The 54961-nt window shown below is 70.7% G+C and carries 53 protein-coding genes and 1 pseudogene (1 of these 54 only partly in view); 32 read left to right on the forward strand and 22 right to left on the reverse strand.

The genetic code is table 11. The features are described 5' to 3' along the window. The 6 genes from IEY82_RS29335 to IEY82_RS29360 form a co-directional block, all read left to right on the forward strand. Nucleotides 1–437, forward strand: the end of a protein-coding gene (locus IEY82_RS29335; protein WP_189127488.1) for an acyl-CoA carboxylase subunit beta. The gene continues 937 nt to the left of window position 1, outside the view; the window shows 437 of its 1374 coding nt (coding positions 938–1374); the start codon falls outside the window, past its left edge; it ends in the stop codon at nucleotides 435–437. Nucleotides 438–517: 80 nt separating this feature from the next. After that, complete coding sequence (locus IEY82_RS29340) at nucleotides 518–1417, forward strand: DUF6039 family protein (RefSeq protein WP_189127489.1); 900 nt, start codon at nucleotides 518–520, stop codon at nucleotides 1415–1417. Next, nucleotides 1414–3171 (forward strand): amino acid adenylation domain-containing protein, encoded by a 1758-nt coding sequence (locus IEY82_RS29345; protein ID WP_189127490.1) that lies wholly within the window; start codon nucleotides 1414–1416, stop codon nucleotides 3169–3171. The genes IEY82_RS29340 and IEY82_RS29345 overlap by 4 nt, the downstream gene beginning before the upstream one ends. A gap of 3 nt (nucleotides 3172–3174) precedes the next feature. Next, entirely contained in the window at nucleotides 3175–4122 is a 948-nt protein-coding gene (locus IEY82_RS29350) for a chlorinating enzyme (protein WP_225262638.1), read from the forward strand. A gap of 165 nt (nucleotides 4123–4287) precedes the next feature. Then, on the forward strand, nucleotides 4288–5292 hold the full coding sequence (locus IEY82_RS29355) for an alpha/beta fold hydrolase (protein WP_189127491.1): 1005 nt from the start codon (nucleotides 4288–4290) through the stop codon (nucleotides 5290–5292). 108 nt (nucleotides 5293–5400) lie between these two features. Further along, entirely contained in the window at nucleotides 5401–6090 is a 690-nt protein-coding gene (locus IEY82_RS29360; protein ID WP_225262640.1) for a Crp/Fnr family transcriptional regulator, read from the forward strand. Between the two features lie 142 nt (nucleotides 6091–6232). Here IEY82_RS29360 and IEY82_RS29365 read toward each other — a convergent pair whose 3' ends face one another. Further along, nucleotides 6233–6949, reverse strand: coding sequence for a PIG-L deacetylase family protein (locus tag IEY82_RS29365; protein WP_189127493.1), 717 nt, complete (start codon nucleotides 6947–6949; stop codon nucleotides 6233–6235). Nucleotides 6950–7145: 196 nt separating this feature from the next. Here IEY82_RS29365 and IEY82_RS29370 point away from each other — a divergent pair, with 196 nt between their 5' ends. After that, complete coding sequence (locus IEY82_RS29370; RefSeq protein WP_189127494.1) at nucleotides 7146–8567, forward strand: PI-PLC domain-containing protein; 1422 nt, start codon at nucleotides 7146–7148, stop codon at nucleotides 8565–8567. 41 nt (nucleotides 8568–8608) lie between these two features. Here IEY82_RS29370 and IEY82_RS29375 read toward each other — a convergent pair whose 3' ends face one another. After that, nucleotides 8609–9232: a TetR/AcrR family transcriptional regulator gene (locus IEY82_RS29375; RefSeq protein ID WP_225262642.1), complete on the reverse strand. Its 624-nt coding sequence runs from the start codon at nucleotides 9230–9232 to the stop codon at nucleotides 8609–8611. Between the two features lie 61 nt (nucleotides 9233–9293). Between IEY82_RS29375 and IEY82_RS29380 the strand changes: the two genes are divergently transcribed. The 6 genes from IEY82_RS29380 to IEY82_RS29405 all read left to right on the forward strand — a co-directional run bounded on the left by IEY82_RS29380 (nucleotide 9294) and on the right by IEY82_RS29405 (nucleotide 14654). Then, nucleotides 9294–9743: a cupin domain-containing protein gene (locus IEY82_RS29380; RefSeq protein ID WP_189127495.1), complete on the forward strand. Its 450-nt coding sequence runs from the start codon at nucleotides 9294–9296 to the stop codon at nucleotides 9741–9743. Continuing rightward, nucleotides 9740–10633 carry a hypothetical protein gene (locus tag IEY82_RS29385; protein WP_189127496.1) on the forward strand — a complete coding sequence of 298 codons (894 nt, stop codon included), beginning with the start codon at nucleotides 9740–9742 and terminating at the stop codon, nucleotides 10631–10633. Before IEY82_RS29380 ends, IEY82_RS29385 begins: the two co-directional genes overlap by 4 nt. A gap of 155 nt (nucleotides 10634–10788) precedes the next feature. Further along, nucleotides 10789–11388, forward strand: a complete 600-nt coding sequence (locus tag IEY82_RS29390) for an alpha/beta hydrolase (RefSeq protein WP_189127497.1) — start codon at nucleotides 10789–10791, stop codon at nucleotides 11386–11388. 5 nt (nucleotides 11389–11393) lie between these two features. After that, nucleotides 11394–12620, forward strand: coding sequence for an acyltransferase family protein (locus IEY82_RS29395; RefSeq protein ID WP_189127498.1), 1227 nt, complete (start codon nucleotides 11394–11396; stop codon nucleotides 12618–12620). A gap of 49 nt (nucleotides 12621–12669) precedes the next feature. Further along, complete coding sequence (locus IEY82_RS29400) at nucleotides 12670–13986, forward strand: sensor histidine kinase (protein WP_225262644.1); 1317 nt, start codon at nucleotides 12670–12672, stop codon at nucleotides 13984–13986. Then, nucleotides 13983–14654, forward strand: a complete 672-nt coding sequence (locus IEY82_RS29405) for a response regulator (protein WP_189127500.1) — start codon at nucleotides 13983–13985, stop codon at nucleotides 14652–14654. Before IEY82_RS29400 ends, IEY82_RS29405 begins: the two co-directional genes overlap by 4 nt. A 78-nt stretch (nucleotides 14655–14732) precedes the next feature. Here IEY82_RS29405 and IEY82_RS29410 read toward each other — a convergent pair whose 3' ends face one another. Together IEY82_RS29410 and IEY82_RS29415 are read right to left on the reverse strand one after the other, a co-directional pair. Then, a complete protein-coding gene (locus IEY82_RS29410) occupies nucleotides 14733–15596 on the reverse strand; it encodes a hypothetical protein (RefSeq protein ID WP_189127501.1) in 864 nt (287 codons plus the stop codon). A gap of 129 nt (nucleotides 15597–15725) precedes the next feature. Continuing rightward, nucleotides 15726–16751 (reverse strand): hypothetical protein, encoded by a 1026-nt coding sequence (locus IEY82_RS29415; RefSeq protein ID WP_189127502.1) that lies wholly within the window; start codon nucleotides 16749–16751, stop codon nucleotides 15726–15728. A 153-nt stretch (nucleotides 16752–16904) separates the two neighbouring features. Here IEY82_RS29415 and IEY82_RS29420 point away from each other — a divergent pair, with 153 nt between their 5' ends. Further along, a complete protein-coding gene (locus IEY82_RS29420; RefSeq protein WP_189127503.1) occupies nucleotides 16905–18602 on the forward strand; it encodes an FAD-dependent monooxygenase in 1698 nt (565 codons plus the stop codon). A gap of 31 nt (nucleotides 18603–18633) precedes the next feature. Here the strand turns inward: IEY82_RS29420 and IEY82_RS29425 are convergent, their stop codons facing one another. After that, the gene (locus IEY82_RS29425) at nucleotides 18634–19392 is read right to left on the reverse strand and encodes a TetR/AcrR family transcriptional regulator (protein WP_229697723.1); all 759 of its coding nucleotides are present in this window, start codon (nucleotides 19390–19392) and stop codon (nucleotides 18634–18636) included. A gap of 66 nt (nucleotides 19393–19458) precedes the next feature. Further along, nucleotides 19459–21651 (reverse strand): helicase-associated domain-containing protein, encoded by a 2193-nt coding sequence (locus IEY82_RS29430; protein ID WP_189127504.1) that lies wholly within the window; start codon nucleotides 21649–21651, stop codon nucleotides 19459–19461. Nucleotides 21652–21740: 89 nt separating this feature from the next. Here IEY82_RS29430 and IEY82_RS29435 point away from each other — a divergent pair, with 89 nt between their 5' ends. The 6 genes and pseudogenes from IEY82_RS29435 (at nucleotide 21741) to IEY82_RS29460 (ending at nucleotide 26183) form a co-directional block, all read left to right on the forward strand. Beyond that, nucleotides 21741–22142, forward strand: coding sequence for a hypothetical protein (locus IEY82_RS29435; protein WP_189127505.1), 402 nt, complete (start codon nucleotides 21741–21743; stop codon nucleotides 22140–22142). 320 nt (nucleotides 22143–22462) lie between these two features. After that, nucleotides 22463–22666, forward strand: coding sequence for a hypothetical protein (locus IEY82_RS29440; RefSeq protein WP_189127506.1), 204 nt, complete (start codon nucleotides 22463–22465; stop codon nucleotides 22664–22666). A gap of 74 nt (nucleotides 22667–22740) precedes the next feature. Then, nucleotides 22741–23025: pseudogene (locus IEY82_RS40420) on the forward strand (MauE/DoxX family redox-associated membrane protein); the annotation flags it as partial. Nucleotides 23026–23245: 220 nt separating this feature from the next. Next, on the forward strand, nucleotides 23246–23803 hold the full coding sequence (locus IEY82_RS29450) for a TlpA disulfide reductase family protein (RefSeq protein ID WP_189127508.1): 558 nt from the start codon (nucleotides 23246–23248) through the stop codon (nucleotides 23801–23803). Continuing rightward, nucleotides 23800–25659, forward strand: coding sequence for an ABC transporter ATP-binding protein (locus tag IEY82_RS29455; RefSeq protein ID WP_189127509.1), 1860 nt, complete (start codon nucleotides 23800–23802; stop codon nucleotides 25657–25659). Before IEY82_RS29450 ends, IEY82_RS29455 begins: the two co-directional genes overlap by 4 nt. Continuing rightward, nucleotides 25656–26183, forward strand: a complete 528-nt coding sequence (locus tag IEY82_RS29460) for a S26 family signal peptidase (RefSeq protein ID WP_189127510.1) — start codon at nucleotides 25656–25658, stop codon at nucleotides 26181–26183. The genes IEY82_RS29455 and IEY82_RS29460 overlap by 4 nt, the downstream gene beginning before the upstream one ends. Before the next feature lie 3 nt (nucleotides 26184–26186). On the opposite strand, the gene IEY82_RS29465 is transcribed toward IEY82_RS29460, so the two are convergent. Next, on the reverse strand, nucleotides 26187–26642 hold the full coding sequence (locus IEY82_RS29465) for an ATP-binding protein (RefSeq protein WP_189127511.1): 456 nt from the start codon (nucleotides 26640–26642) through the stop codon (nucleotides 26187–26189). 361 nt (nucleotides 26643–27003) lie between these two features. Further along, nucleotides 27004–28383, reverse strand: a complete 1380-nt coding sequence (locus IEY82_RS29470) for an MFS transporter (protein WP_189127512.1) — start codon at nucleotides 28381–28383, stop codon at nucleotides 27004–27006. Nucleotides 28384–28600: 217 nt separating this feature from the next. On the opposite strand from IEY82_RS29470, the gene IEY82_RS29475 reads away from it, so the two are divergent. Genes IEY82_RS29475 through IEY82_RS29485 form a run of 3 tightly spaced genes read left to right on the forward strand, consistent with a single transcriptional unit; the run spans nucleotide 28601 to nucleotide 31300 of the window. Further along, the gene (locus tag IEY82_RS29475) at nucleotides 28601–29512 is read left to right on the forward strand and encodes an ABC transporter ATP-binding protein (RefSeq protein ID WP_189127513.1); all 912 of its coding nucleotides are present in this window, start codon (nucleotides 28601–28603) and stop codon (nucleotides 29510–29512) included. Then, nucleotides 29490–30281 carry an ABC transporter permease gene (locus tag IEY82_RS29480; RefSeq protein WP_189127514.1) on the forward strand — a complete coding sequence of 264 codons (792 nt, stop codon included), beginning with the start codon at nucleotides 29490–29492 and terminating at the stop codon, nucleotides 30279–30281. Before IEY82_RS29475 ends, IEY82_RS29480 begins: the two co-directional genes overlap by 23 nt. 2 nt (nucleotides 30282–30283) lie before the next feature. Further along, complete coding sequence (locus tag IEY82_RS29485; RefSeq protein ID WP_189127515.1) at nucleotides 30284–31300, forward strand: PucR family transcriptional regulator; 1017 nt, start codon at nucleotides 30284–30286, stop codon at nucleotides 31298–31300. A 7-nt stretch (nucleotides 31301–31307) separates the two neighbouring features. On the opposite strand, the gene IEY82_RS29490 is transcribed toward IEY82_RS29485, so the two are convergent. Next, nucleotides 31308–32309: a LysR family transcriptional regulator gene (locus IEY82_RS29490; RefSeq protein WP_189127516.1), complete on the reverse strand. Its 1002-nt coding sequence runs from the start codon at nucleotides 32307–32309 to the stop codon at nucleotides 31308–31310. Nucleotides 32310–32434: 125 nt separating this feature from the next. Between IEY82_RS29490 and IEY82_RS29495 the strand changes: the two genes are divergently transcribed. Beyond that, nucleotides 32435–33688 carry an alpha/beta fold hydrolase gene (locus tag IEY82_RS29495; RefSeq protein ID WP_189127517.1) on the forward strand — a complete coding sequence of 418 codons (1254 nt, stop codon included), beginning with the start codon at nucleotides 32435–32437 and terminating at the stop codon, nucleotides 33686–33688. Nucleotides 33689–33937: 249 nt separating this feature from the next. Next, nucleotides 33938–35254: a M64 family metallopeptidase gene (locus IEY82_RS29500; protein WP_189127518.1), complete on the forward strand. Its 1317-nt coding sequence runs from the start codon at nucleotides 33938–33940 to the stop codon at nucleotides 35252–35254. Nucleotides 35255–35358: 104 nt separating this feature from the next. Here the strand turns inward: IEY82_RS29500 and IEY82_RS29505 are convergent, their stop codons facing one another. Then, nucleotides 35359–36306, reverse strand: coding sequence for a quinone oxidoreductase family protein (locus tag IEY82_RS29505; RefSeq protein WP_189127519.1), 948 nt, complete (start codon nucleotides 36304–36306; stop codon nucleotides 35359–35361). A gap of 117 nt (nucleotides 36307–36423) precedes the next feature. Between IEY82_RS29505 and IEY82_RS29510 the strand changes: the two genes are divergently transcribed. Both IEY82_RS29510 and IEY82_RS29515 read left to right on the forward strand, forming a co-directional pair. Further along, the gene (locus IEY82_RS29510) at nucleotides 36424–36939 is read left to right on the forward strand and encodes a SigE family RNA polymerase sigma factor (protein ID WP_189127520.1); all 516 of its coding nucleotides are present in this window, start codon (nucleotides 36424–36426) and stop codon (nucleotides 36937–36939) included. Continuing rightward, entirely contained in the window at nucleotides 36936–38039 is a 1104-nt protein-coding gene (locus IEY82_RS29515; RefSeq protein ID WP_189127521.1) for a hypothetical protein, read from the forward strand. The genes IEY82_RS29510 and IEY82_RS29515 overlap by 4 nt, the downstream gene beginning before the upstream one ends. A 107-nt stretch (nucleotides 38040–38146) precedes the next feature. Here the strand turns inward: IEY82_RS29515 and IEY82_RS29520 are convergent, their stop codons facing one another. The 8 genes from IEY82_RS29520 to IEY82_RS29555 are packed head-to-tail and all read right to left on the reverse strand — an operon-like array spanning nucleotide 38147 to nucleotide 46005. Further along, nucleotides 38147–39763 carry a serine/threonine-protein kinase gene (locus IEY82_RS29520; RefSeq protein WP_225262646.1) on the reverse strand — a complete coding sequence of 539 codons (1617 nt, stop codon included), beginning with the start codon at nucleotides 39761–39763 and terminating at the stop codon, nucleotides 38147–38149. A gap of 11 nt (nucleotides 39764–39774) precedes the next feature. Then, nucleotides 39775–40161: an RloB family protein gene (locus IEY82_RS29525; RefSeq protein WP_189127522.1), complete on the reverse strand. Its 387-nt coding sequence runs from the start codon at nucleotides 40159–40161 to the stop codon at nucleotides 39775–39777. Beyond that, nucleotides 40158–41435 (reverse strand): AAA family ATPase, encoded by a 1278-nt coding sequence (locus tag IEY82_RS29530; protein WP_189127523.1) that lies wholly within the window; start codon nucleotides 41433–41435, stop codon nucleotides 40158–40160. The genes IEY82_RS29525 and IEY82_RS29530 overlap by 4 nt, the downstream gene beginning before the upstream one ends. 42 nt (nucleotides 41436–41477) lie before the next feature. Continuing rightward, complete coding sequence (locus tag IEY82_RS29535; protein WP_225262648.1) at nucleotides 41478–42095, reverse strand: HAD family hydrolase; 618 nt, start codon at nucleotides 42093–42095, stop codon at nucleotides 41478–41480. Between the two features lie 34 nt (nucleotides 42096–42129). Further along, nucleotides 42130–43200, reverse strand: a complete 1071-nt coding sequence (locus tag IEY82_RS29540; RefSeq protein ID WP_189127525.1) for an ABC transporter ATP-binding protein — start codon at nucleotides 43198–43200, stop codon at nucleotides 42130–42132. Further along, entirely contained in the window at nucleotides 43197–44048 is an 852-nt protein-coding gene (locus tag IEY82_RS29545) for an ABC transporter permease (protein ID WP_189127526.1), read from the reverse strand. The genes IEY82_RS29540 and IEY82_RS29545 overlap by 4 nt, the downstream gene beginning before the upstream one ends. Beyond that, entirely contained in the window at nucleotides 44036–44860 is an 825-nt protein-coding gene (locus IEY82_RS29550) for an ABC transporter permease (RefSeq protein WP_189127527.1), read from the reverse strand. Before IEY82_RS29550 ends, IEY82_RS29545 begins: the two co-directional genes overlap by 13 nt. Continuing rightward, nucleotides 44857–46005 carry an ABC transporter substrate-binding protein gene (locus IEY82_RS29555; protein WP_189127528.1) on the reverse strand — a complete coding sequence of 383 codons (1149 nt, stop codon included), beginning with the start codon at nucleotides 46003–46005 and terminating at the stop codon, nucleotides 44857–44859. Before IEY82_RS29555 ends, IEY82_RS29550 begins: the two co-directional genes overlap by 4 nt. 112 nt (nucleotides 46006–46117) lie before the next feature. Between IEY82_RS29555 and IEY82_RS29560 the strand changes: the two genes are divergently transcribed. From IEY82_RS29560 to IEY82_RS29570, 3 genes are all read left to right on the forward strand, one after another. After that, nucleotides 46118–46864 (forward strand): GntR family transcriptional regulator, encoded by a 747-nt coding sequence (locus tag IEY82_RS29560; RefSeq protein ID WP_189127529.1) that lies wholly within the window; start codon nucleotides 46118–46120, stop codon nucleotides 46862–46864. A gap of 79 nt (nucleotides 46865–46943) precedes the next feature. Then, nucleotides 46944–47210: a DUF6504 family protein gene (locus tag IEY82_RS29565; protein ID WP_189127530.1), complete on the forward strand. Its 267-nt coding sequence runs from the start codon at nucleotides 46944–46946 to the stop codon at nucleotides 47208–47210. Continuing rightward, nucleotides 47210–50956, forward strand: a complete 3747-nt coding sequence (locus IEY82_RS29570) for a DNA polymerase III subunit alpha (RefSeq protein WP_189127543.1) — start codon at nucleotides 47210–47212, stop codon at nucleotides 50954–50956. The genes IEY82_RS29565 and IEY82_RS29570 overlap by 1 nt, the downstream gene beginning before the upstream one ends. 6 nt (nucleotides 50957–50962) lie before the next feature. Here IEY82_RS29570 and IEY82_RS29575 read toward each other — a convergent pair whose 3' ends face one another. Together IEY82_RS29575 and IEY82_RS29580 are read right to left on the reverse strand one after the other, a co-directional pair. Further along, nucleotides 50963–51667 (reverse strand): DUF4328 domain-containing protein, encoded by a 705-nt coding sequence (locus IEY82_RS29575; RefSeq protein WP_189127531.1) that lies wholly within the window; start codon nucleotides 51665–51667, stop codon nucleotides 50963–50965. 46 nt (nucleotides 51668–51713) lie between these two features. After that, entirely contained in the window at nucleotides 51714–52361 is a 648-nt protein-coding gene (locus tag IEY82_RS29580) for a response regulator (protein WP_189127532.1), read from the reverse strand. 104 nt (nucleotides 52362–52465) lie between these two features. Between IEY82_RS29580 and IEY82_RS29585 the strand changes: the two genes are divergently transcribed. Further along, nucleotides 52466–52630 carry a hypothetical protein gene (locus IEY82_RS29585; protein ID WP_189127533.1) on the forward strand — a complete coding sequence of 55 codons (165 nt, stop codon included), beginning with the start codon at nucleotides 52466–52468 and terminating at the stop codon, nucleotides 52628–52630. Between the two features lie 108 nt (nucleotides 52631–52738). Here the strand turns inward: IEY82_RS29585 and IEY82_RS29590 are convergent, their stop codons facing one another. Together IEY82_RS29590 and IEY82_RS29595 are read right to left on the reverse strand one after the other, a co-directional pair. After that, nucleotides 52739–52969, reverse strand: a complete 231-nt coding sequence (locus IEY82_RS29590) for a DUF397 domain-containing protein (protein ID WP_189127534.1) — start codon at nucleotides 52967–52969, stop codon at nucleotides 52739–52741. Further along, entirely contained in the window at nucleotides 52966–53631 is a 666-nt protein-coding gene (locus tag IEY82_RS29595; RefSeq protein WP_308015954.1) for a DUF5753 domain-containing protein, read from the reverse strand. Before IEY82_RS29595 ends, IEY82_RS29590 begins: the two co-directional genes overlap by 4 nt. 894 nt (nucleotides 53632–54525) lie before the next feature. Between IEY82_RS29595 and tgmA the strand changes: the two genes are divergently transcribed. Then, the gene (tgmA, locus tag IEY82_RS40425) at nucleotides 54526–54774 is read left to right on the forward strand and encodes a putative ATP-grasp-modified RiPP (protein WP_189127536.1); all 249 of its coding nucleotides are present in this window, start codon (nucleotides 54526–54528) and stop codon (nucleotides 54772–54774) included. The last annotated feature ends 187 nt before the right edge of the window (nucleotides 54775–54961 follow it).

Consider the following 54961-nt stretch of genomic DNA (forward strand, 5'->3'; position numbering starts at 1 on the left):
GCGTCCGGCAGGAGTGGGACGGCGTGGTCCGGCGCGGCGCCAAGCTGCTGCACGCCTTCGCCGAGGCCGTGGTGCCCCGGGTGACGCTGGTGATCCGCAAGTCGTACGGCGGCGCGTACGTCGCCATGAACTCCCGAGCTCTGGGCGCCTCCGCGGTGTTCGCCTGGCCCACCGCCGAGGTGGCCGTCATGGGCGCCGAGGCGGCCGTGGACATCCTGCACCGCAGGAAACTGCGCGACGGCCCGGAGGACGGGCGCGAGGAGCTGCGCCGCCGGCTCATCGCCGAGCACGAGCAGCAGGTCGGCGGCGTCGGCAAGGCGGTGGAGATCGGCGTCGTGGACGAGGTGATCGAGCCCGCCGACACCCGGCGCCGGCTCGCCGACGCCCTGCTGCGGGCGGTGCCGCTGCGCGGCAACCACACGAACATCCCGCTGTGAAGCCCCTGCTCACTATTGAGCAGGCAGCGCGGCGGCCCCTGATTAGCGTGACGAACAAGTCCGACCAGACGGAGTGAGCGATGACCAACCCGAATCCCGTCATCCCGCCCGCCGAGCACCAGACCTCGGTGCCCGCGGCGGATCTGATCAACTCGGCCACGGCCGGCGTGATCGTCGAGCGGACCGCACAGGTCAAGAACGGCTTCCACGCCAAGGGGCGCAAGTTCGCCCGCATGATGGCGGAGATGGTGACCGCCAAGCAGGTGGGAGTCGCCAGCGTCTTCCTGTACGAGGAGACGTTCGGAACCAAGGACCGGCTGCACTGGCTCATCCACCTCAGCTCGCTGCACGCGTACGAGCAGATGGTGCACATGGGCACCTCCGACGACGAGTACCGCGACAACACCGCCGACGGCGGCTGGGACGAGATCTTCGTCGACGGCAGCATGCGGGAGACCGTGCTGCTGCCGCAGTTCTGGGGCATGTACGGCACCAAGGTCGACGGCGAGCGCGAGAAGCAGTCCGCGGTCTACCGGCAGCAGGGTGAGATCACCGGGCTGCCCGGCGCCCTCGAGCAGGTGCCGCAGCCCTACGAGCAGCTCGTCCACTCGGGCAACTGCGGTCTCCTGCTGCACCGGACCGCCCAGCTCGACTACGACTTCCGGTCCGAGGGACGCACGTTCGCCCGCGAGGCCGCCGAGTCCATCAACGAGAACCTGCCCGGCGAGGCGACCGTCTTCGTCTACGAGGAGGCCTTCGGCGCGGCCGACCGCATCCACTGGCTCATCCACCTGAAGTCGCTGAGCACCTACTACAAGGTGCTGGCGCTGCACGTGAAGGACGAGAGGGTGCGGGAGCTGTACTTCCAGGAGCGCATCGCGCCCGAGCGCGGTGGCGGCACCTGGGCCCGGATGTTCACGCCCGGCAGCATGACCGACACCGGCCTCACCCCGCACCACTGGGGGATGTACGCGACATGACCGGCCGCTGCCTGCACGAGATCTTCGCCGAGCGGGCCGCGAAGGCCCCCGAGCGGACCGCCGTGACGTGCGGCGCCGAGGAGATCTCCTACGGTGACTTGGACGCCCGGGCCGACCGGCTCGCCCGCCGGTTGCGGGCCGCGGGCGCCGGTCCCGGCGTGCTGGTGGGGCTCTGCGCGGACCGCGGCGTCGACCTGGTGGCGGGGCTGCTCGCGATACTCAAGGCGGGCGGCGCGTATGTGCCGATCGACCCGGCCTATCCGGCCGAGCGGATCGCCTACCTGCTGGCCGACAGCGGTGTCCGCACGGTCGTGACGACGTCGGACGTGGCGGCCCGCCTCGACGGCACCCTGCCGGACGAGACCGTGCTCGCCGACGCCGACGCCGACGCCGACGCCGACGCCGAGCCGGACGGTCGCCCGGGGGCCACGGCCTCCGAGGAGGACCTGGCCTACGTCATCTACACCTCGGGCTCGACCGGCGCGCCCAAGGGGGTGCTGGTCGAGCACCGCAACGTCGTGCGCCTCTTCGAGCGGACCGAGCACTGGTTCGGCTTCGGCGACGGCGACGTCTGGACGCTCTTCCACTCCGTCAGCTTCGACTTCTCGGTGTGGGAGCTCTGGGGCGCGCTGTTGTACGGCGGCCGGCTGGTGATCGTCCCGGCCGAGGTGGCCAGGTCGCCGGAGGCGCTGCGGCGCCTGCTGCTGGACGAGGGCGTCACCGTGCTGAACCAGACGCCCTCCGCCTTCCGGCACCTGGTGGCCGCCGACGCCCGGCAGGAGCGCCCTGCGCCGTACCGGCTGCGTCAGGTCGTCTTCGGCGGCGAGCGGCTGGACGTGGAGCTGCTCGAACCGTGGATCGCCCGCTACGGCGACGACCGCCCGCGGCTCGTCAACATGTACGGCATCACCGAGACCACCGTCCACGTGACCTACCGCCGCGTCCGCGCGGCCGACCTCGACCACCCGGAGCTGAGCCCGATCGGCGTGCCCATCCCGGACCTCCGGCTCGACGTGCTCGACGAGCGCGGACGCCCGGCCACGACCGGAAACCTGCACGTCTCCGGCCCCGGGCTGGCCCGCGGCTACCTCGACCGGCCCGAGCTGACCGCCGAGCGCTTCGCGGTCCTGCCGGACGGCGGGCGCCGCTACGACTCGGGCGACGTCGTCACCCGGCTGCCCGGCGGCGAGTACGCCTACCTGGGGCGGTCCGACGACCAGATCAAGGTCCGAGGGTTCCGCCTGGAGCCCAGGGAGATCGAGCTGTGCCTCCTGGGACACCCGCGGGTCGCCCACGCGGTGGTGGCCCACCGCGACTACGGGGAGGGCGACGTCCGGCTGCTGGCTTTCGTCGTCGCGGACGGCGATCCGGGCCCCGACCTGATCGAGCAGCTCACCGGGCGGGCCGCGGACCGGCTTCCGGCGCACGCCCGCCCGTCCACCTACCACATCGTGTCGGAGATCCCCATGACGCCGCAGGGAAAGGCGGACCGTGCCGCTCTGGCCAGATCCGCGCAGGCATCGTCGGCCGCCAAGGTCGTGCAGCGCATCGCCGAGGACGTGCTCGAACGCGACGAGGTGCCACCCCGGGTGGACCTGTTCGACCTGGGCGCCACCTCGCTGGCGATGACCCGCATCATCGCCCAGGTCAACGAGCGCTTCGGCCTGGAGCTGACGGGACGTGAGCTGGAGGAGGAGGCGTCCGTCGCCTGCCTGGCCTCCTGCGTCGAGGAACAACTGACCGTGAGGGGATAGACCATGGGAGACACCACAGTGCGCGGCGCGTACTCGATGAGCCCCGAGGAGCTGAAGAGCTTCCACACGCAGGGCTACTTCGGGCCGTTCAAGGTCTACGAGATCGACGAGATGCGCCAGAACTGGCGGCGCGAGCGGATGCGTCTCATGGACCGCGGCAACGCCGTCTACCGGGACGACGCCGCCTCGTCGGGCAACACCAACATCTCCAACTACGACCGGCACCTGGACTCGGCCTTCCTCGCCGACCACATCAGCCGGCCGCAGATCGTGGACCGGGTGGTCAGCGTGCTCGGCCCGGACGTGCTCTGCTGGCGCACGGAGTTCTTCCCCAAGTACCCCGGCGACGAGGGCACCGACTGGCATCAGGCGGACACCTTCGCCAACGCCTCGGGCCAGCCGCAGATCGTCTGGCCGGAGGCGGAGGAGTTCGGCGGCACCATCACCGTCTGGACCGCCTTCACCGAGGCGAACGAGGACACCGGGTGCCTGCAGTTCATCCCCGGCACGCACGAGACGATGTTCTACGACGAGACCAAGCGCATGCACTACGACCCCAGCAAGATCAACCAGGAGGACAAGGACGGCGTCCGGCGCGGCTTCTTCGGCTACGACTACCGCGACCTGCAGATCGACCCCGCATGGAAGCCCGACGAGTCGAAGGCCGTCTCCATGGTCATGAGGCCGGGCGAGGCCATCCTGTTCTGGTCGACGCTCATGCACGCCTCGCTGCCGCACAACGGCCGCACCGAGGAGATGCGCCTCGGCTTCGCCTCGCGCTACGTGCCGACCAAGGTGGACGTCTACCCCGACACGGACGAGATCGAGGAGTACGGCGGCCGGGTCAGTCTGGACAGGTACGGCGCGGTCCTGGTGGCCGGGCAGAACGGCAACCCGCGCAACCGGATCGCGACCGCGACCACCACCGGGCACGCCTTCACGACGCGGTGAGGCGATCGTGACATCTCACAACCCACGGAACGCGGTGATCAACTCGTGACCGCCGAACTCAGGCGTCTGACACGGGCCGTGCAGGACGCGCGGCCACTGGTGGACGTCCTGCGACACCCGGTGCGCCTGGCCGGCCCGCCTGGCCTCGCCTCCCTTGTGGGCCGTGTGACCCGACGGCTGGGCGCACCGGAGTTCGCACTCGACGACCAGGACTCACTCGACACCTTCGAACGCCTGGTCAGTGACCATCTCGCGCTGCGCGAGGGCATGGGGGAGGACCTGCCGCCCGACGTCGTCGACGAGATCGTGGACGACGCGGCGAAGGACGGCTTCGAGGGGCTGTGCGTCCGCGACGAGGTCAAGCCGGCGGACGGTGGCGCGCCGCTGCCCGCCTACGCGGCCGGCGACCCGGCGGCCCCGGCCGTCGTGATCGTGGCCGCCTGCGGCATGCCGGCCCGGCTGTGCGAGCGGTGGACGCGCTTCCTGTCCCGCACCCATTACGTGGTCACGTGGGAGACCCGCGGCCTGTTCGGCCCCGGCGCGGGCGGCTGCCCGGAGCCCGGGGTGACGGCGCAGGCCGGCGACCTCTTCGCGGTCATGGACCACTTCGGCGTCCGGCGCGCGCACCTGATGTGCCTGTGCGGCGGAGCCGTCATCGGCCTGGCCGCGGCGCACCGCGACCTCACCCGCGTGGACTCGCTCAGCATCTGGCACGGCGACTTCGCCGCCGTCGCGGGGGCCGAGCGAACCTACCACCAGCAGAATCTGGTGGCGCTCATGGAGATGGGCGCGACCGCCCCGGACCGGGCCGCCGCCATCCATCCCGTGCTCTGCCAGACGATGCTCTCCTCGGTGCCGCCGGATCTGGCGCATCTGGTGGTCTATCCGTACGCGACGGCAGATCTCCTGCACCGCTACTGCCGGCTGAACGGGGAGATCATGAAGACCGACGTGAGCCCCTGGCTGGCCGGCATCGACCGGCCCGCGCTCGTGGTCACCAGCCGTGACGACGAGACCGCGCATCCGGAGGGGTCGAAGGCGGTCGCGGGATCGCTGTCCGACGCCATGCTGCACATCCGACCGCACGGTGATCACATCTCGCTCTTCAAGGGAGATCCGGAATTGATGAACATGGCCCGCGACTTCATCGATTCGGCGGCGGGCCGATAATATTGTTAATTCGCTCCTCGATCGATTTTCTCATCGAGCCGGAAAATTCCGGTACATCCTGTTAATCAGTCGCTTGACGGGTAGGGCTAGTGTATTCCCGGCATACACATGAGGGGCGAGCTGATGAAGTCCTCGGATGTCGCGCAACTGAAGGACGGCCTCCGCTCCTTCATTGCGCACGATGCGTCAGGAGCATGTTCGATCAGAGTGCCGAAGCGCGCCAACATCTACAACTGCGGGCAGCGTGACAGCAATATCTACGTGATCGAAAGCGGGCAGATCAAAACCCAGATGTACGCCCGCTGCGGCAAGGAGTGCCTGCTGTCGATCTTCACCGCCGGCGACATCTTCGGTGAGTCCTCGCTGCTCGGGGCCGAGCGCAGCGAGACGGCGACCGCCATGCGGACCACCTGGGTCCGCCGCATCCCGGCCGCCCGCTTCCGCGCGGCGGTGGCCGACCACGAGCTCATGGACGGGTTCGTCGACTACCTCGCGCTGCGGCTGCGGGAGCAGCAGGAAGTCATCGCGACAATGGTGACAATGGACAGCGAGCAGCGCCTCGCCTCGGTCTTATTACGGTTATCCCGTAAAATCGGCAAACGTCGCTCGCCGAATGTGCGGGCCATTGAGGAACGCATCACCCAGGAAGAACTCTCCGGCATGGTCGGCACCACCAGATCTCGCGTCGGCTTCTTTCTGAAGCGATTCAAGGACGCCGGTCTGGTCCTGCCGACCTCGGACCCGTTCCTCGTGGTGAACGAGGAACGCCTGGCCGAGTACGTCGACGAGGTCGACTGAGCGAGGCCGACTGAGCGGGAACGGCTGGACCGGCCGGTGCGGGGGGCCGGTCGCCGTTCTGCCGGTTCACCCGTTCTGCCGGTTCACCCGTTCTGCCGGTTCACCCGTTCTGCCGGTTCACCCGTTCAGCAGGGTCGGCCGCTCAGCAGGTGATCAGTTCGAAGGGAACCGCCGGACGCCCGCCGAAGCGCTGCCCGGCGGCGTTCACGAAGCCCTCCAGCGGCACCCGCGCACCGCCCGGGGGGACACCCAGCGCGGCCAGGTACACGGCATGCGCCTCGACCGAGGCCAGCGCCGTGTCCAGGTGCCCGGTCACGTCCACCGCGTGCGTCGGCTGGACGGAGCCGGCGATCGCCACGTACTTGACACCGCCCCACGGCTCGGCGCCGGCGTCGGGCAGGATCCACCGGTTGCCCGCGTCGAGGACCGCGTCGAGCACGGCCCGCCCGGTGTTGCGGTGATCAGGGCTGTTCCACTTCCCGGTGAAGGTGAAGTCGTGGTGGTTGAAGGTGATCACCAGTTCGGGCCGGTGACGGCGGAGCGCGGCCACCAGGTCGTGCCGCAGCTGGGGCGAGCGCTCGATCCCGCCGTCCGGATGGTCGAGGAACTCGACCGGCGAGGCGCCGACGATGGCGGCACTGGCGTGCTGCTCCTCCTCCCGCACCTTCCGCGCCTGCTCCGGCGGCATCGAGTCGATGCCCGCCTCTCCTCGGGTGAGCAGGAGATACCCCACCTCCTTGCCGGCCGCGGTCCAGGCGGCCACGGCGCCGGCGCTGCCGAACTCCATGTCGTCGGGATGGGCCACGACGGCCAGGGCTCTCGTCCAGTCATCGGGCATGGGCTGTAAGTCATCCGTCATGCCGTTTCCCCTGACATACACGGAGATCGCTAAACCTGCCGGCCCGCCCGTACGTTGAAGGCAGGACCGAAAGCCCCCTGCCGTCCGCTCTCCGGCGTAAGCCTTACGGTGATCGTTCGACAACCGGCCTGAGGGTTGGCTGGAGGCGGGTGATCGTATTGTCTGGGGAGACACTCCGCGACATGAGGATCACAAGATGCCCCGTTCGAGAGTTGTCCTGTCCGTGCTCGCCGCCGCCGCGTCCGTCCTGCTGATCAGCGGATCCGCCGAGGCGTTGGACGACCCGCAGTTACCCTCGGCGATCTTCCGCGCCACGCACAACAGCTATTCGGGCAATGTCGCCGGCGCGAAGGGCTCGATCGCCTCCCAGCTCGACCATGGCATCCGCTTCATCGAACTCGACATCCACGACAACGGGTACGCCACCTCGAATGACTACTCGATCGGCCACGACTCTCCCGGCGATCAGGTCGACCACACGGGAAACCCCGCGTCGAACCTCCTGCGCGACTGGCTCAACGCGATCAACGCCTGGTCCACGGCGCATCCCACCGCCGCGCCGATCGTCGTCGCGCTCGACGTCAAGGACAACCTGACCGACAACACCTCCTACGCCGCGGGCAACCTGGCCGCGCTCAACGAGGAGCTCGTTTCCGTCTTCGGCTCGCGGCTGTACCGGGCCGAGGACTACCCGGCCGGCTCGCCGACGGTGGACGCGTTACGCGGCAGGGTGCTCGCCCTCATCTCCGGTCACGCCGAGACCCGCACCCTGTACAAGCGTGACATCGGCGTCAATCCGGCCGTCGCGATCAACGGGTGGGGTCAGGTCGTGGAGGTGCACGACTCGGGCTCGGGGGCGCTGTGGTACTGGACCGGCAGGTACGGCGCCGACGGCCGGGTGACCTGGCTGCGCCACGGCAGGTACGACAGCGGCGTGACGCCGGCCGTCGCGCTGAACGACAACGGTGACCTGGTCGAGGTCCACCAGTCCCAGAACAACACCACGCTGTGGTACCGCGTGGGACGCCTCGGCGCCGACGGGGAGATCGCCTGGGGGCCCAGCGGCCAGTACGACCGCGGCGTCCTGCCGACGGTCAGGTTCACCGACGCGGCGGGCACCCGGCTCCGTGAGATCCACCGCAGCCAGAGCAACAGCCAGAACTGGCAGTGGGCCGGCATGCTCAACGCCGCGGCGAAGACCGTCGCGTGGAGCGGCAACGCCACCACCGGCGACGCCCGCTATGACAAGGCCACCTCGACCAGCGGCACGTCGAGCGTGCGCGTATGGACCGGCGCCGACGGCCCGACCCCGTCCCAGACCCTGCGCGTGGACACCGACAGGTTCGCGGGCGACCGCATCCGTTATCCGCAGGTCGCCTTCGACGAGTTCCAGCAGGGCGACAGCGCCGAGCTCCGGCAGGGCGCGCTGTTCTACGCGGCGAAGGCGGGGGAGTCGTCGTTCATCACCGACGCGCGGCGGGCGGGACGGCTCGTGCGGGGCTGGGACTTCGACGCGGCGAGCCAGGCGACCGACCCGCTGGCCAACTATCCGGCGACCAACCACCCGTACGCCACCTGGTACCAGAACCTCCTCACCCAGGCCGGCGCCGTGGACTGAGCCGGCCGCTGGATCCGTGGCCCGGCACCGCCCCTTGACCGTCAGGGGGACAGCAGGCCATGGGAGAGCTGGTCGGCGGTCCAGTCCTCCCACTCCGGGGTGGTCCAAGCGCATTCGCGCGTCATCACCAGAAACAGATCCGGCGACAACATCCCGACGGTGATGTCCGTGGCCCGGCGCTCGGTCAGGCCGGTCCGCAGCGCCCGCAGGCGGGCCAGGATGGCGATGACCTCCGCGTGGGCGGCGTGCCGCTGCTCGCTGTTGGCGGCCCATTGGGCGGCCATGTCGGGGTCGCCGGCCGCCGCGTCGCGGACCACCGCGAGGACGGGGGCGACCCGGTCGAGGATGACCCCGCTGTGGTGCACCCATCCTCGTACGACCTCGTTGGGGTCCTGTGCCGCCCGCAACGCGGCGAACCAGGGCCGTCGCAGGAGCGGCACGGGCTCGTCGTCCCCGGCGGAGGCGACGTCGACCACGTGCTTGAGCAGCCGGCTCTTGGTCCCGTAGTGGAAGTAGACCGTCTGCACCGACACCTCGGCCGCGTCGGCGACCAGCTGGAAGGTCGTGCCGGTGTAGCCCCGCACGACGAACAGCCCATGCGCGGCCTTCACGATGCGGCTTCGGGTCTGTGCCGAGCGCCGCTTCGGAGTCTTGACGTCTTCCATCGAGTTAAAGTATCACTTTAGAGTACTACTTTAGAGTGAGACTACAGGAAGGTGAGGCGCGATGCAGTTCCTCGGCACCACGATGACCGTGAAGGCGGGGGGATCGGAGACAGGCGGGGCGCTGACCCTGATCGAGCAGGAGTGCCCGCCGGGTTTCGCCACCCCCTGGCACGTGCACCAGCACGACGACGAGGCGTTCTACGTACTGTCGGGCACGATCCGGGTGTACTGCGGCGAGCGGACGTGGCAGGCCGGGGCCGGTGCCTTCGTCCTGCTGCTCCGCGACCTGCCGCACGCCTTCGTCAACGCCCAGGACTCTCCGTTGCGCCTGCTCCAGCTGACCTGGCCGGCCGGATTCGAGCACTTCGCCACCGACGTCGCCGCCGGCGACACCGACCCCGGCCGGCTGATCGAGGTGGCCGCCCGCCACGGCTACCGGATCACCGGCCCGCCGCCGGGCACTCGGCCGGAGATGCCCCAGCCCCCTTCCAGCGAAAGGACCGTTCTATGAAAGGGAACCGCAGGTTCTTGGCCACGACCGTGGGTGCACTCACGCTGATCGTCGTTCTCCCGTCGGCGGCGGTCGCGCAGGCGACGTCCACCGGGGCCATCCTGGCCGCGCACGAGGGGGTGAGCACGGCGCCAAGGTTCGTGGCCTACCACAACCTGACCCCCGCGCAGCAGACCGAGCGGTTCGACACCCTGCGCGGGCAGGGTTACCGCCCCATCACGGTCAGCGTGTCCACCGACCTGTCGGGTCGCACTCGGTATGCCGGGATGTGGTCGGTGTCAGGTCGTGCCATGGGTGGTGACCTGCCGTGGGCGATGTATCACGACATGTCCGCTGATGGTTATCAGCGGCGCTTCGACCAGCTCGCCGCTCAGGGGTATCAGCCGGCCGTGGTCAGCGCCACCGGCTCGGGGGAGCGTGCTCGTTTCGCGGCCATCTTCGTGAAGAACCCCGGTTTCCGGTACGTGGCCAAGCACGGCATCACTCCTGCCGAGCTCCTGCGGATGAGCGGCACCGCCCGCCAGGATGGTCTGATGCTGTCGTCGGTCGACACCTACGGCACCGCCTCCGCGCCGCGCTATGTCGCGGTCTGGTCGGCCAACCCAGGCCGGGTGAGCTGGCATGTCAGCGTCAGCCTGACCCAGGAGGGCCATGATGCCGAGTTCAGGAAGAACGTGGCGAAGGGCTTCCGCCCCACCACGGTCGCGGTGAGCGCCACCGGCCGCTACACCACCGTCTGGCGTGACGACAAGCCCGGCGCCTGGCATTCCTACATCGGCATGACCGCCGCCGGCTACCAGAGCCGGTTCGACGACCTCAAGGCCAAGGGCTTCTACCCCATCCACATCAACGCGGAAACGGGCCGCTACGCCGCCATCTGGACCAAGTGACCCCCCGCCCAGACCGCGGCGTGCGAGACCCGTCTGCATCCCGTAGTACGTCAGGGCTACGCGAAATGTGCACTCCACAGCGGGACGCCGGCTACCAGCGGTGATCCATACCTTCGAGCCCGAGCACGATCTCCGGCACGAAGGGACCACCGCCCATGACGACCCGCCCACGCGGCAGCCGCCTGCGGCGCCTCCTGTCCGCCACGCTCGTCGCCGCTGCGCTGGCTGGGCCGATGACAGGCGTGGCCATGCCCGGGCGGGTACCGGCCCCCGTTCCAGTTCCCGCGCCTCCGCTGGCCGCCGCGACCCCGGCCGTGCTCGCCGAGCGGTATGCGGCCGTCCGCGCGGAGATCCTGGCGGCCAGGCGCACGGCGGGCCGGCACGGCCACCACTGGCGTGCCGCGAGGTTGCGCGAGATGGCTGATCCCGCGCGGCGGTTCCTGTCCTTCGACGGCCGTGACGGCGGGCGGGTCGTGGAGGTGTTCGGCGAGCTGTCCAGCGCCGAACGGATCGCCGTGCTGGTTCCGGGAGCCGGCGTCGACCTGGACAGGTACGGGCTGGTGCGCGGCGGCTCGATGCGGCTTCGGGACGCGCTGGGCGACCGGTCGGCCGTGATCGCCTGGCTCGGGTACGCCACGCCGAGCAGCCTGAGCCTCCAGGCGCTGACCCCCGGCCGCGCCGACGGGGCCGCCCCCGGCCTGCGTGCCTTCATGGGCGAGCTGCGCGCGGCCAGGCCGGGCGTCGGGACGGGCTGACGGCGATGCGTGACCTGGTCGCGCGGCTCGACGCCGAGACGCCGCCCGATCGCGACCGCGCCGTGGACGCTCTGCGCGCGCTGGCCATCCTGGGCGTGGTGGCCGGGCATTGGCTGGTGACCGCGCTGGTCGTGGACAGCGGGACGGTGCGGGTCGCCAGCCCGCTGCGGTACCTGCCGCAGCTCACCCCGGTTTCCTGGGTGTTCCAGACTCTCGCGGTCTTCTTCCTGGTGGGCGGGATGGTGGGGACGCGGAGCCGGCTGCGCGCCCGGGCGGAAGGCGTGCCGTACGGGCGGTGGCTCGCGGGGCGGACGGCCCGGCTGTTCCGGCCGGCGGCGGCCGTGCTGGTGGTGTGGGGCCTGGCGGCTTTCGCGATGCTGGCCGCCGGGGTCAGGTTGGAGAGCGTCCAGGCGTTGGTCAAGCTCGTGCTGTCCCCGATGTGGTTCCTGCTGGTCTTCGCGGCGCTGACCGCGGCGACCCCGCTGGTGTCGAGACTGCACCCGGTGTGGCCGCTCGCTGTGGTGGTGTGTGTCGATCTGATCAGGTTCGGCGCCGTCCCGGTCGGCGCCCACGCGGAGGGAGCGGGTCCTTTGGGCGGGCTCGTGGACGCGGTGGCCGGACATGGAGAGGAGCTGGGCTGGTGGGTCAACGTGGCAGCCGGGTGGCTGGTGCCGTACTGCCTTGGGGCGGCCTGGGCGCGAGGCCGGCTGCGTGGGCGCGTGACCGGGTGGGCGCTGCTGCTCGGGGGCGCGGCCGTCACCGTCGCGCTCGTCACCTTGGCCGGTTACCCGGCCGCCATGGTCGGTGTGCCGGGGGCGTCGCTGTCCAACCTGGATCCGCCCTCCCTGGCCGCCGTCACCTTCGGCCTCGCCCAGTGCGGTGCGGCCCTGCTGCTGCTCGGTCCGCTGAGGCGGCTGCTGCGTCGCCCGGCGGCCTGGGCCGCGGTGGCGCTGACGAACCTCGCCGCGATGACGATCTTCCTCTGGCACCAGACCGCGATGATCGCGGTCACCTCCTTCGGCCTGCTCGCCGAGAGCGTGATGCTGAGGGCCGGTTTACTCGGGGACGGGACGCTGCCCGGCCTGCGCACGGTCCCCGACGGGCCCGGCTGGGTCCTCGCCCGGGTGGCCTGGCTGCCGCTGTTCGCGGTGGCGCTGCTGGCGTGCTGCGCGGTGTTCCACGGTTCGGAGCGAGGACCGTCACGCTCGAAGCCGGTCGCGGCACATCGCTAAGCTGGAGCGCCCCGACAAAGGGGGCATAGAGGACATGAGGCGAGGGCTGATGAGCAGGCTGCGAAGAGCCTTCGGCGCCTTACGCTCGGACCTGTGGACGACCGCCGCCGACCCGCTGCCCCGCATGGCGAGGCCGCGCCGGCTGTCCCGGCTCCCGCACCTCCTGGTCATCCTGTACGCGCTGGTCATGGGCATGTTCTCCGGTGGAGAGGGTGCGGATTCGACGGTCCCGCTGCTCGCCATGATCCAGGCGGCGATCCTGGTGATCGCGATGTCGCGCCCGCTGCCCGCCTGGTGGGCGTCGATCGCTGTCACGGTGATCGGCGCGAGGACGGGGATGACCTACCTCTCGCAGAGCCTGAGCTTCCCCTGGATGGTGGACCCCGGGACGCCCAGGGGGCCGGTTCTCCCGAGGCTCCCGGATGGCGACGCGCTGGCCTTCCCGTGGACGGGCTCGGGCATCGCGCTGCAGGCCGGTGTGCTGCTCCTGCTGGCTCTGCGGGTCCGCCCCCGCGTGGCGGCCTCGGCGCTGGCGATCACCACGCTGGTGGGAGCGGGGTGCGTGGTGTTCGTGCCCGAAGGCAACGGGGGCGGCGAGGTGCTGCTGGCCGTGGCGGTCGAAGCGGTCGCGGTCGTGATCGGGGCCGGGATGCGCGCGCTCAGGACGACCCGTACCCGGCTGGAGGCTCAGGAGGAGTTGACGGCCGAGGAGCGGGCCCGCAGCACGCTGCTGGAGGAGCGCGCCAGGATCGCCCGCGAACTGCACGACGTGGTCGCGCACCACATGTCGGTGATCTCCATTCAGGCGCAGGTGGCGCCGCACCTGGTGGCGAATCCGTCCGACGAGCTGAAGGAGAACCTCGCGGGCATTCGCGAGAACGCCGTCGAGGCGCTGACCGAGCTGCGCCGAGTCCTGGGCCTCCTGCGCGCGCAGGACACACCCGGGGACGCTCCGCAGCCCACCCTCGACCGGCTCGGCGAGCTGCTCGCGAACGTACGCGGCGCAGGCGTCGCGCTCACCGCCGAGACCGTGGGGGAGCCGCGCCCGCTGTCGCCCGGGGTGGAGTTGTCGGCGTTCAGGATCGTGCAGGAGGCGCTCAGCAACGCCATGCGGCACGCGCCGGGCGCGCCCGTCGCGGTCCGGCTGCGCTATCGAAGCGACGCCCTCACGATCCGGGTCGTCAACGCCGCGCCCGCCGCGCCGCCCGTGCCCATCCCGGGCGTGGGGCACGGGCTGCTGGGGATGCGTGAGCGCGCGGCCATGCTGGGCGGCGACCTCGTCACGGGACCCACGCCCGGCGGCGGCTACGAGGTGAGTGTGTTCCTGCCCATCGACTCCCAGAAAGGCATCGAGGCCACCCCATGACGAGCATCCGCGTGCTCATAGCCGATGACCAGATCATGGTCCGTCAGGGCTTCACCGTGCTGCTCGACGCCGAGCCCGGCATAGAGGTCGTCGGCCAGGCCGTGAACGGCCTCGACGCCGTCGCGAAGGCCGCCGAGCTGGACCCCGACGTGGTACTGATGGACGTGCGGATGCCCGAGCTGGGCGGCATCGAGGCGACCCGCCGACTCGCCGGGCAGCCGGACACGACGGTGAAGGTCCTGGTTCTGACCACCTTCGACCTCGACGATTACGTCTACGAGGCGCTGCGTGCCGGCGCGTCAGGCTTCCTGCTCAAGGACGCGTCGGCGGCCGAGCTGGCCCACGCGGTGCGGGTGGTGGCGGCCGGGGACGCCCTGCTCGCGCCGAACGTCACCAAGCGCCTGATCGCCGAGCTCTCCCGGGTGAGCGGCGCCCCGCGCACCCCGCTGAGGGAGCGCGTGGGCGACCTGACCGAACGCGAGACCGAGGTGCTGTCGCTGATCGCGCAGGGCCTGTCCAACGCGGAGATCGCCGAGCGTCTCGTGGTCGCCGAGCAGACCGTCAAGACCCATGTGAGCAGGATCCTGGTCAAGCTGGGGCTGCGCGACCGTACCCAGGCGGCGGTCTTCGCCTACGAAACGGGGTTGGTACGCCCGTCGGGTTACTAGACGAACGATCGCGAAGCTCGCCCCTGCCCAGGATCACCGGCGCGACGTGCAGGCGCAGCTCGCGATCAACCTCGCCCATCATCGCGGCGACGTGGGAAAGACGACGATCAGCACTTCCTTGACCGCCTCCGCCCTGGTCAACTCCGGGGCGTGCTCGACCCCCCGGACGTAGGCGCGGATCCGGTAGGACCCCGCTCCCGTGACGGTCACATCGCCCAGCGGGTCGCCGCCGTCACCGAAGAACTCCAGCACGCCGGTGGGGCTGTGAAATCTCAGCTCTCCCGACCGCTGCCAGCCCTTGGCCTTGGGCGGACGCTCTTTGTACGCCTCCCCGGTGACGCAGACGGGACCTGCCTCGTCACCTTTCCCGGTTCCCCAGGTGAGATGGACCGTGCCCTTGCCCTTGGTGAGGAACCTGCCCGTGTAGTCGAGGCCGTTGTAGCCCTCTTCCCAGGCATGGATTCCGCCTGTGCTCACCCACATGGCGGCCCGTGTCCGGCGTACCGGCTTGGCGATCGGCGCCCTGCGGGGACAGCGGGTCTTCGCCACCGCCAGTCGCCGCTTCTCCTCAGCATCCTCGGCGTCCCGCGCGGCCAGGTAGATCCGCTCGTTGCGCTCGTACAGGCCGGGACAGCGCAGTTCGAGCAGCTTGGTCAACTTCTCGTCGAGGACCGCGGAGTCGCACAGGGCAGCACCACGCGCGAGCAGTTCCTCGTCCGGCAGTTCACCGAACTGCTGGTGAGCGAAGCACAGGTACATCCACTGCCTGTCCTGCTGCTCGACCACCGCGGCTCCCGGTGGACCATCGAGTCCCAGGCCCATGGGGCAGTCACGCTGCTCCGCGGGCTCCGGGAGTGCGACGGTGGCGCTGAACTGAGGGACTGCCAGGGCGAGCAGGAGGGCCGCCATCGACAGGGCGACCCACCACCGTAATCGGCGCATTCGTAACACAGTGGATCAGTGTAGAGAACGTGGCACCGGTGGCATCGGCTCTCTCGCCCACGGTGATGACGGGCACGATGCTCGACCTGAGCGATCACAGATGTCGCCGGCGTGAGAGGGAGTGCGAGTTCAGTACGTGATGAATCCGTACAACGCCAGATGGTTCGACTTCGTACCGCTCACCGTGTGATCGACGCTGGACGGCTGCACGGCGCCCTTGACGAACAGATAGTCGATCTTTCGGGAACCGGAGGTAGCCTTCGCTCCGTAGCCGGTCATGCCGAAGCCGCCGAGCGTCGAGGAGGCGATGTTCGTGCGATTGGCGTCGATCCCGATCACCCGGATCGTGGACGCGTTCATCAGGCTCGTGGCGTCCGCGCCGACATGGATGCCGGAGTTGGCGATGCCCGTGGTGCCCGCGCCCGCGCAGGCGTTCGCGCCGTTCTGTTCGGGGAGGTGCATGGTCGCGGCGAAGACCGTCGTCCCCGTTTCCTTGATCGTGAATCTCGCCGCGATGGCGCTGGTGCGCTTCCACTTGTGCGCGTTGGTGGTGCCGCTGTCGTTGTTCGGCGGCTTGTACAGCGTGCACCCGGCCCCGCCGTTGTACGGTGTCCCGGGTTTTAACCAGCCCGCGCTCCAGTACTTCGAGACGTCGCCCGACGCCAGGCTCAGCGTTCTGGTGTTGTAGACGATCGCGTTGGTCTGCTTCTTCTTCAGGTCGCCGAGCGCCTGCTGACTGCACTTGTGCGAGCTGCCCCACGGTTCGGGGTCGTCCCAGGCCACGACCGCCTTGTAGGTGCCCGCCGGATATCCGAACTTGGCCGAGAGCTGGTCGGCGTAGGCCGTGGTCTGCCCGGTGCCGCGCACCTGTTGCACGATCAGCAGATCGGGAGCCTGTACGCCGGAGGTGCCCGTCCTGCCGTTGTCGTCGACCAGCATCGACGTGAGGTGGTCCGGGCCTGAGATCCGGGTGCACGTGCCGTCGGCGTTGTTTCTCACCAGGTTCTCGATGTTGTTGTTGTAGACCCGCAGCACCCGATCCGCCGCGGTCGCGGGCGCTTCGTGCGCCTGCGCACTCGACGTTGTGGCTGTTGTGGTGACGAGGGTGGCAGCCGCCACGAGGACCATCGCGCCAGGCGATCGATAAGTGAACATTGTCGCAGAGTAGCGATCATCTCGAACCGGTGGTGATGACAATTCTGACCTTCAAACGTGACAAGTCGGACCGGAAGAGCGTTCGCACAGGTCAGGCGTAGGGGCCGGGTCGGGCTCGGCCGCAGACTCTGTCCGCCCCATTACCATGCGCCTGTGATCCACATCTCAAGAACACCTCCCGTCCTCGTGGTCGGAGGAGGTCCCGTCGGTCTCGCCGCGGCCCTCGAACTGGCCCGCTTCGGTGTCCCGTCGGTCGTGCTGGAGCAGCGCGCGCAGACGTCCCGGCACCCCAAGACCCGCAACTTCAACACCCGGACGATGGAGATCGCGCGCGGTTGGGGACACGCCGTCCACCAGCGGCTGCGCGGCATCGACACGCCGCCCGGCTGGAAGAGCCCGATCCGGTTCTTCGACACCCTCACCGGTGCGGAGACCGGGCAGATCGAGACCCTGGGATTCCTCGGTCCGGGACCGGAGATCAGTCCCGCCTTACCCGTGATGTCGTCCCAGGACCTCATCGAGAAGATCCTCCGGGACGCGGCCGCCGCCACCGGGCTCGTCGACCTGCGCTTCGGCCACGAGGTCACCCGGGTGGTGACGGGCTGGCTCCCCGAGGACACCGAGGCCTCCCTGGAGGTGCTCGACCCGCGGTCGGGCACCGCCTACACGATCTCGGGCAGCGCCCTGGTCGCCGCGGACGGCGTCGACAGCCTCGTCCGGCGGCAGTTGGGGATCGCCCTGGACGGCGCCCAGGCGGTCAGCCACTTCGTCAACTGCTACTTCCGCGCCGACCTGGAGTCCTACCTCGGCGACCGGACCGGCGTGCTGCTCTACGTCGGCGGATCCGAGGCCGCCGGGGTGTTCCAGCCGCTCGACGCCCGGGGCCGCTGGCTCTGCCAGATCCCGGTGCAGCGCGAGGAGTGGGAGGCCGGCATCCACACCCCGGAGTGGTGCGCGCAGTGGATCCGCGCCGGCTCCGGGATCGAGGACCTGGAGGTGGAGGTGCGCACCGTCGGGCGGTGGAGGATGAACGCCACCGTCGCCGACCGGCTGGTCGCGGGCCGGATCGTGCTGTGCGGCGACGCCGCCCACCAGTTCCCGCCCACTGGTGGCCTCGGCGTCAACACCGGCCTGCAGGGCATGCACAACGCGATGTGGAAGCTGGCCCTCTGCGCGCGGGGCAGCGCGGACTGGTCGCTCCTGGACACCTACGACGCCGAACGCCGCCCGCCCGCCAAGACCACCGTCGAGCAGTCGCTGGCCAACTTCCACAACGTCCTGCAGATCTCCGTCGCCATCCTGTACGGCCTCGACCGGCAGCTCAGCCCCGAGGACGCCATTCAGGCGACCCACCGGTACGGCAACCACCTCGGCGTCGAGTTCGGCACCCGCTACGCCTCCGGCGCCGTCGTCCCGGACGGCGCCGTCCCCCCGGCGGTCGACGACTCCTACGCCGACTACCGGCAGAGCGCCACCCCCGGCTGCCGGGCCCCTCATCTCTGGCTCGGCCGCGGCGACGGCAGGCTGTCCACCCTGGACCTGTTCGGCCCCCGGTTCACCCTCCTGACCACCCGTGCGGGCGACGACTGGCGGCTCGGCGCCGCGCTCGCCGCCGAACGGCACGGTGTCCCGCTGGCCGCGTTCGCCATCGGAGACCCGGGGATCGAGGACGACGCCGACGCGTTCACCAGCCTCTACGGCATCGAGCCGACCGGAGCCGTCCTGGTGCGCCCCGACGGCTACGTCGCCTGGCGCTCACCCGCCGCCGACCCCGACCCCGGCACCGTGCTCGGCGGAGTGATCAGCCAGATCCTCGGCCGCCCGGCGACCGTCTCGGTGGAGCCGGCATGAGACCGTGAACGCCTGGAGCGGGGGCCCGGTCTCATCGTCCGTGAGCCTGCTCGGGATGATGGTGTGCGAGGAGGCTCGCCGCGAGCATCGCGGCGAGCCACTCCTCGTACTCGCCTTCGCTCCATCCGCACACTTCGGTGAGCTTCTCGAAGTTCTCCGTCGAGGTGAGGACATAGATCTGCTCAGCTGCTCTGGCCGGCGGAAGGTCTGGGCGCAACGCTCCGAGAGCGTGGAGATGTTCGGCCGGTCCGCGGCTTCCCATCAGCCTTTCGCGTTCGATGTCGGCCAGTACGTCCTGGAGTCCCGCGTCGGTGGGTGACGCGGCGGCCGCCGCGCGGAGGAGGCGGTGCACCGGCTGGATGCGCCGGAGGATCGCGGTGGCCGTGGCGGCGTGCAGGGCCAGCTTGCGCACGGGGTCCGGCTCCTCGATGATCGCCCGGACCTCGGGGCGGTCGCTCTGTGGCAGGGACTGGGAGTCCCCGGCCAGGGTGATGTCGTAGACGAGCTTGGCCAGTGCGGGTTTGCCGCCGGGGCAGGACGTGTACAGCGTCTGAACGGCCACGCCGGCCTGACGTGCCACTTCGGCCATGGTGGTGTCGGCGTAGCCCTTCCTGATCATCAATTCCCGCGCCGCCGTCGCGATCTTCTGCCGCGTGGCCTGTGCCTGCTCATGGCGCAGCGCGCTGGCGTAGGGGCGTCGCTTCTTCTGCTCAGTCATCGCCAGCCATGATTTCAGAAGTACATTGACCGTCGCCGTCCCGTCGGCGGCGGCCGCGCAGGTGATGTACACCGGACTCTGGGTGGACCTGCCGGTGCCCGTGGAGCAGCGGCGCGGCCGCGGTCCGGGGGAGGCCGATCAGTGGCGGGAGGTCCGGCCGGACGGTTTCGCGCGGCGGGCGGCGGGCTGCTCGACCAGCGTGACGCCGGTCTCGGCCTCCAGGGCCGGGGCGTAACCGGCGGCCCGCAGGGCGTCCATCGTCTCCCGCTCGGAGCTCGCGCTGATCAGTACGGTCGGCGCGATCAGGCGCAGGCCGAGTCTGCGCAGCGCCTTGGCGCCGGCGAGCTCCGCGAGGAGGGCCTCGTCCTCGGATCGGACGCAGCAACCGGAGCGAACCACCCGCATCCGGCCGTGGGTCCGGCCGGCATCCTTGATCAGGTACTCGAGGGGCTGCGGAAGATCGCCCTGGGCCACGGCTCGCAACCGCCTGACCAGGTCCTCGGCGTCGTGACCCGCGTCGAGCGCGTGCCGTACGGAGGCGGGGGAGATCCGCCACACCACCGCGTGCCCCTCGGACTCACGCGCGCCCACCGCGTTGAGCAGGGCGGCCAGGCCCGCCTCCGGAGTGCCGCTCACCACGGCGGTCAGGTCGGTCTGGAAACGGGCGGTCGTCTGCGGCGGCGGCAGCAGGTCGGTGAGCACCGGGGTGAGGACCGGCTCCGGCTCGCGCCAGGCCCGGCCGGTGCGGAGCAGGCCGAGCAGGGCGTGGCCGAGGGCGGTCAGGGTGTCGTCGGCGACGACGCCGAGGAGCCGGGCCTCGCGCACGGTGGCGCCGATCCGCTCGGCTCCGGGCGGGCCCTCGGCGACGCGCATGGGACGGTGCCAGGTCGCGGCGGCCACCAGGTATTCGGGCGCCGCGGCGGCGCGGCGGCCCGGAGCGGCGGCGAGCGCCTCGAGCAGCGCGTAGCGGAGGCCGACGGCGTCGGGATCGTCCGCCCCGGTCAGGGCGACCGGGGTCTGGTCGGGGTCGGGCCACCACAGCGGGATGTCGCGGCAGGTGGCCCAGGCGGCGAGCACCGGCACCAGCCGCTCGGCCGGAGGACGCGGCAGCCACCGGTCGTAGGACGTGGTGGGCAGCACCACGTAGGTGGGGTCGGGAGCCTTGGCGCGGCGGTTGGCGGGGCGTTCGGCCGGCTCGGCCAGCGGGCCCAGCAGGTCGGCCCGGACGCACAGTTCGAGCAGGAAGCGGACGGTCTCCTCTGGCTGGCCGACCTGCTTGGCCAGCCGCTTCGTGTCGCGCACCGCCACTCCGCCGGCCTTGCGCACGGCGAGTGGCCGCTCGGCGCAGGCGGCCAGCAGCCGTTCGAGCTGCCAGGCCAGGGCGACCACCGCGCCCTGGGAGGCCGCCTCGGCCCGCTCGGCCGGCGGCAGCTCGGGCGGGGAGGGCGGCCGGGGATGGAACGTGGCCCGCACCTCGCCGCGGACCGCCAGCGCGACCTCCAGCGGGAGCTCGGCCACGCCGGGCAGACCGGAGGGCAGGAGCAGGCCCCGGGCGGCCAGCCAGTCGACCCCCTGGTGACCGGACCCGCCCGGGAAGAAGGTGTACTTGCCGGTGGAGTTGTAGCCGTAGACGCCCGCGGGGTGGAAGCAGCGGGTCTCCAGCAGCGGGCCGTCGTGCGCGAGCAGCTCCAGCAGTCGCGTGGCCGCCTCGGGCGCCCGGTCGAGCAGCGCGCGCAGCCGCTCGGGATCGGTGAGAACCGTCACGACGTTCCGCTCGGCGGCCGACCGGTTGGCCGCCTTCTCCAGCCCCAGCCCGGCGGCCACGTGGTGCACCTCGGGCGCGTTGAAGTGGCGGGAGATGAGCTGACCGGCGGGTCGGCCCAGCGCCATGCCGCCCATCATCGCGCGGTGGACGTAGGTGTGCGCCACCACCTGCTCGCCGTGCGGCGGCAGCAGGAGCGCCTGGTCCGCCAGCCGGTCCAGCGTCGCCTCCGCCTCGGCCCGCAGGCCGGGGTCGTCGTCGGCCAGCAGGTCCAGCACCGCGCTCCGGGGGACCGCGCGATCGTAGGGGTCGGGGGAGCGCCAGCGCTCCTCGGGGAAGGGACCGTGTCGCTGGTCGGCCAGCCACGAGACGGCGCCCAGCGCCTGGACGTCCGGGAGCGTGCAGAACTTCACCAGCTCGGCGGCCACGTGGTCCTGGGCGAGCAGTTGAGCGAAGTCGCGCAGCGACACTTCCCGACCGCGGCGGCGCAGGGCGGCGCGGTCGGCGATCAACCCGAGCTGCTCGGGGCTGCGAGTGGCGAGCCAGTCGATCAGGGAGTTGCTGGGCATGGTCGCCAGGGTAGTGCCGCGCGGCGAGCTCCGTGAGCCGGAGCGAGGGCGCGACGGTACGGGTGACGCGCGTGGGGAACGGGTCCCGCATGAGTGAGGAAACAGCCGACTGGCGCGGTCGCCGCCCCCAGGGACTCGACGACGCGACCGTCGACGCGCTGGGCACGCTGTCGTGCGCGCTGGAGACGGTCCAGCGGGCCCGCGGGCACCTGTACGCCTTCCACCAGCTGACCGGGACCGCCCATCGGGAGCTGGAAGAGGCCATTGAGGCGCTGCGCGCGGCGGGGCGCGACGCGCAGGCCGACCTGCTGACCGCCGAGCTCCTCGGCCGTGACGTGCTGGCCGGCCGGTGGACGTTCCAGGTGGTCGAGGAGTACGACGACGGTTACCACCGGCACTTCACCGAGCTGGAGCAGAAGGTCAGGGACGAGCTGGCGGGTGGCGTGCGGCACATCTACGAAGCGGAGATGAAGGAGCGTCAGCAGGGGTGAGGCGACGGTCGTTGGTGCCTTTCGACAAGTGGCGGTGGCCGAGGTGTTGAGACATACGAACGGCGCGAGGTGGCCGACGCGGTAGAACGGCACCAATGGCGGCGGTCCTCTTGATCGAGAAGTGGGCCGCCCTTAATAATCTTCCTGACGTCCCAGAAAGGAGGAAATACCGAAAAAGGGGACTTTGTCACCCTCGTGGTTGAGATCTGGTCAAGTGAGTCGGAAACGGATTTCCGTCCGCGAGTCGACCATGCCGACGCCCCGACGAGCTTGACGCACGAATCCGCTAGCACACACCTGAAGGCGCGAGGAGAACAATCATGGTGTCGGCCATCCAAAGCATCAGCGACCGGTTGCTCACGTTGTTCGTGCCGAAGGCGGAGGCGTCCGCCGGAAGCTGCACGTGCAACTGTGCCTACAACTACTGGTACTCCTGCAGGGAGTGCACCCGCTGCTACCGCTGCACCGACTGCACGGCCGGCGGCAACTGCCTGCAGTGCTCCTACAAGGCCGCCTGCTGCTGAACGCAGTGGACTATCCGGCGATCGGCTGCGCCTGTCTCGTGGCTCTCGTTTTCGCGCTGTCGGCATGGAGTAAGGTGCGCGGTCGCGCGGCGTTCCGCGAGTTCGCCGCCGCCACGCGCGTCCTCGCCGGCTCCGTACGGGCGCGTGGGATAAGTGATTCCGTCGCCAGAACAACCGCACTGGTGGTCGTCGTCGCGGAGGCGGCGACGGCCCTGCTGGTCGCAGTGCCGTACACCGCGCGGGCCGGCTTCGCCCTCGCCGTCGTGCTGCTGACCGGTTTCAGCGTCGCCATCGCGGCCTCCTTGCGCCGTGGTGTCAGCACGTCCTGCCGGTGTTTCGGCGCGTCGTCGGCGCCGCTCTCCGGCCGCCACCTCGTACGCAACGGAGTGCTGCTGGCGGCCTCGGTCGCCGGCCTGGTCACCGCCGGCGGGCAGCTCGGCTCGCCGCATCCCGGCGGCATCGCGATCGCGGCCGTGGCGGCTCTGGTGGTGGCCGTGTTGTTGACCCGCATTGATGATCTGGCCGAGCTGTTCGCGCCTCCCGCCGCCGACGGCCGCGGAGCGCAGAGAGGAAAGCACGATGCCCTTTCTCGTCGCCGCAGTGGTCCTGGTGGGAGTGCTGTGCCTGCTGAACCTGCTCCTGACGTTCGGCGTCATCCGCCGGCTCAAGGAGCACACGGCACAGCTCGAGAAGGTTCTCAGCGGCGGTCGTGACGATTCGCTGCAGATGCTCGGCGAACAGGTCGGCGAGTTCGCCGCCACGACCACGGACGGCGAGCCGGTGTCCCGGGCCCTGCTGGCCGGGGAGACCGTGGTGGCCTTCTTCAGCCCGAGTTGCGCCCCCTGCCGGGAGAAGATGCCGGTGTTCGTCGAGCAGGCGCGGGCGCGGGACTTCGACCGGCAGCAGGTGCTCGCCGTCGTCGTCAACGAGTCGGGTGAGCCCGAGGCGGCCGGCGTGAAGGAGATGGCCGAGGAGCTGGCCACCGTCGCCCGGGTGGTCATGGAAGGCGCCGACCATCCCCTGGCGAACGCGTTCAAGGTGCACGCCTTCCCGGCCTTCTGCGTGGTCGACGCCGAGGGCGTGGTGCGCGTCATCGGAGGTGACCTGGACCAGCTCCTCGTCTCGGCGGAGGCGTGAGCGCGGGCCGGGCCGCCACCGGCGATGCCCGGCCCGGCCGGCGCGAGTTGCTGGTCAGTGGCGCCAAGGCGCTCCGCCTGGTCTGGCGGGCCGCGCCCGGGCAACTGGCCGGCTTCTCGGCGATCACGCTGGCGGGCGGCGTCGTCCCGGTCGTGGCGGCCTGGCTGACCAAGATCGTCCTCGACCGGCTCGTCGCGCCGGGCCCGATCGGCGCCGTGGTGGGGCTCGCGATCGGCCTGGCCTGCGTGGGCGTGGTCAACGCGGTGCTGCCGCAACTCGGCCAGTACCTCCAGAGCGAGGTGGACCGGCGGGTCGGGCTGCGGGCCCAGGACGAGTTGTTCGCCGCCGTGGAGCGGTTCGTCGGTCTGGGGCGGTTCGAGGAGCCGGCGTTCCTGGACCGGCTGCGGCTCGCGCAGCACAGCGCCCGGTCGCCGGGGCAGATCGCCGGCGCGATGTTCGGCCTGGGCCGTGACGCGGTCACCCTGGTCGGGTTCGTCGCCTCGCTGGCGCTGATCAGCCCGCTGTTCACCGTCATCGTGCTGGTGGCGGCGGCCCCCGCCCTGGTCATCGAGCTCCGCATCTCCCGGCAGCGGGCCGAGACGATGCTGCGCATCGAGCCGGCCGAACGCTGGCGGTTCTTCTACAGCGAGCTGCTGACGACGGTGGAGGCGGCCAAGGAGATCCGGCTGTTCGACCTCGGCGGCTACCTGCGCGGCCGGATGAACTCCCAGCTGCGTCAGACCAACCACGCCCACCGGGTCCTGGACCGCCGCGAGCTCGGGGCGCAGGGGGCGCTCGCGCTGCTGGCGGCGCTCGTCTCCGGCGGCGGGCTGATCTGGATCCTGGTGTCCGCCGGGCGGGGCGGGTTCACCGTGGGCGACGTGTCGGTGTTCGTCGCCGCGGTCGCGGGTGTGCAGGGCGCGCTCAACGGGCTGGTCCACGCCACCGCCGAGACGCACCGGCTGCTGCTGATGTTCGGCCACTACACGGCGGTCACCGGAGCCGGCCGCGACCTCCCGTCCCCGGCGACGCCACGGGAGCTGAGGCCGCTGCGTGACGGCATCGAGCTGCGCGACGTGTGGTTTCGCTACAGCGACGACCATCCCTGGGTGCTGCGCGGCATCAACCTGTCCATCCCGCGCGGCGCCACGGTGGCCCTGGTCGGCCGCAACGGGGCCGGCAAGAGCACGCTGGTCAAGCTGCTGTGCCGGTTCTACGACCCGACCAAGGGGGCGATCCTCTGGGACGGCGTCGACATCCGCGACGTCCCCATCGACCGGCTGCGCGCCCGCATCGGCGCCGTCTTCCAGGACTTCATGGCGTATGACTTCAGCGCCGCCGACAACATCGCCGTCGGCGATCTGACGGCGCGCGGCGACCAGGGCCGGATCGAGGCCGCGGCCCGCCACGCCGGGATCCACGACACGGTCACCGAGCTGCCACGCGGCTACGACACGCTGCTGACCCGGATGTTCTCGAGCGACTCCATCGACGGCGATCCGCAGACGGGCGTGACACTGTCGGGCGGGCAGTGGCAGCGCCTGGCCCTGGCCAGGGCGCTCGTCCGCGACGAGCGCGACCTGATGATCCTCGACGAGCCCAGCGCGGGGCTGGACGCCGAGGCCGAGCACGACATCCACACCCGGCTGCGCCGGCTGCGGGCCGGGCGCACCAACGTGCTCATCACGCACCGGCTCGGCGCCGTCCGGGAGGCCGACGTCATCGTCGTCCTGTCCGGTGACGAGATCGTCGAACAGGGCGACCACGCCCGCCTGCTGGCCGCCGACGGCGTCTACGCCCGGATGTTCACCCTGCAGGCGGCCGGATACGCCGCGCTCTCCGGGGAGCCGGGATGACGGGCTGGTATGTCGTCCTGGCGGCGGCCTGCGCCCTGGCGCTGCCGGTCGGCGTGCTGCTGTGGGCGCGTCGCAGGTACGTCGTGATCACGGTGTCGGGCCTGAGCATGCGGCCCACGTACGATCACGGCGAGCGGGTGCTGATCCGGCGCGTCCCGGTCACCCGGGTGCGGCCCGGCCAGGTCGTGGTCTTCGCCGCCGCACCACCCGGCACCTGGCAGGGCTTCGAGGCCCATCACGCCGGCGACCCGGACGGCGCCGGTCTCCAGGCTCGTGATGACGCTGACGCGAACACTCCCGTGGCTCCCCGGTGGATGCTCAAGCGGGCCATCGCGGTGCCCGGCGACCCGGTGCCGCGCGAGCGGTGCCCGGCGCTGCGTTCGGTCGCCGACGCGGCGGTGCCGCCCGGGCACCTGGTCGTGCTCGGAGACAACCCGAGCCGTTCCTTCGACTCGCGCCAGTCGGGCTACGTGACTCCGGACCGGCTCGTGGGCGTGGTCGTGCGCCGTCTGTCCCGCGCGTGACCGTCAGGAGCACTCGGGCCAGGCGATGAGCTGGAACCAGACGGACTTGCCGTGCTGGGCGACGGTCCAGCCCCAGTCGTGGGAGAGGGTCTGCACGATGGCGAGCCCCCGGCCGCCGACGTCGAATCGGCCGGCCAGGCGAAGGCAGGGGAGCGTGGGGCAGGAGTCGTGCACGTCGACCACCATCAGCTCGCGCTCGCGCAGGACCGAGACGCGGACGGCGCCCGCGCCCCCGTGCGTGATGGCATTGGTGACCAACTCGGAGACCAGGAGCTCGGCCACCTCCGCGACGTCCTGCCCGGCCTGCCAGTCGAGGGCCACGTCGCGCACGAACCGGCGGGCGGAGGAGAGGCACCTGTCGGCGCGCGGGATCCACCTGTCGCCGAGCACGGGAAGGAGCCGGTCGGGCACGGGGCGGTGCTCGGCCAGTGCCGTACGGGCCTTGAGCGCCTCTTTCATCTACGTTCTCCCCGTCTCGGATTCACCGCTTCGAACTTGACAGGCCCTAATTACTCTCGGTAGTGGGTCCATTACCAATACCGCGTTTTGAGGGCCGCGTCCATGGCCTGAAATCCGGCAAAGCACGCCACTTCGCTGACTCTCCGCGTACCAGCCCTTGCCTGGACCGGAGTTCGGCCCTCGCGAGGGCCCGATGAGGTCACGCGGGCAAGATCGTGCGGGAGGTCGGCGGGGGTGCCGAGGAGAGAACGCGGGAGGTCACCTCGCCGCGGGCGTGAGGCTCCTGCGGCGGGTGACCGTTCTCCTGAGTCATGGCTGCCGGGGCGGTCGCGCAGCGCGTCCACCGCCCCGGCAGGGTCCGTCAGCCGCGTGCCGCGTCCAGGACCTTGGCGGCGTCGCGCTCGAAGGAGGCGCGGGCGCCGAGGGTGAGCAGGCCGCCGATCACCATCGCCGGCACCAGGATGTACATGCCGGACAGCAGCGAGCCCATCCGGTCGGAGACGATGCCCACGATCAGCGAGCCGAACGCGCCGCCCGCCGTGATCAGCAGTTGCAGCACGCCGAAGCCGAGCCCGCGCCCGCTGGCCGGTACGACGTCCGCGACGCAGGCCATCATGTTCGGGATGGCGATCGACATGAGCGAGCAGGCCAGCAGGGTCAGGACCGTGAGCCCGGCGATCGAGTCCATGGAGAGGGCGAGCGCCAGCACGGCGGAGCCGATCGTGATGCCGCCGCCACCGGCGAGCAGCCGCCCGCCCTTGCGGGTGCCGTGCCACCTGCGGCCCAGCCAGGAGCCGATCAGGGTGCCCGCGAGCGTGCCCGCGATGGTGATCAGGCCGCTGAGCGACCCGGCGGCGCCGGCGCCCACGCCGAAGGTGCGCACCATCAGCGACGGCAGCCAGTAGAAGACACCGGCCAGGCCGAGCGTGAGCAGGCTGAGCCCGGCGCAGACGAAGAGCAGCGTGGGGATGGACAGCACCTGGCGGATCTGCGGCCAGAACGGCGGCTTCGCGGCGGGAACGGCGTCGTCCGAATGCCCGTCCGGCGGCACGGTCGGCGGAGTCACGGGGGGCGCGCCCGGCGTCGCCGTGCCGGAGGCCGGGGCGAGCCTGGCGACCAGCCGGTCCAGCTCGCCTCGGCCGGGCTCACGCAGTCGCCAGACGAGCCAGGCCGTCACCAGCCCCGGGACGACCATGATGAGGAACGCGCTGCGCCAGCCGTACGCCTGCCCGAGGACACCGCCGAGCAGGGTGCCGACACCGCCCAGGTAGGTCGTGACCCGGGTCAGCCCGTACGCCTTGGCCCGGCTGACCGGGGGGTAGTAGTCGGCGAGCAGGCTGCCCGAGGCGGGGTTGTCGATGTTCTCGGCCGCGGCGAGCAGCACGCGCATCAGGTAGAACATCGCGAACCCCGTCGCGAGGCCCGAGCCGAGCGTCGCCACGGCCCAGATGACGACCACGGTGGCGATGATGCGGGTGCGGTTGCGCCGGTCGGCCAGGTAGCCGGCGGGCAGCGCGACCAGCGCGCCCGCGAGCGCGGCGGCCGTGGGGATGGAGCCCGCGGCGGTGTCGCTGAAGCCCCACTCCTGCTGCACCAGCGGCAGCACGCCGGACAGCAGGTTGTACTCGATGCGATCGACGAGCCCGACGATGAACAGGACGACGAGCGGCGCCCAACCGAATGGCGCGGGTTTGTCCGCGTCGATCTCCCCCGTGCGATGCGATCCGAACGTCCCGACCATACGAGTCCTTTCGCGAGGCAACTCTAGAATCTCGTTCTAGGTGAACGTTCTAGCCAGAGTGGCAGAAGTCACAGGATTCGTAAATGGGTGACTCGTGAAACGAACGGCACCCGCCCATCTACGCCGGCGGCGTTGCCGGATGCCGGAAGGCAAGCGCCCCGGCGGCTGCCGAGATGCGCCCGTGACGCCGCCGCCCCCAGAGCGGGACCATGTCGGCATGACAGCAGTGGTGCGGGCCGAAGGACTGACGAAGTACTACGGCAGGCGCAGGGGCCTGGAGGATCTCACCCTCGACATCCGACCGGGCGAGATCTTCGGCTACCTGGGGCCGAACGGCGCGGGCAAGACGACCACGATCCGGTTACTGCTCGACGTGATCAGGCCGACCCGCGGCCACGTCCGCGTCCTCGGCGCCGACTCACGGGAGGCCGCGGTGCGGCGCCGGATCGGCTATCTGCCGGGCGATCTGGCGCTGGAGGAACGTGAGCCGGGCCGCGCCTACCTGCAGTTTCTCGGCAAGGTGCGCGGCGGAGTGCCGGCCGCCCGGATCGACGCGCTGGCCGAACGGCTGGACGCCGACCTGTCGGTGCCCATGCGCAAGCTCTCCAAGGGCAACAGGCAGAAGATCGGGCTGATCCAGGCGTTCATGCACGAGCCGGAGTTCCTCATCCTGGACGAGCCGACCGGCGGGCTCGACCCCCTGGTGCAGCAGGAGTTCCTCGCCATGGTCCGCGAGGTGCGCACCTCCGGCCGCACGGTGCTGATGTCCTCGCACGTGCTCGCCGAGGTGGAGCACGTGTCCGACCGGGTGGGCATCGTACGGGCCGGCCGCCTGGTCGCGGTCGAGAACGTGGCCGCGCTGCGCGAGAAGGCGGTGCGCCGCGTGGAGTTCCACTTCGACGCCCCCGTGCCGCGCGAGGCGTTCGAGCACCTGCCCGGCGTGCGCGACCTGCGGGTGGCGGGCGCCAGCGTACGCTGCACCATCGACGGCCGGCCGGACCCCCTGATCAAGGCCGCCGCCCGCTTCACCGTCGTGCACATGGTCAGCGCCGAGCCCGACCTGGAGGAGATCTTCCTCACCTACTACAGCGGGGAGGACCACGATCATGATCGCCAAGTGTCTGCGTGACTGGCGCAGGACGCTCATCTGGTGGACGATCGGCATCGGCGCCTTCATGGCGCTCTACCTCGGCACCTACCAGAGCATCAAGCAGGCCCCGGAGATCTACGGACCGGCCGGCCTGGCCAAGTTCCCCGGCGCGCTCCGTGATCTCATGGGCGGCCTGGAGGACTTCACCTCCGGCACCGGCTACCTCCAGTCGGTGGTCTACCAGCTCTTCGTGCCGTTCCTGTTCATCGTCTGCGCGATGGTCCTGGCGGGCCGGGCGCTCGCCGGCCCCGAGGAGGCGGGCACGCTGGAGCTGATCGTCACGCTGCCCGTCGACCGCCGGCGGCTGGTGCTGGAGAGGTTCGCCTCGATCGCGCTCGGCCTGCTCGCCGTGGCCGCCGTGACCCTGCTGGTGACCTGGGCGATGGCGGAGGCCGTCGGCATGGGCGTCGGCTTCGACCGGATCCTCGCCGCCCACCTCGGGGTCTACCTGCTCGCGCTGCTCTTCGGCACGGTGACGCTGGCCGTGGGCGCGGCCACCGGCCGCAAGGCGGCCGCCTCGGCGGTCATGGGCGTCTGGGCCGTGCTCGGCTACATGGTCGTCACGATCGGCCGGAACGTCGAGGCCATCGCCTGGCTCAAGTGGGTCTCGCCGTTCCACTACTACGCCGAGGGCAGGCCGCTGTACGAGGGTCTCCCGGCCGGCGACTACCTGGTGCTGGCGGCCGCGACGGCCGTGCTGGCGCTCACGGCGGTCCTCGCCTTCGACAGGCGCGACGTAGGAGTCTGACGGTGACCTCAGAGGCGCCCGCCGACCTGCTCGGTGAGCACTTACAGGTGCTGGCCGAGGCGGCCGCCACCGGCCGGCGGCCCGGCCGGGCGGCGCTCGACCGCTACCGCGAGGCCGGCGGCCGGGCCGCCCGGCTCGGGGTGCCGCTGCGGTCGCTGGTCGACGCCGCCCTCGCGGCGGCCGAGGGCCTGGCCGGCGACGCGGTGCTGCCCACTCTGCGCCGCGCCGTCTCGGCCCTGATGGAGGGGTACGAGCGGGCGCAGCTGGTCGCCTTCCGTGAGGAGGAGGCGGCACGCAGGGAGTTCGTTGACGACCTGCTCCTGGGCCGGGCCGAACGGCTGGCCGAGCGGGCCGAGCACTTCGGGTTGCGGCTGGCCGAGTCGTACGTGGTGGCGGTGGCCGGCGGTCTCGATGAGGACGGCGACCAGGACCGGATCGAACGTGATTTGATCGCCCGGTTCGGCTCGCACAACGTCCTGGTCGCGGTCCGCGACGGGCGGCTCGTCTGCGTGGTCCCGGCCACGCTCCCGGCGGCGGTGGGAGAGTTCACCCACCACGTGCGGGCCCGGTTCGCGCCCGGCTGGCGGGTCGGGATCGGCCGCCCGCAGCGCGGCCCCGGCGGCGTGGTCGCCTCCTATCGGGAGGCCGTGGGCGCGCTCGACCTGGCCGACCGGCTCGGCCTGCGGCCCGACGTCGTCAAGGCCGCCGACCTGCTCGTCTTCCCCGTGCTGCTGCGTGACCGGGTCGCCATGGAGGACCTGGTGACCAGCGTGCTGAGCCCGTTGCTGCACACGCGGGGCGGGCACGAACCGCTGCTGGAGACCCTGGAGGCGGTCTTCGCCTCGCACGGCAACCACGCGGCGGCCGCGCGCCGCCTCGGGCTCAGCACGCGCGCCATCACCTACCGGCTCGAACGCGTCCGCCGCCTGACCGGCTTCTCGCCCGAGGACCCCACGCAGCGCTTCACGCTGGAGACGGCCGTTCTCGGCGCCCGGTTGCTCGACTGGCCCTGGCCCTGACCCCGGCTCACCGGCCGCTCAAGGCCGGAGGGGCGGTGGAGGCCGGGTGGGCAGGCTGCGGGCCGGGCGCCGCGCCGGACCGGCGGGCCCGCCAGGAGGCGTAGACGGGGTGACCCGACAGCGCCTCCTCGTGGGCCTCGGCGGCCAGAGCCGCCAGCTCGTCGGCGCGGTGCGCGAGCGAGCCGTCGTGCCGCCAGGCCACCAGGTGCCGGATCCACAGGGGCGTCCCGGCCAGCGGGCGGACCACGAGGCCGTCTCCGGGCGCGAACGTGGCCTGGCACGGCGAGACGGCCTGCCCGCCGGCGATGAGGACGCGGATCATCGGCACCTCGATCATGATGTGCCGCACGCTCGGCGCGAACCCGGCGTCCCGGCACGCCGCGACGAAGCACTCCGGCCAGCCGGCTCCGTCCGGGGGCGACAACACCCAGTCGTCGTCGGCGAGCCGGGCGAGAGGCACCTCGTCCAGCGAGGCGAGGGGATGGGCGGCGGCCATGGCGACGAAGACCGGCTCCACGGCGACGGGACGCGCGCCCACCGAGGCGGGGATGGGCAGCTCGTGGCCCGGATAGTCGACCAGGGTGGCGGCGTCCAGCCGCCGCGAGACGAGCAGGTCGAGCAGCAGCCGGGGGGAGTGCTCGGTGTGCACGGTGATGGCGGCGCCCGGCACCTCGAACAGCCGCCGCAGCAGCCCGCTGAGCACCGGATTGGCATAGCCACCGAGCCGGGCCTGGGCCGCGTGGCCGGTCGACGGCATGACGCCCGTCATCAGCTCGTCGACGGTCTGCAACGCCGACCGCGCCCGGATGAGCACGAACTGCCCGAACGGGGTGGGCGTCACGCCCAGCCGGCTGCGCCGGTAGACCTGGCCGCCGAGCGTCGACTCGATCCGCTGCAACTGGGCGGTGAGGGCGGGCTGCGAGACGCCCAGGGCGGCCGCGGCCTTGCTCAGACTTCCCGCGTCAGAGATCTCGCACAAGGTCCGCAGGTGCCGTAACTCCAGCTGCATGTTCTCAACCTAGTGCGAGATCGCCTGCGATATAACGCATGATTTATCCCTCCCTGGGATAAGACGCGGCCCGCTCGCCTGCCGCAGAGTTCAGGGTGACCCGCCGATTCCCAGAAGGGATCTTCATGCCTGTGACGTACCACCGCTCCGGTCTCGTCTTCACCGAGCACACGATCACCGTCCCGCTCGACCACGCGCGCCCGGACGGGCCGGTGATCGAGGTGTTCGGGCGCGAGGTGGTCGCCGCGGACCGCGGTGGGAGGGACCTGCCCTGGCTGCTCTACCTGCAGGGCGGTCCGGGCCACAGCGCGCCGCGCTCGCCGGCCGCCTGGCTGCGCCGCGCCACCCGCGACTACCGGGTGCTGCTGCTGGACCAGCGGGGCACCGGACGCAGCACGCCCGCCAACCGGAGGTCGCTGGCCCGCCTCGACGACCCGGCCGCCCACCTGCGGCACTTCCGGGCCGACTCCATCGTCAGGGACGCCGAGCTGTTCCGGGCGCACCTGGCCGGCGACCGCCCGTGGAGCGTGCTCGGGCAGAGCTTCGGCGGCTTCTGCGCGCTCACCTACCTGTCCCTGGCCCCGGAGGGGCTGCGCGAAGTCCTGATCGCGGGCGGGCTGCCCTCCCTGACGGCGGGTCCCGAGGAGGTGTACCGGGCCGCCTATCCCCGGGTCCTGGCGCACAACGACCGGTTCTTCGCCCGTTACCCGCAGGACCAGGCCATCGCCCGCCGGGTGGCCGACCACCTCGCACGATGCGAGGAGCTCCTGCCCGGTGGCGGGCGGCTGACCCCGCGGCGCTTCCAGAGCCTCGGCATCACCTTCGGCGGGGAGTCGTCCTTCGACACGCTCCACCACCTGCTGGAGGAGGCGTTCGCCGACGAGAAGACGCTGTCCGACGTGTTCCTGCGCCGGGTGGACGCGTTGGTGTCCTACACGGAGTATCCGTTGTACGCGCTGTTGCACGAGGCCGCCTACTGCCAGGGCGCCGCCTCCGGCTGGGCCGCGCACCGCGTGCTCGGCGAGTTTCCGGAGTTCGACGTGGAACTGGGCGGGCAGGTCCGGCTCTTCGGTGAGATGATCTTTCCGTGGCACTTCGAGGAGGATCCCGCGCTCGTCCCGCTGCGCGCCTGCGCCGAGGAGCTGGCCGCCTGCCGATCCTGGCCGCCCCTGTACGACCTGGAGCGGCTGGCCCGCAACGAGGTGCCCGTGTCCGCGGTGATCTACTACGACGACATGTACGTGGACCGCGACCACTCCCTCCGTACGGCGGGCATGGTGCGCGACCTGTCCTGGTGGATCACCAACGAGTACGCCCACGACGGCCTGAAGGCGGACGTGGCCGTCCTCGACCGGCTCATCGCGATGGCGCGGCGGTGAGCCCGGCCCCCGCCATCGTCGCTCCTCGCCGGACGGCCGCATAGCTCCCGATCTGCCATAACCGCCGGGTTATGGCAGAGGGTGTCGCCCTCATCCCGAACACGGATAACTCCCGGGTTATCTCCCGGCCTGAGCTGGGTGTTCGCGGAGTGTGCTTTTGCGGCCCACCGGCTCGACATCCCAGCGTTACCGGCCCGTGATCCACGATGGCCAACAATCTGCGCCATATCCCCCTAATGGAGGAACTCCATGCGCAAACTAAGCTTGGCTGTCGGGAGCCTTCTCCTGGCCACCTGCCTGTCGGCCGCACCCGCGTACGCGGACGACCCGGACACACGGCGGGTCGAGGTCTTCGGCGAGGACGCGCCCCAGGGCTATGTCGAGATCCCGAAGGCCGACGCCCATCAGAGGGGCCTGGCCGCGCCGACCGGAACCGTGACGCCCATCGAGGTCAACGGTCCCAGCGACAAGCGGATCGACCTGGTCTACCTGGGCGATGGCTTCACCGCGGCCGAGCAGGACCTCTACACCTCCCAGGTGGCGCACAGCTGGGAGGTGCTCGCGCAGCGCGAGCCGTTCAAGACCTACCGCAAGCTGTTCAACGTCTGGCAGGTCAACGTCGTCTCCAACGAGTCCGGCTCCGACAACGACCCGACCGAGGGCGTGCGGAAGGACACGGCGCTCAACGGCGAGTATTACTGCGAGGGCCTGGCTCGTCTGATCTGCATCGACGTCCCCATCGCCCAGTCCTACGCCGCGCTCGCCCCGGCCTACGACCAGATCGCCGTCGTCATCAACAGCACCACGTACGGCGGCGCCGGCTACACCGACGAGGAGCTGGTCACCTTCTCCGGCGGCCATGTCTCCGGCGCGGAGATCCTGCCGCACGAGCTCGGCCACTCCCTCGGCGACCTGGCCGACGAGTACCCCTACTGGGCCTATCCCGACGACGGCAGCACCTACACCGGCCCGGAGCCGGCGGAGCGCAACATCTCGATCCACAACGCCGAGCGGCAGGCGGCCCAGCAGGCCAAGTGGTGGCGCTGGCTGGGCGCCCCGACTCCGGACGGCGGCGCCATCGGCACGTTCGAGGGCGCGTACTACAACAACCTCGGCATCTACCGGCCCAGCGACAACTCGCTGATGCGGTCCTTGCGCAAGCCGTTCAACCTGGTCGGTAGCGAGGAGATGACCCGCAAGTTCTACGAGACGACCGGTCTCGTCGACGCGGCCACCCCGAGCGACAAGCCGGTGCGGGCGCCCGCCAGGCTGTCGGTCACCCACGTGGACATCCCGACCGTGTCCACCCGCTGGTTCGTCAACGGCGAGGAGATCGCCGAGTGGGCCGGAGCCACCTCGGTCGACGTCCTGGTCAAGAAGCCGAAGGGGAAGCCCGAGGGGCCGTGGTGCGGCCGTAAGGACCTGGAGCGGAAGAAGGGCGAGTGCGCCTACACCGTCACCGTCTCCGACTCCACCGACTTCGTGCGCGACCCCGGGTACCGCGCCGACACCCTGACCACCTCGATCACCTGGACGGTCGACTACAAGCACGGCCCCAAGAAGTAGTGCCCGCGCCGGCCGACGGTGCCGGCGTGGACCTCCCGGACCGGACCCGCCCACGACAGCCGGACGTCGTGGGCGGGTTCCCGGCCGCTGCCTCAGGCGATCGGTTACGGGACCAGCAGCAGCTTGCCCGTGGTGCGGCGGGCGGCCAGGTCCTCGTGGGCCCGTACGGCCTCCACCAGCGGGTAGCGGTGGGAGATGTTGATCTTCAGTTCGCCGGAGGCGATCCAGCCGAACACGTCCGAGGAACGCCGCAGCAGCTCGTCCCGCTCGGCGATGTAGTGGACCAGGGTCGGCCGGGTGAGGAAGAGCGACCCGTTCTGGTTGAGCCGCTGCGGATCGACCGGCGGCACCGGCCCGCTGGCCGCCCCGAACAGCGCCATGAGCCCGCGCGGGCGGAGCGCCACCAGCCCGCCGTCGAACGTGGTGGCTCCCACGCCGTCGTAGACGACGTCCATCCGGTCGCGCAGCGCCTCGGCGAAGTCGTCGTAGCGCAGCACCTCGTCGGCCCCCGCCTCGCGGGCCAGCTTCTCCTTCTCCTCGGTCGACACCGTCGCGAACACCCGGGCGCCCCTGAGCTTGGCCAGCTGGGTGAGCAACTGGCCCATGCCTCCGGCGGCGGCGTGCACGAGCACGTTGTCGCCCTCGCGCACCTCGTGGGTGGAGTGCGTGAGGTAGTGGGCCGTCATCCCCTGGAGCATCGCGGCGGCGGCCACCTCGGCCGGCACCCCGTCGGGCACCGGCACAGTGCGGGCGGCGGGCACCACGGCCTTCTCGGCGTAGCTGCCGAGCACGTTCACCCAGGCCACGGTGTCGCCCACGGCCACGTCGCGCACACCCGGCCCCACGGCGGACACGACACCGGCTCCCTCTGTCCCGATCGGACTCGGCAGGGACAGGGGATAGGCCCCGGAGCGGTGGTAGATGTCGATGAAGTTGACCCCGCTCGCCGCGACGTCGACCAGCACCTCACCCTCTCCCGGCACGGGGTCGGGATGCTCGGCGTATACGAGGACGTCTGGACCGCCCTGGGCGGTGATGACTATGGCACGCATGCTTCTAGTCAACCCCGCCCATAACCGCGTATTCCACGGGGCTCCCCGTACGCCTCGGAAATGGGCGACAACCTTTCGCCCGGAAGGTCGCGTTGGTACGGGTGAGAGGAGATCACATTGGATCGTCACGACGACTTCCGTGAGTTCGTGCTCGCCCGCCAGCAGGTCCTGATGCGGACGGCGTACTTGCTCACGGGAGACGCGCACCTCGCCGAGGACTTACTGCAGAGCGTCCTGATCAAGGTCGCGGGCAAGTGGCCCAAGCTGTCCGGCGGCAACCCCGAGGCGTACGTCCGCAAGGCGCTCGTCAACCAGTACATCTCGTGGAAGCGCCGGCCGCGGCCGGAGGTGCTGGGCACCGAGCTGCCAGAGCGTGGTGCCTCCCATGACGACGCCGCACTCCATCGGATCGTGTTGCGCCAGGCTCTCGCCAGGCTGGCGCCCAGGCAGCGGGCCGTGATCGTGCTGCGGTTCTGGGAGGACCTGACCGAAGCGCAGACCGCCGAGGCGCTCGGTTGCTCGCCCGGCACCGTCAAGAGCCAGGCCCATCACGCGCTGGCCCGCCTGCGGGCGTTCGCGCCCGAACTGGCGTGTCTGCTGAACGATTCGGAGATGGAGGAGGTAGCCCGATGACGAGGCTGCGTGAGGCGCTGGACGGCATCGCCGCGGAGGCGCCTCTGGTGAACCTGGCCGACGTGGCCGTGGCGGGCCACCGGCGCCGGCGGCGGGCCACCGCCGTGCTGGCCGCCGCCGCGACGGTCGCGGTGGTGGGCGCGGCGAGCATCGCCGTCGCACCGCCGTGGCAGCGAGCCGACCGTACGGCCACGCCGCAGGGGGTGGACACCGTTCCCGACCTGCCGGACGGGGCGGTGGGGCCGATCGCGTACGCGTTCCAGACGCCCTGCGAGAAACAGCGAAATCCGGTCCGTATCGACTGCGGCACGGTCGAGTGGCGGGTGGTCACCCGGAGCGGCAGGACGTATCGGGTGCCGCAGGCGCTGTTCAGCACCGCCAAGGACCACAAGGTGCCCGTCGCGATCAGCCGGGACGGGCGCATGCTCGCCTACTACAGCCGCCAGGCCCAGGCGCACGTCGTCCGCGACCTGGTGGGCGGCACGCAGGCGACCTCGCCTGTCACCGTGAAGGAGGAGCGGATCAGCATGGGCTCCACGCTGGCGCTCTCCGACGACGGCCGCTACCTGATCTTCGATCCGCGCGAGGGGACCAAGGATCCCGGGTTGCTGATCGACGTGCGCACCGGCAAGAGCCGGCCGGTGGACGGCAACTACGAGGTGGTCAGCATCAAGGGCGGCGTCGCCGTGCTGGTCCGTTACGTCAAGACCGACCTGTGGCGGATGCCGGTCACCGGCGGAGGTCGGCCGGTGCGCTTCGACGGGAAGTTCATCATGTTCAGCGAGATCGCCCCGGATGGCCGCACGGTGGCCGCCTTCGAGTTCTCGGACTACGCCAAGCGCAGGCTCACCGTGCTCGACGCCAAGAGCGGACAGCCCCTTCGGAAAGTGCCCATCCGCGGGCTGCCCGCAGGCCGTGGCGGAGCTGTGATGGGCACCGCTCTGTGGACCAGCGGATCCGAGGTCGCGGTCGTCTACCAGAGCCGGGACGACGTCCGCACGTACGCGGTCAACGTCAAGACCGGACAGGCCCACCAGGTGGCCCGCTACCCGGGAGTTTTGCACATGAGGCTGGTACTGCCCGGGGTCGCGAGCCAATAAGCGGGGGCGGTAGACCGGCCCGGCGGGCAGCGGGAACGCCACCGCCGACGCGGCGACCAGGAACACCCGGTCTCCCACCAGGCGGCCACGACCGACGGCACCGCGAATCAGGGGTCCTTCTGGCCGCGCAGCTCGAAGTCGTCGAACGCCGTCTTCATCAGTGACGAGCCGCCCTTCGGCGTGCGCGCGAACACCCCGACGGCGCCGTTGCCGATGCCGTTGGGGTCGTCGACCTGGTGGATCCGGTCGCCGTTCACCCACATCGTCAGCCGCACGCCGTTGCCGCGCCGCTCGCAGGCGGCCTCGATGCGGGCCCTGCCCGGCAGGTCGTCGACCATGACCGGCTGGGCCAGGGTGCCGCCCGAGCCGTCGAAGACCCGCCGGATACGGGCGTTGCCCGTCGTGTCGAGCCCGAACTCGTAGTAGGTGTCGGCATCGACGGCGTGGCAGTAGACGCCGTACTCGCCGCTGCCGGTGATGTGCTTGACCTCGGCGGTGACGGCTACGACCACGGTCTCGGGCAGCATCGGCGTCGGGCTGGCCGTCGGATTGGGGGAGGACGTGGGCTTTTCGTACAGGAATGGCAGCGGGGCCTGGGCCCAGCGCTCCTCGCGGTTCTCCCCGACGTCGAGGCCGTAGGTGCCGTCGGTCCGATAGCCGTAGCTGGTCGTGTCCTCGGGGTCGTATCTGCCGTTCCAGCCGCCGGAGGTCTGCGTGAAGTCCTCCTGGTAGAGCATCGGGAATTCGGGCGGGCCGCTGGGCGCGAGCAACGCCCATGCCCCCACGCCCAGGCCCACGACGACCGCCGCGGCCACGGCGAGCCCCATGACGAGCCGGGCCCTGCCGGCACGGTAGGAGCCGACCTGGGTCAGCGGAGTGGTGTGCTGCTGCCACGCCACCTGTACGTTCCTGGCGGCCTGCTCCGGCTCGGCCGAGCGGCCCACGAGATGGTCGAGCAACTGCTGCGCGGTCGGCCGCCCGGCAGGGTCCTTGCGCAGCGCGGCCCTGACCAGGTCGCGCATCGCCGGGTCGACGGCGTCGAGGTCGGGCTCGGTGTTGAGCACCTGGTAGACGATCGTGGGCAGCGAGTCGCCGGGAAACGGCGCCTTCCCGCTGGCGGCGAAGGCCACCAGGCAGCCCCACGAGAACACGTCGCAGGCCGGCGAGACCGGCATGCCGCGCAGCACCTCGGGCGCCATGTACCGGGGCGTGCCGACGAGCTCCCCGGTGCCGGTGATCCCGCCCAGCGTGTCGAGCGCCCTGGCGATGCCGAAGTCGATCACCCGCGGCCCGACCGGCGACAGCAGCACGTTGGACGGCTTGAGATCGCGGTGCACCACCCCGGCCCCGTGGATGGCGGTCAGGCCGGTCGCCACGCTGACGGCCAGCGCGTCGAGGCTTGACCCCTTGAGCGGCCCCGACTGCCGCACCGCGTCCTCCAGGCTGGGCCCCGGAACGTACTCGGTGACGACGTAGAGCTGGTCGCCGTCGAGCGCCGCCTCCAGCACCGCGGCCGTGCAGAACCTGCGCACTCGCCGGGCGGCGTCGGCCTCCCTGCGAAAACGCATTCTGAACTGCTCGTGCTGGCTGAGCTCGGGATTGATCACCTTGACGGCGACCTGCTGCCCCGTGGCGTCCTCGGCAAGGTAGACCGTGCCCATTCCGCCCCGGCCCAGCACGCTCAACAGCTTGTAGCGCCCGATGTGGGATGATTCACGGCTCACGGCGCGCTAGCTTACCGATTCCTGCCCGACTGGCGTATGACGTCCACGATCAGCCAGCGCGCCGCGATCAGCGCCTGGTCGAGCGTGTCGTGGTCGTCGACGTCGACTACGCACCAGACCTCGTCGTAGGCGATGTCGCCATCTCGCTGGGCACGGGCCTCCCTGTCTTTCCTGTCGCGCTCGCGAATCGCGTAGCTCACCAAGGAACCCGGGTCGCGGCCGAGACCGATCACCTTGCAGTTGCGGATTTCGACGGGAAGGGAGCGAAAGTGGTCGCGGACTCCTTCGAAGTACTCGACCTCGGTGACCTGACCTTCGCAGACGATGAGGACGCGCTTCTTCGGTGCTCGTCTGCCGGTGGGGCGATCAAGGCGCGGGGGGCTACGCCTGGGACTCATCGTGTCTCGTCGTCCCTCTCCCGGAAGACTTCGCGGATGCTGTCGAAGTTGAGGTAGGGCACCGCTCCGTAGCGCCCCTGAAGGTAGCCGCGTTCGACGTTCTCGTCGCGCCGCGGATGGAATTCGGATAGGGCATAGAGGCTGGTGGCGCCTGAGTCGTCCTTTTCGGTGAACCAGACCTCGTCCCTGGCCATGATCTCGTCCTCGAGCATCGAGCCCAGCAACGTCGTGTCGTGAGAGGCGAAGACCAACTGGGCTCCGTGTCTGTTGATCTCTGGATCCTTGAACATGCGGATCAGACTGGAACTGAGGAGGGGGTGCAGGCTGGAGTCGATCTCGTCGGTGATGAGCACACAGTCTCCGCGGAGGGTGATGAGCGCGTGGCCGAGCAGGGAGAGCCAGGCCCTGGTGCCGGCGCTTTCCTCGTCAAGGCCGAGCGACACGCCGCCGGTCGATCTGCGCAGCACGACCCGCGCCCGAACCGCTCGCAACGCGGCTTCTGACGACGGTACGGCGAAATCCTCCGGGTAGAGCCTGGCGAACTCGTCCAGCACGGGGTCGTCCGGTGTCTCGACCAACTCGGCTCGCTCCACGCCGAGATCCGCGATGCGCAGGAGTTTGTTGAGGGCCGGGGCGAAGTCCGTTTCGTTCAGCAGGAATTTCGCCAGGTGAAGGCGCAGCTTCTCGTCTTCCTCGCCATGCTGCGCGAACAGCACCTTCCCAACCAGGCTCGCGTACAGATCGCCAAGCAACGGGTGGTTGTTGGACGCCGCGGCGGACAGGTAGAGCGAATTGGGCCGGGTGAGTCGCCGGATGCGCTGAATCTCGCCGGTGAGTCCGCGGCCGAAGGCCATGTCGTCGGCCGTGGATCGCTCGAACAACCTCTTCTTTCGGCCGTGGGGGAACGTATAGAGCCATTCGCCCAAGACCCGGGTGTCGTCCACTTCGAAGCCGTAGGAATACCGCGTTTCGTCGTGCAGGAAGTCCACTTCGAAGAACGACGCGGTCGCCAGGCCTGTCTCCGAGAGCTTGAACGGCTGTCGGGGCACTCCGCCGACCGGCCCCCATCGGGTATGTGATGATCGGATCGCGTCGATCATCCAGATCAAGGCACTGAGCACGTTGGACTTGCCAGAGGCGTTCGCTCCGTAGATGCCGGCCACTCGGACCGTGCCGAGTTCCTTCGTCTCACCCCGGCGAGGAACGGCGACGAGGGAGAGTGTCTGCTCATCACGGATGGACCGATGATTGGCCACTCTGAAGCGCAACAACATGACGATCTTCTCCCTGCACGAGTCTGCGGCCAGACTACATATTCAACCGTGCTTGTGAAGGGATTCCCCGCCATGAAGCATGAAATCACATACCCATGGCAATCCGGCGGCTCCGGCGATGAGGACGTGGCAGCCGGCGGCGGTGGCGGCGGCGATGCCGGGCGGGCTGTCCTCGACGGCGACGCAGCGGCGCGGGTCCACGCCGAGCCGGCGGGCCGCCTCCAGGTAGGGGTCGGGGGACGGCTTGCCGCGGACGGCGTCCTCGGCGGCGATGACCAGGTCGAACTCGTGGCGGAGCCGAGGCAGCACCAGTTCGACGATGCTCCGGGGCGAGGCGCTGACCAGGGCGGTGGGGATGCCCTGCGCGGACAGCGCGGCGAGCAGGTCGACGGCGCCGGGCACGACGTCGACGCCCCGCCCGACGCGGTCGGCGAAGGCGTCGGTGAGGCGGCGGCCGACCTCGGCCCGCTCACCGGCGCCGGCGGTCTCCACCAGGTACGCCGCCACGTCCTCGATCATGCGGCCGAGGACGTGGGGCACGTCGGCGGGCCCGAGCGTCACGCCCAGCGAACCGGCCACCGCCTCCGTGGCCTGCCACCAGAGGGTCTCGGTGTCCACCAGGGTGCCGTCCAGGTCGAACAGGACGGCCCGCGGTGGCACGGAAGCGGGCTCCGGAGGCGGCTGGGCGGGCGCCTCAGACGGCATCGGCCGTGGCGGGCGCCGGGACCGTGACCGTCCGGGCCGCCACCAGGACGGGCCGCTCGACCAGCCGCACGCCGACCCGGGTGCCGGGCGTCAGGCGCACGGCCTCGTGACCGGGCACGTCGGCGAGCACCTCGCCGCCTTCCAGGGCCAGCCGCAGCCGGACGGACGCGCCGCGGAAGGACGCGGCGATCACCTCGGCGGCGCCGCCCGCGTCCGGCGTGACCCGCACCGCCTCCGGGCGGATCAGCACGTCCACGTCGGGGTCGGCCGGGGCCGTGCCGTCGACGGGCAGGAGCTGGCCGAGGACGGTCACCTGGTCGCCGGAGACCCGCCCGGCCAGGTGGTTCATGGTGCCGACGAACTCGGCGACGAACGGCGTGGCCGGCCGGTCGTACACCTCGGCGGGCGGGCCGACCTGCTCCAGCCGGCCCTCGCGCAGCACCGCGACCCGGTCGGCGATCGACAGGGCCTCCTCCTGGTCGTGGGTGACGAAGACGGTGGTGATGCCGAGATCGAGCTGGAGGCGGCGGATCTCCTCGCGCAGCGAGACGCGTACCTTCGCGTCCAGCGCCGACAGCGGCTCGTCGAGCAGCAGGACACGCGGCTCCAGGGCCAGCGCGCGGGCCAGGGCGACGCGCTGCTGCTGGCCGCCGGACAGCTCATGAGGGTAGCGCTCGGCGTGGTCGGGCAGCCCGACCAGCTCCAGCAGCTCGGCGGCCTTGGCCCGTCTGGTGGCGACGGGCACCCGGCGGACCCGCAGGCCGAAGGCGACGTTGTCGCGGGCGTTGAGGTTGGGGAAGAGCGAGTAGGACTGGAAGACCATGCCCGCGTCGCGCTTGCTGGCCGGGACGTCGGTGATGTCCTTGCCGTCGACGAGCACGGCTCCCGAGTCGGGCCGTTCGAACCCGGCGACGCACCGCAGCGCGGTCGTCTTGCCGCAGCCCGACGGGCCGAGCAGGGCGACGAACTCGCCCGGCTCGATGGTCAGGTCGAGCCCGTCCAGCGCGACCGTCTTGCCGAAGATCCGCCGTAGCCCGCGGAACTCCACCTTGGACGTCATTTCTTCTCCCTCCCGAACGCGCTGGAGACCGCGAGCAGCAGCAGCCAGATGAGCAGCAGGCTGAGGATCGAGACCGCGACCGACAGCTGCCCTCGCGAGCCGGAGATCGTCACGATCCACACCGCGAACGGCTGGTAGCCGAGCAGCCTGGCCACGGTGAACTCGCCGAACACCAGGGCGAGCGTGAGGAACGACGCGCTGGCCAGGGCCGAGCGCAGGTTGGGGATGATCACCCGGAACACCACGTGCGGCCACGACGCGCCCAGGTTGCGGGCCGCCTCGACCAGGGTCCGTACGTCCATCGTGCGCAGCCCGGCGTCCAGCGACCGGTAGACGAACGGCAGCACCAGCACCACGTACGCCAGGACCAGCACGATCGGGAACGCCGGATCCTGCAGCGCGATGAGCGTGGCCCAGAACGGCGTCGGAGCCAGCACGTCGGCCCCGGCGCGCAGCGAGGTGCCTAGCCCGGCCACGAACGTGATCGGCGGCACCACCAGCGGCAGCGTGCAGAGCACCTCCATGACCGGCCGCAGCCGCGGCGTGAAGAGCCGTACGGCCAGCATCGCGGGCAGCGTGAGCAGCAGGACGAGCGCGATCGTGGCGAGCCCGAGCCCCAGCGAGAGGGCCAGGCTCCCGGCGAAGCCCTCGGCGGTCAGCAGCTCGCCGTAGGCGCCGAACGACACCCCGGCGGTCGGGGTGTAGATCGTGTACCAGAGCGACGCCCCGAGCGGCACCAGGAAGTAGAGCCCGGCCAGCACGAGGACCAGCGCCCGCCAGGCGCGCGGCCGGGTCGCGGGGGGCGCGGCCGTGGCCGGCGTTCGCTCCAGGCCGGTCACCGCAGCCATCGGGTGCTCCTCTTCTGCAGCGGCAGGTAGACCGCCATGACCAGGCCCGCGATCACGATCATGTCGAGGCTGAGCGCGAGCGCGACGTTCTCCTGGCCGATCAGCACGTCGCTGGTCAGCGCGTTCGCGATCTTCAGCGTGACCAGCGGCACGACCGTGCCGGCGCCCATGGCCGCCGCCGTGGCGTAGGCCGCGAACGCCGACCCGAACAGCAGCACCACGCCGCCGAGCAGCGCGGGTGTCAGCACCGGCAGGCCGACGTAGCGCCAGTAGTGCCAGGCGGTGGCGCCGTTGCCGGCCGCCGCCTCGCGCCACTGCGGCCGCAGCCCGTCGAGGGCGGGCGCCATGACCAGCACCATCAACGGGACCGAGAAGTAGAGATAGACCACGACCAGGCCCCAGAAGGTGTAGAGCGCGCCCGAGGGCAGCCCCAGCAGCCCGCTGACCACGCCGGAGTTGCCCAGCGTGGCCACCCAGAAGAAGGCCAGCGGGACACCGCCGAAGTTGGCCAGCACGCCGGACGCCGTCAGCACCGACTGCCGCAGCGCCGCGAACCTGGAGGTCACGACCGCGTAGGCGAGGAACGTGCCGAGCACGGCGCCCAGCAGCGCCACGACGGCCGACACCTGGACGCTGCCGGCCATCGAGGTCAGGTTGCCGCCCTGCAGGCTCTGCCGCATGTTCTCGAGCGTCGGCCGCCCCTGCGAGGTGAAGGCGCCCACCAGCAGCGCGACCAGCGGGACGCCGAAGACGAACGCGTAGAAGGCGAACAGGGGCAGCGTGCCGAGCCACCCCCTGGACCTGGTCGTCATCCGGAGATGGCGGCGTCCCAGCCGCTGGCCAGCTTGGCCTTGGCCGCGTCGACCTGGGCGCTCGTCGGGAAGGTGGGCGTGCCCTCGACCTTGGGCAGCGCCTCGGCCGCGACCTTGTCGACCGTGCCGTCGGCCTCCATCGCGGGCAGCAGCACCGGCCGGGCGAAGCCCTTCAGGTAGAGGTTCTGGCCTTCGGGGCTGTAAAGGTACTCCTGCCACAGGCGGGCCGCCGCCGGGTGCGGGGCGTCCTTGTTGATGGCCTGCGCGTACATCTGGAAGTACTTGCCGTCGCTCGGCACGTTGACCTTCCAGTCGAGACCCTTGGCCGCCATCTGCGGCGCGTAGGCGGCGTTGTTGTAGTCCCAGTCGATGCTGATCTGGGTCTCGCCCTTCTCGATCGTCGCCGGCGTGGTCTCGACCGGGTTGAAGTTGCCCGCGTCCTTCAGCTTCTTGAAGAAGTCGAGGCCCGGCTGGATGTCGTCGAAGGAGCCGCCGTTCGCGATCGACGCGGCGTAGACGCCGGCGAACGCCGATCCCGACTTGGTGGGGTTGCCGTTGAGCGCGACCTTGCCCTTGTACTCGGGCTTGAGCAGGTCGGCGAAGCTCGTCGGGCAGGTGGCGATCTTCTTGGCGTCGCAGCCGATCGAGATGTAGCCGCCGTAGTCGTTGGTCCAGAGCCCGGTGGGCTCCTTCTGGCCCTCGGGGATCTTGTCGAACGTCTGCACCTTGTACGGGGCGAACAGGCCCTCGGCGGCGCCGCTGATCGCGAACGACTGGCCGAGGTCGAGCACGTCGGGCGCCCGGTCCTGGCCCTTGCGGGTCTTGACGGCGTTGATCTCGTCGGCGCTGGCGGCGTCGGGATCCTCGCTCTCGATCTTGATGCCGTACTTGGCCTCGAACGACTTGATGATCTCGCCGTAGTTGGCCCAGTCGGGCGGCAGCGCGATGACGTGCAGGTTGCCTTCCTTCTTGGCCGCCTCCACCAGCTTGTCCAGGCCGCCGAAGTCGGCGGCGGAGGTGGCGGTGCGCGCGTTGACCCCGCCCTCCGTCGCCTGTCGGTCGGTGCCGGGCGCGGCGCCGCAGGCCGCGGTGACTGCCGCAAGTGCTGCTACAACGCCTGCCACACGGGCGCGAGATGTGAACACGTCGTCTCCACTCTCCGGGGGGTGTGGAAAGAATTTAAGGGAGCTTGTACAAACAAGCCAGCACCAGTAAGTCCCATAAAGATTGCTCTTTCATGAACGGGAAAGGTCGCGGATGGTCGCCCGCTATGAACGGATCGCCGCTGAGCTGCGCGACGAGATCATCGGCGGCGTCCGTCCGGTCGGCTCGCAGCTGCCCACCGAGTCGGAGCTGGCCGCGCGCTACTCCGCCGCCCGCGGCACGGTACGGCAGGCGGTGGCCCTGCTCGTCGCCGAAGGGCTGGTCGGGTCGCGCCAGGGGGCCAGGCGCATCGTGCTGGGCCACGCCCGCAGCCAGAGCTTCGCCGAGTTGCACAGCTTCGCCCAGTGGGCCCGCGCCAACGGCTACCGCTTCGGCGGCCAGGTGATCAGTCAGCGTCGCAGGCCGGCGACGCCGGCCGAGTCCGCCCGGCTCGGTTGCGAGGAGGTGCTGGAGGTGCTGCGGGTGCGCTCGCTGGAGGGCGAGCCGGTGCTGGTCGAACGGACCGCCTACGCGGGCTGGACGGCCGCCGCCGTCGAACGGCTGCCGGCCGACTGCGAGTCGGTCACCGAGGCGCTGCGCGCCTCGGTCGGGCTGGTCTTCGCCTACGGCGAGCACCTCATCGACGCGGTCCCGGCCGGCGCGCACGACGCCCGCCTGCTGGGGGTCCGGCGCGGCAGCCCGCTCCTGCGGCAGCGCCGGATCACCACCACGCATGAGGGCAGGCCGGTGGAGTGGTCGGACGACCGCTACCGGGCGGGCAGCGTGGAGTTCAGTGTCCGCAACTCGATCGGCGCCAATCCGCTGGCGCGGCAGGCGGGCGACTTGCGCTTCGGAGGCTGAGAACATATGTTCGATACATAGCGCCCGCCTTCCCCCGGGTGGCTCAGCACAGGCACCAAGAGCCGCGGGGAGAAGCGACTTGAGCAGACTCTATGGCGATCCGATCGAGGTGTGGACCAGGGACGGGGAGCCCACCCAGTTCGTCTGGCGCGATCGCCTCTACCTCGTCCGCCGCGTCCTCGACCACTGGGTGGTCGCGCGCGAGTGGTGGAAGACCAGCGAGGGAGACCCCGGCGAGCGCCAGTTCTGGCGGGTCGAGGCCAGTCCGGGGCGTGAGCCCGGCTCCTACGAGCTGAGGTTCGACACCGCCAGCAGCGGCTGGCTGCTGCTGAGGGCGTGGGACTGATGGCCGCGCCGTTCCCGCACCTGAACGTGTGCTCGGCCTACTCGATGCGCTACGGCACCGCCTTCCCCCAGGCCCTGGCGCGGCGGGCGGCCGAGGACGGGATGGACATCCTCGCGCTGACCGACCGCGACGGCCTCTACGGAGCGGTCAAGCACGCGCATGCCTGCGCGGACGCCGGGATCGGCCCGGTCCTCGGCGTCAGCCTGGCGCTCGCCGCCCAGGGCACCGGCTTCGACCCGGTCCCCGGCGCCGAAGCCGGTCTCGATCCCGACCTGCTGCCCGGGTTCGCGCCCCGGCCCGGCCGCGGGTCAGGGCGGGGGGCCGGTCGCGGGTCGGGCCGGTCGGGTGGCCATGGTCCGGGCTCCCGGAGCGGGCGGCCCCGGACGGGGCCCGACTCGGCCGACCGGGTCACCGTGCTGGCGCGTTCGGGCGGCTGGTCCCGGCTGGCGCGCCTGGTCACGGCCGCCCACTACGCGGCCGAGCGCGGCGCGCCCCGGATCACCCGCGAGCTGGTCGCGACCTGGGCGGGCTCGGGCGCCGACGGGCTGGTGGTGCTCCTGGGCCCGCGCTCCGACGTGGGCCGCGCGGTCGCCGAGCGGCGCGACGACCGCGCCAGGGCGCTGCTCGACCTGTGGCGCTCCACGGTCCCCGGCGGCGTGGTGGTCGAGCTGGTCGACCAGTACGGCTACCGCGACGCCATCACCGCCGTCCGCATGCTGGCCCTGGCCGAGTCGCTCGGCGTGCCCGCCGTGCTGACCAACGCCGTCAGATACCTCGACCCCGCCGACCACCAGGTGGGCGACGTGCTCGACGCGGCCCGCCAGCTGGTCCCGCTGCACCCCCGCCACCTGGAACGTGCCACGTCCCACGCCTACCTCAAGAGCACGAAGGACATGCGGCAGGTGGCCGCCAAGATCTGCGGCTCCGACCAGACCCGGATCGCCGACCTGCTGCGCACCACCAGGCGCGTCGCCGAGGAGTGCGTGATCGACCCGGTCGAGCTGCTCGCGCTGCGCCGCGACCCGCCCGACCTGCACCTGCCGGAGATCGGCCGCGACCCGGTGCCGCTGCTGCGCCACCGCGTCGAGGACGGCCTGGTCTCCCGCGGCCTGGCCCGCTCCCGCGAGGCCAGGGAGCGGCTCACGGCCGAGATGGACATCATCGAGAAGAAGCGCCTGTCCGGATACTTCATCGCCGTGGCTGGCATCACCGACATGATCCGCGGCATGGACGTCCGCTGCGCGATCCGCGGCTCGGGCGCGGGCAGCCTGGTCAACTACCTCATCGGCATCGGCGAGGTCGACCCGCTCCGGCACGGCCTGCTCATGGAGCGCTTCCTGTCCGAGGGCCGCGTCGGGCTGCCCGACATCGACGTCGACGTCGAGTCCGCGCGCCGGCTCGACTGCTACAAAGCGATCTTCGACAGGTACGGCGAGGCCCGCGTGGCCTGCGTGTCCATGATGGAGACCTACCGGGCGCGCAGCGCGATCCGCGACGTGGCGGGGGCGATGGGGCTGCCGCCACACGAGATCGACGCGATCGCCAAGGCGTTCCCGCACATCCGGGCCGCGCAGATCACCGCCTCGCTGACCGACCTGCCCGAGCTGCGCGAGAGCCGGCTCGGCGAGGCGGGGCTGGAGCGGGTGTTCCGGCTGGCCGAGAAGCTCGACGGGCTGCCCAGGCACATCGCGCTGCACCCGTGCGGGGTGCTGATCGGCAACTCCGGCCTGCGTGACCGCACCCCGGTGGAGCGGAGCCTGCTGGAGTTCCCGATGTCGCAGTTCGACAAGGAGGACGTGGAGGAGGCCGGCCTGCTCAAGCTCGACGTGCTGGGCGTGCGGATGCAGTCGGCGATGGCCTACACGCTGGGCGAGATCGAACGGGTCGACGACGTCGTGGTCGCCCTTGACCAGCAGAGCGGCTCCGAGCCGGGCGTCGAGTACGTGTCCCACGACGACCAGGACACCTACGACATGATCTGCGCCGGCCGTACCCTCGGCTGCTTCCAGATCGAGTCGCCGGGGCAGCGCGAGCTCGTCGCCAAGCTGGAGCCGCGCAGGATGCACGACCTGATCGTGGACATCTCACTGTTCCGGCCCGGACCGGTCAACTCCGACATGGTCACGCCCTATCTGGAGGCCAGGCACGGGTGGCGCCGGCCGCGCTATCCGCACGAGAGGCTGCGCGAGGCGCTGAAGGAGACGCACGGCGTGGTGGTCTTCCACGAGCAGGTGCTCAAGATCATCTCGGTGATGACCGGCAGGGACCTGTCGTTCGCCGAGATGCTGCGGCGCGCGCTGGGCACGCCCGAGGGGCGAGAGCGGGTCCGCAACGCGTTCGTGCCGCTGGCCAGGGCCAACGGGTTCGACGACGCCTCCGTGGAACGAGCCTGGCAGGTGCTCGACGCGTTCGGCGGGTTCGGCTTCTGCAAGGCGCACGCGGCCGCGTTCGCGCTGCCCACCTACCAGTCGGCGTGGCTCAAGCGGCACCACGCGGCGGCGTTCTTCGCCGGGGTGCTCACGCACGAGCCCGGCATGTACCCCCAGCGCGTCATCATCGACGAGGCCCGGCAGTGCGGGGTCGCGATCCTGCCGCTGGACATCAACAAGTCGGCCCGCGACTGGCGGGTGGAGCGGTTCGGGCCCCGCCCCGCCGCCCGGATCCGGGTCACCCCCGCCGCCCTGGGCGAGGACGACCCGCCGCGCCGGATCGCCGACTTCGACGCCGGGCAGCTCGGCAGGGGCTACGCGCTGCGGGTGCCGTTCTCGGCGATCAAGGGGGTGAGCGAGGCGGAGGTCGGGCGCATGGTCGCCGGCCAGCCGTACACGTCGCTCGCCGACTTCTGGGACCGGGCCCGCCCGTCGCGCCCCACCATCGAGCGGATCGTCCAGGTCGGCGGCCTGGACGAGCTCCACGGCCTGCGTCCCGGCGGCCCCCGCTGGCGCCCCGGCCGGCTCACCCGCCGCGACCTGATCGCCCAGGTCGGCACCCTCGACCGAGCCTCCGCCTCCGGGGTCGCGGCCACGGCGCGATCGTCGAAGCGCTACACCGCCGCCCGCCCCGAGACCACCGCGATCGGCGCCGATGCCGTGCAGCTCCCCCTGGGCTTCACCGAGCACGTCCCGCCGGGCGAGCTGCCCGAGATGACCGAGGCCGAGATGGTCGAGGCCGAGCTGGAGATCCTGGGCATCGACGTCAGCCGGCACGTCATCAGCTTCCACGACGAGCTGCTCGACGCGCTCGGGGTGGTGCGCTCCAAAGACCTGCCGGCCCAGCGCAACGGCGCCGAGGTGCTGGTCGCCGGGGTCAAGGTGGCCACCCAGACGCCGGCCGTCCGCTCGGGCCGGCGCGTCATCTTCACCACCCTCGACGACTCGACGGGGCCGGTCGATCTGACGTTCTTCGAATCGGTGCAGGGCAGGTGCGCGGCGACGGTGTTCGGCGCCTGGCTCCTGGTCGCCAGGGGAGTGGTCAGGCGGACGGGCATCCGGGCGATCTCGATGCGCGCCGTCGACTGCTGGGACCTGGCCGACCTCGACGCGCTCTGGCGCTCGCGCGGCATCGAGGCGGTCCGGGCGGTCCTCGCCCGCACTGAGGATGACCGGGAAGGGGTCGGCGGACGCCCGATCGAGTACGCCAACGGGTTCCGGCTCTCGCCCTACTCCGACCTCGCCCCGGCCGTCACCACCCCGCCCCGCCTGCTGTGGCACGCCAGCCAGGGCAGCTCGGGCCCCACGGCGGCCTGACGGGTTTCAGCCCGTCTGCCCGAGCGGCGCCGACTCCGGGGCGGGGGGCACCAGCGGGCGGACAGGCTGGACGGCGGCGAGCGGGGCGGGGTGGCGCTGGATGTCGGTGATCTTGCGGACGGTGGCCGCGCAGAGCAGCGCGGCCAGCGACAGGCAGGCGAGCTCCGGCACCCCGATCCCGGTGAGGTCGCCCGGCGACGACTCGAACAGCCGCGACCCGACCAGCACCAACGTCGCCAGCCAGCTCACCCACCACGCCCCCAGCAGCGCGAGCCAGCGGACCCGGCGATCGATCTGCGGATGGGAGCCGCGCCAGACCTCGTCCACGAACACCGGCGGCGCCACCAGGTTGAGCCCCGGCACGAGCCACGCGGTCAGGACCGGACGCGAGGGGGCGGACAGGTCGTTGACCTGCCGGGCCCGTACGAGCCAGGTGAGGTAGGCGATCGCGGCGGCGACGGTGGTGCCGGCGACCAGCATCACCAGCACGGCGAAGACGGTCACGGCGCCCACGACGGCCTCGGCGTCGGCTCCGTGGGGCCGGCCGCCGAAGGCGGCGAGCTGGGCCGCGAGCCGCCGGCCGCGGACCGCTTCGAAGATCACGAGAGAGCCGAGGGAGAGCACCTGCGCGACCAGGGTCACGTAGACGGCGGAGGCGGCTTTGGTGGGCGGGGCCTGGGCGTAGCGCACGTTGTTCTCCCCCCGTGCCATGCGCTGAGGTTCTGACTCACTTGTATCCCGCCGACCTCGTTGTTAATCAGCTCACGACCCCGCTTTCCCACGCCCACGCTGCTATTCCCACCCGATTGCGGACACCGAGTTTGGCCGTGATGCTCCCGAGGTGCGTCTTCACGGTCGACAGCGACACGAACAGCTCGGCGGCCACCTCCTGGTTGGTGCGCCCCCTGGCCACCAGCCGCACGACGTCGAGCTCCCGGTCGGTCAGCGAGGTGTCCGCCGAGACGGCGCTCCGCCGGGGCTGGACCAGCTGCCGCAGCAGCCGTACGGTCACCGACGGCGACACCAGTGCCTCGCCGTCGGCGGCGGCCTTGACCGCCTCGATCAGCAGCGCGGGACCGCTGTCCTTGAGCAGGAACCCGGTGGCGCCCGACCGGAGCGCGCCGTAGACGTACTCGTCGAGGTCGAAGGTGGTGACGATGACCACCCGCAACGGGTCCTCCACTCCCGGGCCGGCCAGCAGCCGGGTCACCTCCAGCCCGTCGAGCTTCGGCATCCGGATGTCGAGCAGGCACACGTCCGGCCGGAGCCGCCTGGCCGCGGCGACCGCTTCGGCCCCGTCGGCGACGGCGGCCACGACCCGCATGTCCGGCTGGGCGTCCAAGATCATCTGGAAGCCGGTGCGCACCAGCTCCTGGTCATCGGCGATGAGCACACTGATAGTCACGGCCCACACTCTAGGTTCGCCCGGCCAGGATCGGCCGTTCGGCCGAGGCGGACCGGACGCACGGCCGATCCGCCGCCCACCCTTCCGGCGAGACGCTTGCCGGCATGAACAACGTGCTGGTTGGACGGAACCTGACCAAACGCTTTGGGCGGACGGTCGCCCTGGACGGCGTGGACCTCGCGGTGCGGACCGCCGAAGCAGTGGCGATCATGGGGCCGAGCGGAAATGATCAGCTTCGCCGCCTGTGGCGAGAAACTATTACTTCGTAGCGGAGCCCCTGGCCAAGGCATGATTTAGCCTCGGACGGCTTCTCTCAAGCGCACGGACACGCCCGATCGCTGTACAGGTGCCCGAGCGCTTTTCGGCTGGCGCGCTGTCTACATGGACGGCGAGTCGAACTCGCCTGCCTTCGCCCCCCCGATGAACGCGCCCCACTCGGATGCGCTGAACCGAAGGTGTGGCCCTTGAGGGTTCTTGCTGTCCCGCACGGCTACTCCACCATCGGGCAACGATGCGATCTCTACACAGTCGCCGCTGGCGTTGCTCGCGCGGGACTTGCGCCAAATGAGGGGCGGCGGGTCACCGTCGATGCTGGGGGTATCGTTCATGGCGCTTCCTTACCTAGCTTCGCGATGAAGCTCCGGCTCTGCCCCGGATTGAGAGCCTTTGCCGCTATATGGTCATAGACCAGGTTATACCTGTCTATATCAGCCGGTTCTTCAAGGTAGAGGCCACTGACTTCGTTCTCGATGTAGACGACATCGGGATCGGGTGGCGTGAAGCTCAGGATGACGAAGCCGCCGCCCATCCCAGCGTGCATAGCTGCGCCGAAGGGGAGGATCCGCAACGTCAGATGCGGAAGCTGGGACAGTTCGATCAACCGCTTGAGCTGGGCTTGGGGACCTGCGCTGGCGGCTGCCGCCGCCCATCGCAGACTTGCCTCGTTGAGGACAAAGGAGAGCTTGCGGGTCTCGTCTTGAAGCATCCGCTCTTGCCGGGCCATCCTGAACGCGATCTTTCGATCTATCTCGGCCGCGCTGTAGCTGGTTGGCTGGGTCGCGAGGTATGCCCGGTAGTAGTCGGCGGTTTGGAGCAGGCCGGGAATCAATTCCACGTCGTACGATCGCCGTCCTTCTGCCTCGACTTCCAGGCCGATGAGGACCTGGAGCCACTCCGGAAGGACGTCTCCGTCGGCGTCGGCGGACAGTTGGCACGTATAGAGGTGACCGATGACGGGGCGGACACCGTTCCTCGTCCGCGCCTGTCTGATGACCTGGACTCACGCGGGCGGGGCCTGCGGCTGGTGGCGCGACTCTCGACCGCATGGGGTGTGCGCGCGTTGGGCGGTCGGCAACTCACGGTCTGGTCGGAGTTTCCTATGGTGATGCACGCCGCGCATCTGTGCGAGGCCACCAGCAACGCTCTGACGCGAGAGATCGAGGGGCGGGCTGGATGATCCGATTCACGCAGTATCCGCCGCGCTGCGAATCGCCACACGTTCCCGACTCGGCGGAGTACGAACCGCTGACGTGGATGTCTCCGCGCGAGGGTGAGCCTGAAGCGCGGGTATTGCGGTGGACCTGCGACTGTCAGCCGGTCGTGTACGAGTTGGTCACGCTCGGTGGGGTGCGTTACATCCGCCGTATCCAGACTCTCAAGGAAAGAAGGTTGATACATGAGACAGATCGCTGGATAGACCGCGTTGCGGAGGGCCTGTGGAATGCGCTGCTTTTTGGGCATGTGCGATAGTCGAATGGACATCGCGCGGTTGATACTCCTTGGGGGGAGAGTTAGCGCCCGCGTTGCCGCCCATTCCATCCTTCGTTCAATTAGCCAACAGGCCGAGAGACGTGTCCATGGCGAGATGTATCGCTGCGAAGTGGCCGAAGGGGATCCGGCTCGAATTACTGAGCATACGTAAAGACCGGCCTTGGCATATGTAGTACAAAGGAAGGTGCTGCATATACTAGGCAGTATTGACGTGCGCTTGGATATCGAATGCGACCCAAGAGATGTCACCTCAAGGAAAGAAGCGAATGCTGCAGCGGTATCGGCGTTGGAGCGCTATGGTTTGTTGACGCACCGGAAGGCGCCGATCAAGGTGTAAGCGAACGGAAAATCGCGTGTATGTACATGCGAGAAAATCGTCCGATGGAGGTAGTGAATGAGCACGGGCGAAGGTCTTCGTGTGCCCTGGGGTTTGGGGCGGATGACGGTAAGCGGTCTCGCAGAAGAGCCATGGTACGAGAGCGTATGCCTCGATCCCGCAACCCAGATCACTCGGTTCTACAACGCGGACGGGGAAGTCCTCCCGATTCAGATGGGTCAGACCGTCACCATGTCCAAGGGGGGCGGTGGGGATGGCTCGTCTGGGTCTCCTGAGGTCGCCGACGACTCCCAGAACGACAACTGATCGAGCAGGGGGATGGGTAACTCGCCCAGCGTGGTCTTGGTGGTCACATCGGCGCAAGACGTCACCGCGAACCTGGTCATCGAGGCTCTTCGACTTTGAGGGGGAAGCTCACCCTCATGCCGCTGGGTTGATCGTTTGATGTGTGCAGGCCAACCGTACGCGGCGGCGTTGGTTGGTCAGGTTGCGG

Source organism: Nonomuraea cavernae (assembly GCF_014646355.1).
Taxonomy (GTDB): domain Bacteria; phylum Actinomycetota; class Actinomycetes; order Streptosporangiales; family Streptosporangiaceae; genus Nonomuraea; species Nonomuraea cavernae.

Coding starts and splice junctions, on each gene's coding strand:
- IEY82_RS29440 (WP_189127506.1), top strand. CDS start 22,463: ATGGTGTCGGCCATCCAAAGCATCAGCGACCGGTTGCTCACGTTGTTC.
- IEY82_RS29405 (WP_189127500.1), top strand. CDS start 13,983: ATGACGAGCATCCGCGTGCTCATAGCCGATGACCAGATCATGGTCCGT.
- IEY82_RS29465 (WP_189127511.1), bottom strand. CDS start 26,642: ATGAAAGAGGCGCTCAAGGCCCGTACGGCACTGGCCGAGCACCGCCCC.
- IEY82_RS29550 (WP_189127527.1), bottom strand. CDS start 44,860: ATGACGACCAGGTCCAGGGGGTGGCTCGGCACGCTGCCCCTGTTCGCC.
- IEY82_RS29365 (WP_189127493.1), bottom strand. CDS start 6,949: ATGACGGATGACTTACAGCCCATGCCCGATGACTGGACGAGAGCCCTG.
- IEY82_RS29540 (WP_189127525.1), bottom strand. CDS start 43,200: ATGACGTCCAAGGTGGAGTTCCGCGGGCTACGGCGGATCTTCGGCAAG.
- IEY82_RS29395 (WP_189127498.1), top strand. CDS start 11,394: ATGCGTGACCTGGTCGCGCGGCTCGACGCCGAGACGCCGCCCGATCGC.
- IEY82_RS29370 (WP_189127494.1), top strand. CDS start 7,146: ATGCCCCGTTCGAGAGTTGTCCTGTCCGTGCTCGCCGCCGCCGCGTCC.
- IEY82_RS29570 (WP_189127543.1), top strand. CDS start 47,210: ATGGCCGCGCCGTTCCCGCACCTGAACGTGTGCTCGGCCTACTCGATG.
- IEY82_RS29590 (WP_189127534.1), bottom strand. CDS start 52,969: ATGAACGATACCCCCAGCATCGACGGTGACCCGCCGCCCCTCATTTGG.
- IEY82_RS29400 (WP_225262644.1), top strand. CDS start 12,670: ATGAGCAGGCTGCGAAGAGCCTTCGGCGCCTTACGCTCGGACCTGTGG.
- IEY82_RS29505 (WP_189127519.1), bottom strand. CDS start 36,306: ATGCGTGCCATAGTCATCACCGCCCAGGGCGGTCCAGACGTCCTCGTA.
- IEY82_RS29515 (WP_189127521.1), top strand. CDS start 36,936: ATGACGAGGCTGCGTGAGGCGCTGGACGGCATCGCCGCGGAGGCGCCT.
- IEY82_RS29575 (WP_189127531.1), bottom strand. CDS start 51,667: ATGGCACGGGGGGAGAACAACGTGCGCTACGCCCAGGCCCCGCCCACC.
- IEY82_RS29385 (WP_189127496.1), top strand. CDS start 9,740: ATGAAAGGGAACCGCAGGTTCTTGGCCACGACCGTGGGTGCACTCACG.
- IEY82_RS29340 (WP_189127489.1), top strand. CDS start 518: ATGACCAACCCGAATCCCGTCATCCCGCCCGCCGAGCACCAGACCTCG.
- IEY82_RS29525 (WP_189127522.1), bottom strand. CDS start 40,161: ATGAGTCCCAGGCGTAGCCCCCCGCGCCTTGATCGCCCCACCGGCAGA.
- IEY82_RS29345 (WP_189127490.1), top strand. CDS start 1,414: ATGACCGGCCGCTGCCTGCACGAGATCTTCGCCGAGCGGGCCGCGAAG.
- IEY82_RS29390 (WP_189127497.1), top strand. CDS start 10,789: ATGACGACCCGCCCACGCGGCAGCCGCCTGCGGCGCCTCCTGTCCGCC.
- IEY82_RS29470 (WP_189127512.1), bottom strand. CDS start 28,383: ATGGTCGGGACGTTCGGATCGCATCGCACGGGGGAGATCGACGCGGAC.
- IEY82_RS29450 (WP_189127508.1), top strand. CDS start 23,246: ATGCCCTTTCTCGTCGCCGCAGTGGTCCTGGTGGGAGTGCTGTGCCTG.
- IEY82_RS29415 (WP_189127502.1), bottom strand. CDS start 16,751: ATGTTCACTTATCGATCGCCTGGCGCGATGGTCCTCGTGGCGGCTGCC.
- IEY82_RS29350 (WP_225262638.1), top strand. CDS start 3,175: ATGGGAGACACCACAGTGCGCGGCGCGTACTCGATGAGCCCCGAGGAG.
- IEY82_RS29375 (WP_225262642.1), bottom strand. CDS start 9,232: ATGGAAGACGTCAAGACTCCGAAGCGGCGCTCGGCACAGACCCGAAGC.
- IEY82_RS29435 (WP_189127505.1), top strand. CDS start 21,741: ATGAGTGAGGAAACAGCCGACTGGCGCGGTCGCCGCCCCCAGGGACTC.
- IEY82_RS29380 (WP_189127495.1), top strand. CDS start 9,294: ATGCAGTTCCTCGGCACCACGATGACCGTGAAGGCGGGGGGATCGGAG.
- IEY82_RS29560 (WP_189127529.1), top strand. CDS start 46,118: ATGGTCGCCCGCTATGAACGGATCGCCGCTGAGCTGCGCGACGAGATC.
- IEY82_RS29430 (WP_189127504.1), bottom strand. CDS start 21,651: ATGCCCAGCAACTCCCTGATCGACTGGCTCGCCACTCGCAGCCCCGAG.
- IEY82_RS29490 (WP_189127516.1), bottom strand. CDS start 32,309: ATGCAGCTGGAGTTACGGCACCTGCGGACCTTGTGCGAGATCTCTGAC.
- IEY82_RS29530 (WP_189127523.1), bottom strand. CDS start 41,435: ATGTTGTTGCGCTTCAGAGTGGCCAATCATCGGTCCATCCGTGATGAG.
- IEY82_RS29480 (WP_189127514.1), top strand. CDS start 29,490: ATGATCGCCAAGTGTCTGCGTGACTGGCGCAGGACGCTCATCTGGTGG.
- tgmA (WP_189127536.1), top strand. CDS start 54,526: ATGAGCACGGGCGAAGGTCTTCGTGTGCCCTGGGGTTTGGGGCGGATG.
- IEY82_RS29475 (WP_189127513.1), top strand. CDS start 28,601: ATGACAGCAGTGGTGCGGGCCGAAGGACTGACGAAGTACTACGGCAGG.
- IEY82_RS29545 (WP_189127526.1), bottom strand. CDS start 44,048: ATGGCTGCGGTGACCGGCCTGGAGCGAACGCCGGCCACGGCCGCGCCC.
- IEY82_RS29360 (WP_225262640.1), top strand. CDS start 5,401: ATGAGGGGCGAGCTGATGAAGTCCTCGGATGTCGCGCAACTGAAGGAC.
- IEY82_RS29495 (WP_189127517.1), top strand. CDS start 32,435: ATGCCTGTGACGTACCACCGCTCCGGTCTCGTCTTCACCGAGCACACG.
- IEY82_RS29460 (WP_189127510.1), top strand. CDS start 25,656: ATGACGGGCTGGTATGTCGTCCTGGCGGCGGCCTGCGCCCTGGCGCTG.
- IEY82_RS29500 (WP_189127518.1), top strand. CDS start 33,938: ATGCGCAAACTAAGCTTGGCTGTCGGGAGCCTTCTCCTGGCCACCTGC.
- IEY82_RS29410 (WP_189127501.1), bottom strand. CDS start 15,596: ATGCGCCGATTACGGTGGTGGGTCGCCCTGTCGATGGCGGCCCTCCTG.
- IEY82_RS29585 (WP_189127533.1), top strand. CDS start 52,466: ATGAACAACGTGCTGGTTGGACGGAACCTGACCAAACGCTTTGGGCGG.